Here is a 53,236-nt window from a genome sequence, read left to right on the forward strand (position 1 = left end):
CTCGAAATCCTTTCGTGGGGGCGGGGACGAGTCGCTATCTTTTAACAACTCGATGACGCTTGTGCTATCGCCAGAGCGACATCGAGCGAGCAGTCGCGCAGGTCCCGGGTTTTTTCCGGCGCTTTGCAGTACTCTTGGACCCCGCAGTTTCCCCAGCAGAGGGAAGCCAGAAAACACCGCTGTTCCTTGCCTCGCGTGTAGACCATCGATCCCCAGTCCTGCGGGACCCATAGCGAGGTTTACCATGAGCATCACCTCCGAACTCATTTGCCAGGCCGCCGACCAGCTCAAGGGTTTTGTCGGTTTCAATCACAAGACTGGCCGCTACATCGTGCGTTTCAGCGAAGACTCCTTCGGCATGGACGTGGCCGACGACGCCATAGTCCCGGCCAGCGAGTTCGTCTGGACCCGCGCCGACGGCGAGGCCATGAGCCTGCGTCGCGAGCAGATCCAGCTGTTGCTGGACCAGAACATCGACGACCGGATCAACATCAGCGAGCCCCTGCGGGTCTACATGCGCCGCAGCGACCTGCCGGAAATCCAGGCCGTGCGCAGCTTGCTCTCCAGCGACCGGGGCTGACCCGCCGCGACTGCCCGGAGCGCCTGGACAGGCGCCCCGGGAGACCGTTCATTCAGCGCAGCCGTAGGCTCGCTCGACCCTGCTCACCCGCGTACTGAAGCTGCGATACCACTGGTTGCGACCGCGCTCGCGGACAGCGCTGTGCTCGGCGTGTCGCTTCCAGGCCAGGATCGCCTCCTCGCAGGTCCAGTAGGACACGGTGATTCCGAAGCCATCGGCGCCCCGTGCCGATTCGACCCCGAGAAATCCCGGCTGCTGGCGGGCCAACTCGAGCATGCGTGCGGCCGCCTGGTCATAGTCCGGATCGGCTGCATTGCGCTGGGAGCTGAAGATCACTGCGTAGTAGGGCGGTGCGGGTGTCTGGCCGATCATCGCTGAACCTCCCGGCAGGCCTGGAGCAGGGCTCGGGCCAGGGGCGGGGTGTGGCCGGCGAGTGCCGCGCGTTCGGGTTGGAACAAGGTCGCGACGAAGAACGGATGGCCGTCCAGCTCCACGGCGCGCAGTTCTGCGGCCTGGTCGTGGCCGCTGGCACGCAGGGCGCCGGCAAGCAGGGGGCCGGCGAAGTCCGGATTGACCCCGTAGCGGCAGCGGTAGCCTTCCTCGATGCGCTGGCTGCCATAGGCCCTGGCGATCAGGCTATCGGGGCGCAGCTGGATAAGGTCGCGGGTTTCCACCAGGGCGCAGCTCAGCAGGCTCAGGACCGCCCGCTCCGCCTCGGGAGCGGTTTCCCCGTGCTCGGCATCGGTCCAGCCCAGCACGTTGCGAGCGTATTCCAGCACCGCGTGCTGGAAGCCGCCGCAGGTGCCGAGAAAGGGCCGCTGTTTCTCCCGGGCCACGCGGATCGCCAGCAGTGCCCCGGCCATGTTGTGATAGGGGCTGCCGGGCACGCACCAGATGCCATCGAAACCTTCCAGTTGCCCGGCATCGTGCAAGTGTTCGGTAGCCAGCCACTGGTATTGCAGTTGCACGCCCGTCTCGATGGCGGCTCGTTCCAGGGCCAGGGGCAGGGCCTGGTGCGCGGTGATCCGGGGATCGTGATCACCCACCAGGGCGATGCGAATCAGTGGTGTCGCTGGGTGTGCGGGCATGGGGCACTCCTCTGCTCATGCTGGCTTGTGGTCGGTTGGCGGCCACTATAGATTGGCGCTGATGCAATCAATATTGGCATTTTGACAAGTGATCAATGCAGTAGCGCACTATCAACTGGACTATCCCGACCTGGCGCTGATCCTGGCCCTGGTCCGTGGCGGCTCCCTGGCCCGCGCGGCCGCCCTGCTCAAGGTCGATGTCTCGACGGTGTTTCGCGCGGTGCGCCGGCTCGAGGCCGGGCTTGGCCAGCAACTGTTCGACAAGAGCCGCGCCGGCTATCTGCCCACCGGCCTGGCCCAGGCGCTGGCCCAGCAAGCCGAGCAGGCGGAACAGGCGCTGGAGGCGGCGCGGATCGGTGTGGCCAGGGGCGGCGAGGTGATCAGCGGCAAGGTGCGCCTGACCTGCACCGACTCGGTGTTGCACAGCTTGTTGCTGCCGGCGCTGGCGCAGTTCATGCCGAACTACCCGGCTCTGGTCATCGAGCTGTGCACTTCCAACGATTTTGCCAACCTCAGCCGGCGCGATGCGGATATCGCCGTGCGCCTGACCGCGACGCCGCCCGAGCATCTGGTGGGGCGCTGCCTGGGGGCTGTGGCTTATCGCTTGTATGCCAGTGCCGCGTACTGCCAGCGGGTGGATTGCAGCGAGCTTTCGCAGCTGGCGTGGATCGCCCCGGACGACTTCCTGCCCGACCATCCGACGGTGGCCTGGCGGCGCCAGCAGTGGCCTGGGGTGCAACCGGCCTATCGCTGCAACAGCATGCAGTCGGTGGTGGAACTGGTGCGTGCAGGGCTTGGGGTCGCGGCGCTGCCGGACTTTCTCGTCGCCGACGGGACGCTGGTGCCCTTGAGCGAACCCCTGGGCCATGAAACGGCCCTGTGGTTGCTGACCCGGCCGGATTGCCGGGCCCTGCGCTCGGTGGTGACACTATTCGATGAGCTGGCGCGCCACCTGCGCTGGAACTGAAATGCTCAGGCGCCGGGCTGTTCCTTGCGCACGAAGTGCTCGTGCATTTCGCTGGTCAGGTTCTCGATACGCTCGGTCAGCTGCTTGGTCATTTCCGTCAGGCGAGTGTTCTGCTCCAGCAATTCCAGCAATTGCGCGGTGGTCTGGGCGGCCTCGGCCTGGCGCTCGCTATTGGCGACGGCCAGGGCTTCGCGGTGTTGCGCGTCGGCGTTGGACTGGGCCTTGTCCCGGGCGGCCTGGCGCGTCTGCGCCAGGAGGATCAGCGGCGCGGCATAGGCCGATTGCAGGCTGAAGGCCAGGTTCAGGAGGATGAAGGGGTAGACATCGAAGTGGGTCAGCCCGCTGAGGTTCAGGGCCACCCAGATCACCACTACCAGGGTCTGCGCGCCGAGGAAGGCCGGGGTGCCGAAGAAGCGGGCGAAGGCCTCGGCCTTCAGGGCGAAACTGTCGGTGCCGAAGGTCGGCGCCAAGTGGGCATGGGCGCGATGAAAGCGCAGGTGATCGGTGCTCGAGGTGGTTTTTTCCGGGGTGTCGCTGGAACTCATGGTGGCCTCCGCCAGGCGTTGGAACGTCGGGCCACTATAGCTTTGCAGGGCGTTCCCGGCGTCATTATCGACGCCGGGAACGGCTTCTCTCAGAGCGCGCCGCGTTCCCCGGCGAATACGCTCACGGCGTCTACCGCTTCGCTGGCGCCGTCGCGAATCTGCAGGATCGCGGAGCCCGCCTGGTCGGCCAGTTGCACACCCTTGGCCGCCCGCTCCCGGGTGCCGTCCATGCTCTTGATGGCTTGCAGGGTTTCGTTCTGGATCATGTCGATCATGCTGGAGATCTCCGCCGTCGAGCCGCTGGTGCGGGCCGCCAGTTGGCGCACTTCATCGGCCACCACGGCGAAGCCGCGCCCTTGCTCGCCAGCCCGGGCGGCCTCGATGGCGGCATTGAGCGCCAGCAGGTTGGTCTGGTCGGCGATGCCGCGGATGGTGTTGACGATGGCGGTGATCTGCTCCGAGCGCTCGCCGAGCCGGGCGATCTGCGAGGAGGAGTCCTCGATGTTGCTGGCGATCTGGCGCATTTCGCTGGCGGCCTGCTGGATCACCCCGGTGCCTTGCTCGGCGACTTTACGGGTCTGCACCGAGATGTGGTACGCCTGGGCCGCGCTCTTTGCATCGCGCTCGTGTTTTTCCACCTGCTCGGTGACGTCGGCGGCGTACTTGACCACCTTGCACAAGCGCCCGGCGGCGTCGTACACCGGGTTGTAGTTGGCCTCCAGCCACAGGGTGCGGCCGTGTTTGTCGATGCGTTCGAAACGGCCGTTGATGAACTGGCCCTGGTTGAGGCGGTTCCAGAAGTCCTGATAGCTGCTGCTGTTGGCCAGTTCCGGCTTGCAGAACATCCGGTGATGCTTGCCCTTGATCTCGGCCAGGCTGTAGCCCAGGCGCCCGAGGAAGTTGGCGTTGGCGTCGAGGATGGTGCCGTCGAGGTTGAATTCGATCACCGCCATGGCCCGGTCGATGGCGTCCAGCTTGTTCCGGGCCTCGACTTGCTCCTGGATCCTGGTGGTGACGTCCAGGGCGTACTTGACCACCTTGTAGACCTTGCCGGCTTCATCGCGGATGGGGTTGTAGCTGGCTTCCAGCCACAGGCTGCGGCCATCGCTGGCCAGGCGCTCGAAGGTGCCGGATTCGAAATGGCCGTCCCGCAGGCGGGTCCACAGTTTCTGGTAGTCGCTGCTGCGGGCATATTCGGCCGTACAGAACAGCCGGTGGGATTGGCCCAGGACCTGGTCTTCGCGATAACCCAAGGTCTTGAGGAAATTGTCGTTGGCCCGCAGCACACTGCCGTTGAGGTCGAACTCGATCACCGCCATGGAGCGGTCGATGGCGTCCAGCATGCGGGATTGTTCGGCGATGGTCCGGTTCAGGGAATCGATGGTCTTGTTGTGACGGTTGAATAGCATGTTGGCTGGTGCTCTGTGGGAAAAACGTTGCGTCGGTCCCTATTGAGTGCGCCGGTATGCCGAATGCTCCCTGACATCCGACATTATCTGCTCAATGCCAGCGTTCCATGGCTGACAGAAAAACTCACAGTGCTGATGCGGGACGACGCTTCGGGCGAGCGCCTGTGGTCGCATCAGGTGGATACGTATTGGCTGCGAGTCGATTTAATTGGCTTGGCCTGGCTAACGGTTGTAGCCGCAACGCTGCATAGGAAAGGCGGGCGCTGTCGCGAAGTGGCGGCATTATGATGGCATTGGCGCTGCAAAATCCAAATAAACTTGTACAAAAATATTTTTTACTTCCTTTTTGTATAAGTTTTTCAGGCTCTTATGCCATTTGCGCCTGGGTCAGACGATCCCCGTCATCGTTGCTGGCAGTCCGGTTGCGGCCATTGTTCTTGGCCTGGTACAGCGCCTGGTCCGCGGCATGCAGCCAGGCCGACGGATCCTTGAAGTTCGAGTCGAACGCCGCCAGGCCGATGCTCAGGCTGACCTTCAAGTCTTCGATGTGCGGATGCCGGTACTGGCTGAAGACCTGGCGCAGGCGCTCCATGACCTCCACTGCCTGCGGGTGGCTCATGCGCGGCAGGATCACGCAGAACTCGTCGCCGCCATAGCGTCCGGCAAGGTCGTCATGGCGCAGGTTGCGCCGCAGTTCGTTGCTCAGGTGGCGCAGCACCGTGTCGCCGATGAGGTGGCCGTAGGTGTCGTTGATCGATTTGAAATGATCGATATCGATCAGCGCGATGCTGGCCTCGATCTGCCGCTGCTGGCACTTGTGGAACTTGATGTGCAGCAGGTCTTTCCAGGAACCGTGGTTGAGCAGGCCGGTCAGGCTATCGGTGCGGCTCAGGGCGCTCAGGGCCCGCTTGTGCTCCGACAACTTGATCGCCAGGCGGTAGCAGACGGTGCCTACCGCCAGCGGGTAGAGGGTCAGCATGGGCAGGCAGGCGTAGACCTGCAGGTCGCTGATCCGGGTCGTGAAGCTGGCGCCGAACAGGGCCCAGGACAGCAGTATTCCGCCGCACTGGGCCAGGCTGCCGCGAATGAACAGGCGCAACCCTCCAGCGGCCACGTTGTTCATGGCCATCATCGACAGGATGGTCACCGTCGGTAGCGGATTGAATTGCATGGTGGCCGCCCAGAACCCGCCGAGCAGCGAGTCGTACAGCATGTTGCGGCGCTCCGCCTGGTAGGGAAAGGCCGAACGGGTGGAGAGCTGGCAAGCCAGGTGGGGCCAGAGCAGGCCATGGAACAGGAGCAGGGCCCAGACCCAGTCCGGTGGTGCCAGGGGCTGGATTGCGGCGAAGACACTGATACCGCCGATGCCTAGACCTATGATCCTTGGTCGATAGATGCGCCGGGCAAATGACAGCCCCTTGCCGCGTTGATTTTCCATGTATTCCTGCACCAGGTTCTGTAGTGGAGCACCGTGCCGGTGCTCCCGCGGCTTGGCCGCTTGTCGGATCAGTCCGGCGAATATTGTCAGTCATTCCAGGGACAATAATCAGTGTCCTTCGAAGCCATTTCAGCGTGCTGGAGGCAGGTTGTAGCGGGCAAGGGGGGCAGGGCGGGGGAAGTTCAGGCCTGATAATGGCCGAGAAACATGTCCAGGGCCGATTCGACCACCTGCGATTGCATTTCCGGGGTCAGGGGCGGGTGGCCGAGGCTGATCTGCGGCCACAGGGCGAAGCTCTTGAGCAGGCCGTGCATCTGCTGGGCCGCGAACTCCGCATCCACCGGCTTGATCCGGGCGTCGGCCTGGGCAGCGCGAATCCAAAGGCTCAGGGATTCTTCCCGTTCTCCCAGGCGCGCCACCATGTCCTGCGCGCGTTCCGGTGAATGGATGGCCGCGGCGATGGCCACCCGGGCGAGATCGAGGAAGTTTTCGTCGGCGAGCAATTGCAGCTTGGCCCGCAGCAGGCTGGCCAGTTGTTCACGCAGGGGCTGGTCGCTGCGGTAGGTGATTTCCGTTTGTGCGCTGATGCTGGCCCACAGTTGATTGAGGATCTCGGCGAACAGCTCTTCCTTGCTGGGGAAGTGGTTGTACACCGTGCGTTTGGAAACTCCCGCCGTGGCAGCGATCTTGTCCATGCTGGTGATGTCGAAACCACAGGCGCGGAACTCGCTGATCGCCGCCTGGATAATGGCGTTGCGCTTGAGGTCGGTGCGGCGCTTCGGAGCTGTCATGGGTCGGGTTCGTTCAGGGTGGTCGGGAAAAGCATCCGGCAGTCTACTTTGTCTTAATCCTGTTGCAATGCAGAAACTACACTGTGTAGTGTAGTTCGCATTCGAAACGATGATCCGCGGTCGGTGCCTGGGTGCAGGGCCAAATGATCATCCTGCAGCGCAACGCCGGCACTTCGCGGCGTTCCATGGAGTCACTCAAGTCATGGCCATTGTCTCGTCCAACGTCACTCGTGTTCCCCGCCAGGAAACCTCACGCCAGGAACAGGGAGCCTTTCGCAACCACGCTCCGGTGAGTCGTGCAGGCTTCGGCAAGACCTTGCAGATCTTCTGGAACATGCTGTTCCACAAGCCGCGCAATACCCGCCCGGCCGGCGCGATCCCGGTGCAGCCCCTGACCCGCGAACAGCTGCTGGCTGCGCCGGACCAGAGCGTCTTCAGGCTTGGGCATTCCACGGTGTTGCTGAAGATGCGTGGCAAGTTCTGGATCACCGACCCGGTGTTCGCCGAGCGTGCTTCGCCAGTGCAATGGGCCGGGCCCAAGCGTTTTCACCAGCCGCCGATCAGCCTCGCGGCATTGCCCGAGATCGAGGCGGTCATCCTCTCCCACGACCACTACGATCACCTGGACCACCAGACGGTACTGGCCCTGGCCAGCAAGACCCGGCACTTCCTCACGCCCCTGGGCGTGGGCGATACCCTGATCAAGTGGGGTGTGCCCGCAGCCAAGGTGCGGCAACTGGACTGGTGGCAGGGGTGTGAAATCGAAGGCATCTGCTTCATCGCCACGCCATCGCAGCACTTCTCCGGGCGCGGCCTGTTCGATGGCAACCGTACCTTGTGGGCCTCCTGGGTGATGATCGATGGGCTGACCCGGATCTTCTTCAGCGGCGATACCGGCTACTTCGATGGCTTCAAGCGCATTGGCCAGCAGTACGGCCCGTTCGACCTGACGCTGATGGAGACCGGTGCCTACAACGTTGAATGGCCGCATGTGCACATGCAGCCGGAGCAAACGTTGCAGGCCCATATCGACCTGCAGGGTCGGTGGTTGCTGCCGATCCACAACGGTACCTTCGACCTGGCCATGCACGCCTGGCATGAGCCCTTCGACCGGATCCTGGCCCTGGCCTGGGAGCGCAGCATCAATATCGCTACCCCACAGATGGGACAGCTCTTCAGCCTTGGCCAGCCCGACCGGGGAACGGCCTGGTGGCTGGAAGTGGAAGAGGTGCTGGAAGAGGCCGGTGTCGAGTCGGCCTGACACCGCATGCCGGCGCCGGTGCATGTCGTCCGGGGACGGATGGTTCAGCCCCAGGCGCGGGATCATTCGATCATGACGTAGTCCGGGCGCTCCATCGGGTTGGGAGTCGCTCCCCTGATGTTCATGCCCCGGCCAGGAGCGAAGCCCGGGAAAAACACCAGCCCCTGGCTTTCCAGACAGAACGCCAGGGCCAGGCGCGTCACGTCACGGACGTCGAAGCCGGCTTCGAAACGCTGGATCGCCTGTACCGACACCGTGGATTCGCGGGACAGGCGTTCCATGTCCCAATCCAGCATGTCGCGGGCCTGGGTGCAGTGCCTTGGGGTGAACTGGTAGAGAGCGATACGTTCCAGGGTGATTTTCATCGCTAGAGAGGCCATGGGTTTTCTCCGGAAGGTCGATGCGTGAAATTGTACTGTATATTTGTACAGTTATTCGGCTTGCGGATCAAACCCGATTGCGGGTGCTGCACGGACCTTTGGTCACAAGGTCTTTCCCGGCTTGGATTCCAGGTGATTCAGGTAGGTGGTGGGGGAGTGCCCCAGCACCCGGCGGAACATGGTGGAGAATGCCCCGGGGCTGTCGTAGCCGAAGTCCAGGGCGATTCGCGTCACGCTCTGCGCCGCTGCCAGGCGAGCCAGGGCCTGGACCACGCAGGCCTGCTGGCGCCATTGAATGAAGCTCATGCCCGTTTGCTGGCGAAACCCGCGATTGAAGGTGCGCAGGCTGACATGTAACTGCTGGGCCCAGGACTGGGGCGACTGGTGGATATCGGGGCGCATGAGGAAGGCCTGGCACAACTCCAGCAGCGGTCCGGCCATGGGTAACGGGATATGCAGGGGCAATGGCGGGCAGCGTTGCAGTTCGCGCAGCAGCAACTCGATCAGCAAGCCGTCGCGCCCTTGCTGGTCGTATTCAAGGGGGATCTGCACCGCCTCCAACAGCAACTGGCGCAACAGCGGCGACACACCGATAACCTGGCACCCACGACTGTCCAGCGGCGCAGCGTCAGGCTCAATGTACAGGCTGCGGGTACTGACCCCGAGCATCAGCACTTCATGTTCCACCTGGGGCGGGATCCACACCGCACGCTGGGGCGGAACTACCCAATTACCCTGTTCGGTAGCCACCTGCATGACGCCGGTGGCGCCGTACAGGAGCTGCGCTCGTCGATGGCGGTGGCGGGGCAGGCGCTGGCCGTCGGCGTAATCGGTACCGATGGCCACTACCGGGCGTGGCGTCTGGTCCAGCTGGTCGATGGGGATATTGCGCATGCCGACGAGTCCCGTGCTTGGCGTAAACGCCAACATTATTGGCTGACTTACTGAAGCCGGCCAAGCGCCGGCGTTCTATCGTCCGGACTTTCCCTGGCTGACGGATGCTGTTCGATGTTCTATCTATTACTGGCACTTTTTGGCTGCATGACGGGCATCAGCGCCGTGCTGTTCGGCTTCGGCGGGGGCTTCGTGGTAGTGCCGCTGCTGTACTGGATGCTGCTGGCCAGCCAGGGCGCGGACTCGGCGGCCGGGCAGTCGGCGATGCATATTGCCGTGGCTACCTCCACCTGCGTGATGATCGTCAACGCCCTGGTTGCAAGCCGCCGGCACCAGCGCGCCGGCAATCTGGTCCGGCATTACCTGTGGCCGCTGGGCGGGTATATCGGCCTGGGGGCGACGTTCGGCGCGGCTGCGGCGATGTGGGTCGATGGCGAGGTGATCCGCTATGCCTTCATCGCCTACCTGGCTATCACCATCGCCGATTGCCTGTTGCGGCGTGGCTTTCTCGACCCGGCCCAGGGTCAGCAAGCGCGCAACCTGGGGGGCATGCAAACCATGTTTGGCGGCATGGGAATCGGCGTGATCGCCACCTTTTTAGGGGTTGGCGGCAGCGTGATGACGGTTCCGCTGTTGCGTCGTTGCGGCTTGAGCATGACCCAGGCCACTTCCATGGCCAATCCCTTGAGCGTGCCGGTGGCCCTGGCGGGTACCGCCACCTACATGCTGCTGGCAGGCTTGAGCCGCTTCGACCTGGGTCCCTGGTTCGTCGGTTATGTCGATCTGCTGGCGTTTTCGGTACTGACCCTGGGGTCGCTGCTGGGCATTCGCCTGGCCACGCCATGGATCGGCCGGATCCCGGACCGCGTACACGCACGTGTGTACATCGGGCTGCTGGTGCTGGTGCTGCTGAGCATGTGCCTGAAGTGACGGGCACGTCACGCTCGATGGCTCGATTGTATTGGGGGCGCGGTTCATAATCGCCTACCGTCTAACCTGGCCGGGTCCTTTCGCGGAAGGTTCCCGGTGACCAATACAAGGGAACCTCCATGTTCAACGGACTGATGCGCCGACTGTTCCTTGTCCTGTTGTTGTCGATCCTGGGATCGGCCGCGCAGGCTTCGTCTACCCGCCAAATCCTGGTCGGGACCCTGGGCAACATGCCGATCGTGATGGAGATCGACACCAGCGACCCACAGAAGGTCACGGGGCGTTATTTCTACCAGAAGTACCACCATGACCTGGCCCTGGAGGGCACGCTGGACGGGCAGTCATTGCAGCTGCGCGAAGGTCGCGAAGACTATGCCAAGGACGCGCCGCCCCAGGCCGCTTTCCAGTTGCAGGGCACCGCCGACGGCTGGCAGGGCCAGTGGCGGGGAACCAAGGGCAAGACCCTGGAGGTCCGCTTGGCACCGGCCAGCGCCGCCGCGCCCAAGCCGGACGCGCTGCCCTACCTCGTGCAGTTGTACCGGGAAGACTTGTACGCGTACCTGCGCCTGCAGGGCCTGACGCTCAAGCAAGGCAAGCAGCAGGAGTTCATGGGCTACACCCTGCAATGGTGGAGCGAACCATCGTCGAAACTGGCGATGTTCAAGGTGGTTGCCGGTTATCCGCAGGAGCGCCAGGAGCGGCTCAACCAGTTGCTGATGGAGCGCCTGTGGAGCGAGGTGACGGCTTACCACGAGTGCTTGCTGGAGGCCGGCCAGGGTGGCGAGTTCATGCAGACCGTCAAGCCGCGGTTCTTCAACTCGGCCGTGCTCAGCGCCAGCATCGCCACCAGCTACACCTGTGGCGGCGCCCATCCGGATTTTGGCGACTCGCCCTTGAACATCGATGTGGGCAGTGGCCGTGACCTGGCCCTGACGGATGTGTTGTGGCTCGGTAAAGGCCAGCCGCCCAAGCCATCCCAATACAGTGCCCTGCATGACTACAACACCCAGCAGCTGGGGCCTTGGCTGGTCAAGCAGTTCACCGCCCTGCACCCGCGTGAAATGCGCGAGCCGGCCACCGAGGGCGATGGCTGCAACTACAGCGATGCCAGCGTATGGGGCGACAACAGTTGGTACTTCACCCCCAAGGGGCTGTTCATCAGCGCCTATTTCCCCCGTGCGGAACGGGCCTGCGATGGGCCGGAATGGGCCGTCCTGCCCTACTCGGTGGTCAGCAAGCACCCCGGCGCCGTGGCCCTGGACCTGCCCAAGCGCTGATGGCCGCTGGCTGGCCGGTCACTGGGTCTCCAGCCCCGGAGCCTCGCGGATCACCAAGTGGTCCAGGTTCTCGATATCGGCGCTGAAAACCCCGAAGCTCGCTTCGGGGTTTTTCTTGCTCGGTACCTGCTTGAAGGTGGGCGTCACACCATAGAAGAAGCAATACAGCTCACGCTGGCTGTCGATGGCGAGCTTGATCTCCTCGAGGAAGGCCTTGCGCTTGCGGTAGTTGTCCACCAGCTTCTTGCTCAGGTAGACGTTGACCGAATAGGGCTTCTTGCTGGTCTGGCCGTCTTCCTTGAACCAGACCTTCTGGGCGAAATCGATGCGAAAGCTCTGGGTGTAGTCCCTGATCTGCTTGACCTTGCCCCAGTAGATCAAGCCCTTGTTGTCTTGCAGGTACTCGATCCTCTTGAAGAACGCGGCATAGGACGCGGTGTGTTCGCCGATCTTCAACGGCATGCGCTTGAGCAGGTCCTTGTCGTCGATGTTCGACACGAAGCACTCCACCGGATGGGCGAAGACGCTGGTCTTGTCCGGAACGTTGTCATGCTCGGCGGGGGGCTGGGCGGTCTTGCCGGAAGCGGTTGGCGGGGCGGCCACTGAAGGGGCCGCCGCGATGGCCGAGGTGGCAGGCTTGCGCAGGTACTCGCGCCGCACCAGCAGCAGTTCCGAGGGGAAGTGTTCCTCGCGGTCCTGGGCGCTCGCCGCGCCTTCCCCATCGGCGGCCGTCTTGCCGGCGCCGTAGGGACAACCTGCTATATGGCGGGTGCCGGGCAGGTTCTTGAAGTGCGGGGTACGGATGTAGTTGAGGTTCTTGGCGTTGAAGGTGCCCAGCTGGTTGCCGGATTCGAACGCCAGGCGGCATTCGTCGTTGGGGCACTGGAAGCTTTCCCTTGCTGAATCGAAGTCCATGGTTTCGTCGAAATTCAGGTCCCGCACGTCATAGATCGACAGCTTGTCGTCGAGGCCGATGCAGTAGGCGGTGGCGAATTTCATGGAGCCTGGATCCTTGGGCGGGAAAGGGGACTTTATAGCGGTAGTGACAAGGACCTGCACCTGTTCTTTGCGTACCTCTGGCAAACCAGCGGTGGCTAAAGGGAAGGGTGCAGCCCGCCATCCATGTCGATGACCGCGCCGGTCACGTAGCTGGCCCGGGGGCTGGCCAGGAACAGCGCGACATCGGCGATTTCCTCAGGCTGCGCCAGCCGGCCGATGGGCAGCGCGGCCTCCTTGGCCTTGAGCACCGCCTGGACGCTCGACTGGCCATGCTCGGCCTCGAAGGCCAGAGTCTGCTCGGTACGGCTGGTCAGGGTCAGGCCGGGGTTGATGGCGTTGATGCGTATGCCGCTGGCCGCGTGGGCGTTGGCCAGGCCGGCATTGAGGAACAGCAGTGCGGCGTTGGCCAGGCCGCCGGCCAGGTGGTTGGCCATCACGTGGCGACCGCCGATGCCGATGATATTGACGATGGCCTTGTCCTCTTGCGCGCCGGCGGCGCGTTGGCGGGCGAAGGAGCGCAGGGCCTGGTGCTGCATGTTCAGGTAGGGCGTGAACTTGGCGTGCAGGGCTTCGTGGAAATTGGCAGGCTCCAGGGTCTGGAGCGGGTATTTTTTGGCCGCCCCCGCGCAGTTGACCAGGATATCCAGCGCACCGAACTGCTCTTCAAGGCTCGCCATGGCCTGCTCGCAACCAGCGCTGGATGCCAGGTCCCGGGCATGCGCGAGCAGCGGCCAGCCACGCTGGGCGAACTCGGCCCGGGCCGCCTCGAGGTGGGCCGGATCGCGGGAAACGATCGCCACCTGGGCACCCTCCGCGGCGAAAGCCCTGGCGCAGGCCAGCCCTATGCCCTTGCTGCCGCCAGTGATGATCACGCGCTTGCCATGCAGATGCAGGTCCATCGCTCACTCCGTTGGTTGTTTACCGTGTGCCAGCTGGTTCAGGTATTCGTCGACTTCGTTGGCCAGCCAGTTGGAAAACACCCGTTGCTTGACCTCCGAGCGTTCCCGGTTGGGCAGCACCAGCCAGTAGGGATAAGGGTAGGGGGCGGTGATCGGGGACAACTGCACCAGTTCTCCACGCTTGATCGCATCGTCCACCAGGCTGCGGCGTTCCAGGGCGATGCCCTGGCCCAGGCGCACGGCTTGCAGCACCAGGTTGGAGTCGTTGCTGCACAGGCCGATGCGCGGCACGTCGAGGTCCAGCCCGGCGGCCTGGCACCAGGGCTGCCAGGACTCCATGTTGAAGATGATGTTGCTGCTGATGATTTCCTCTGGGGTCTGTGGCAGCACGCCGCCGTTGAAGTGCGGAGCGGCGACCACCAGCGTCTCGTCATGAAACAGCAGGTGCTGCTCCAGCCCGTCCCAGTCACCCTTGCCCATGCGAATACCGACATCGACCGATTCCCGGGTCAGGTTCGACACCGCCAGGCTCGCCTGCAGGCGGATGCTGATGTGCGGCTGCGATTGCTGGAAGCGCGGCAAGCGCGGCAACAGCCAGCTGAAACCGAACGAAGGGAGGACGGCCACCACCAGCTCCGTGGATTTGGGCTGGGTCTTGATCAGTCGCGTGGCTTCGGCGATTCCACTCAGTGATTCGCGGATCTGCAGGGCATACAGCCGGCCATCCTCGCTGACCCGCAGGCCACGTCCCTCACGCACGAACAAGGTGACGCCTATCATCTCCTCCAGCACCTTGATCTGCTGGCTGATGGCCGAATGGGTGACATGCAGTTCCTTGGCGGCGGCGGTGACGCTACCGAGCCTGGCAACCGCCTCGAAGCTACGCAGGCAGGTGATCGGGGGAATGCTCGACATGTAATTTATTCTTACGCGTTATGGTAAAAAATATCGATATATAACTGTGGAGGTTGTCACTAGTGTAAGGGTTAGTAAAGTCTTCGACCGGCAAGAGGATGGATGCCATGGACTCAGCACACAGGGAGCGGCAAACGATCACGGGCAGCCCCGATGGTGCTGAGCACCAGGGCCTGCAAGTTTCATTGGCCAGGGCGCAACTGCTCTCGGTACGTTTTGCCCACGACATCTACACCCGGGCGGTCAGTGGCAAGCACTGGATCAGCACCGACGGCGTCGACTTCTCGATCGGCCCCGGTGAACGGGTGAAATTGTCCGCCGGGCTGGCCCTGATCGACGGTGAAGGAGTCCTGCAACTGGCGCCAGCCGAGCAGTGTTCCCCGCAGCCGCGCTCCTGGCGCCTGGCCCAGTTGTTCAAGCGTCGCACGGCGGCGCTGGAAATCGATATCAACTAAGGAGAGTGATGGATGAAACTCATTGGCATGCTGGATTCACCCTATGTTCGCCGGGTGGCCATTTCCCTGGACCTGCTGGGGATCAAGTTCGAACATGAACCGCTGTCGGTGTTCAGCACCTTCGAGGCGTTTTCCCGGATCAACCCGGTGGTCAAGGCGCCGACCCTGGTGCTCGACGACGGTTGCGTACTGCTGGATTCGACACTGATCATCGATTATTTCGAGACCCTGAGCGCTCCCGCCAGCAAGTTGCTGCCAGCGCAACCCCAGGCGCTGGCCCAGGCCCTGCGTACCCTGGGGCTGGCCTTGGCGGCCTGCGAGAAAACCGTGCAGATCGTCTATGAGCACAATCTTCGCCCGGCGGAAAAACTCCACCAGCCCTGGGTCGAACGGGTGATCCGGCAATTGCTGGCGGCCTGTGGCGAACTGGACAAGCAACTGGCGGCCCATCCAGTATCAGGCGAACGGCCGGACCAGGCCGCCGTCACCAGTGCCGTAGCCTGGTCGTTCATGCAGCTGATGCTGCCCGACGTGGTCAAGGCCGATGACTTCCCGGCGCTCAAGGCCCATGCCGCGCGCCTGGAACAGACCGAGCTGTTCAAGCGCTATCCGATCGCCTGACCCCTGGGCGCGGTCCGGGCCTGGCCCGACCGCGCCGACTCCCCTCCCGCCAGCGCCTGGCTGTTGCGAGCCATTGCCATGTACTCACTCTATTTCGCGCCGACGGCCAACGGGCACAAGATCCTGATCATGCTCGAGGCGCTCGGCGTGCCTTACCGGATCCATCGAATCGACCTGGCGCTGGGTGAACAGCACCACGGGGAGTTCGCCCGCTTGACCCCCCACCGCAAGATTCCATTGCTGGTCGATCACCAGCAGCAGCTGACCCTGCCGGAGTCCGGCGCCATCCTGCAGTACCTGGCAGAAACCCATGGCCGCTTCCTGCCGGCCAACGGGGCCCCGCGCTACGAGGTGCTGCACTGGCTGGCCTGGCAGGTCAGTAGCCTCGGGCCGATGGCCGGGCAGCAATATCACTTCATCCACCAGGAGGCCGAAGGCAACCAGTACGCGCGGGCGCGCTACCGGGAGCAGACCGTGCATCTGTTCCAGACCGTGGAAAAGACCCTGGCCGGGCGCGATTTCATTGCCCACGACTACTCGATCGCCGACATGGCCATCTATCCCTGGCTGCGCATCCACGGCCAGTTGCAGGTGGATATCCAGGCGCTGCCCAACCTGGCCGGCTACCTGCAACGCATGGCCACCCGCACCGAGGTGCGGGCGGCCTATGCCAAGGGGGCGGCGCCGGTAGCGCCACCCCCGGCGCAACTTCAGGCGGGTGTGGCGGCAGGCTGAGCGGTGGCGTAGCGCCCGCCGTGGAAGATCAGCGGGTCGCCCTGGGCATGGCTGAAGTGCAGTACCTCGCCGAGGAAGATCCAATGGTCGCCGCCGTCCAGCTGGCGATGCTTCAGGCATTCGAACTGGGCGATGGCCCCATGGATCAGCGGCATGTTGTGCTTGCCCAGGGCAAAACCGACGCTGTGGAACTTGTCGGGCAGCGGCTTGGCGAAGCGATCGCTGACCTCCCTCTGGCCCTTTGCGAGCACATTGATCGCGAAGCCATCGGCGGCCTCGAAGGCCTGTGCGCTCCAGGACTCCTTGCGCAGGCTCCACAGCACCAGCGCCGGCTCCAGGGAGACGGAGTTGAAGCTGTTGACCGTGAGGCCGGTGGGCTGGCCCTGGGGATCCAGGGTGGTGACGACGCAGATGCCCGTGGCGAACTGTCCATAGGCGTTGCGCAGGGCGCGCTTGTCCGTAGCAATGCTGTTCATCGCGGCTTCCTTCTCAGACGAATGATGAAACGCTCTTGATGGCCTCCAGGCACTGGCCCAGGATCGATAAGCCGTCGGCCAGGGCCTGGGTGTCGATGGTCAATGGCATCAGGAAGCGAATGACGTTGTTGCGTGGACCACAAGCCAGCAATATCAGACCCCGCTGCTGCGCCAGCCTGACCAGCAGCCGGGTCAGGTCGGTGGCGGGCATGCTCTGCCGGGCGTCGTCGAACAGTTCCAGGGCGACCATGGCCCCGAGCCCGCGGATCCGGCAGCTGACGCCCAGGCCGCGGGTGATTTCCTCCAGCGCTCGGGTCAAGGTGTTGCCCAGGGTGAGCGCCTGCTCCAGCAAGCGCTCCTGCTCGATCACCTCCAGCACCGCCAGGGCGGCGGCGCAGGCCAGGGGGTTGCCGGCATAGGTGCCACCCAGGCCCCCCGGACCGATGCTGTCCATCAGCTCGGCGCGGCCGACCACGCCTGACAGCGGCAGGCCGCCGGCCACCGACTTGCCGAACACGATCAGGTCGGCATCGACGCCCATCTGTTCCATGGCGAAGAAAGTCCCGGTGCGCCCTGCGCCGCATTGCACCTCGTCGGCGATCAGCAGGATGCCGTGTTTGTCGCACAGAGCCCGCAAGGCCGCCATGAAGGCTGGCGGGGCCACATGGAAACCGCCTTCGCCCTGTACCGGCTCGATGACGATCGCGGCGATATCGGTGGGCGCCGCATCGCAGTAGAAGATCCGTTCCAGGCTGGCCAGCGCCTGTTGGGTGTCGACTTCGACGCCATCGGGAAACAAGGCGCGATAGACGTGGCCCGGCATCAAGCCCATGGCCGTGCTGTATGGCGCAACCTTGGCGGTCATGGCCATGGTCAGGAACGTACGGCCATGGAAGGCCCCGGTGAAGGCGATGACGCCGGTGCGCCCGGTGGCGGCCCGCGCCACCTTGATGGCACTTTCCACGGCTTCCGCGCCGGTGGTCAGCAACAGGCTGCGCTTGTCGAACGCACCCGGCATGTGGCGATTGATGCGTTCGCAGACGCTGATGTAGTCCTCATAGGGCGTGACCGCGAAACAGGTGTGGGCGAACAGCCCGAGCTGGGCCTGGACTGCCTCGACCACCCGTGGATGCAGGTGTCCGGTGTTGAGGGCGGCGATGCCGCCGGCGAAATCGATGTAGTGCTTGCCGTTGGCATCGGTGAGCTGGGCGTTGCGCGCGCTTTTCACGTAGACCGGGTGGAGTTGGTTGATTCCACGAGCCACGGCGCACTGGCGCCGGGCGTCCAAGGACGGGAACTCACTCTGCATGGGTGTTCTCCGGTGGTTGGGCCAAGCCGCCCCGGCACAGGCTGGATGCATGTGCCGGGTGGCTCCAGGGATGGATCAGCGTTGGCGCCACTGGGCCAGCGCCTGGTCGGCGGCCTGGTTCAGCTCTTCGCGGTTGCCGTAGCGATAGCTGTCCAGGAAGTCGAATTTCACCGGCGTCGCGCCCCGGTCGAACAGCGGCTTGATACCGCCAGGGGCGTTGTGTGCCCACAGCAGCAGCGAGTCGGCGAAGGGCTGGCTGGCGCGGGACAGGAAGCGATTGGAGAAGTCGGCGAAGTCGATCGGCAGGTGCTCGCGGTTAGCCTCGAACAACTGTTGCAGCACTTCGATGGTGCGGGCTTCGCTCTGGTTGCCGGCGGCATAGCTTTCCATCGCCGCGCAGGCTTGCTCGAACAGCGCTTCGAAGGCAGGACTCTCGATGGACAGGTGCCCGGCGTAGGTGGCGTTCTCGAAGGCCTGGCGCAGCTTGGCGGCATCGCCATCGGCCAGGTAGTCGGCGTAGATCTTGCGCAGGCGCAACACGCCGATGTAGCTGCCGCTGATCCAGACCCGGAACCAGGCGTTCCACAGTGCGAAGCTGTCGAAGGCGGTGAAGGAGTTGGCCACCAGGCGATCGTTGATCCTGACCACTTCCAGGCTGTAGTCCTGGTAGGCGAGGAAGTCTTGCTTGTCCCAGGTGTTGCTCCTGACCGCATCGATGAGCGCCGGCGCCACGCGGGCGATCGACTCGAAGGTGTTGACCAGGCCACGGGAAAACAGCGGATCGACGAAGCCCACCGCATGCCCCAGCAGGCAGTAGCGATTGCCCACGCTTTCGCGGCTGGTGTAGTTCAGGCGCGGGGCCACGGTCCATTCGCGTACCCGTGCGGCGCCTTCGAAATGCCGTGCCACCGTGGGGTGCTCGGCGAGAAAACGCTGGAACTCTTGCTCCGGATCGCCGGCCGGCCCGTGTTTGTCGATGTCCACTTGCAGGCCGATGCTGCACAGGGTGTTGGTCGAGTGCGGGTGATTGTCGAAGGGAATGATCCACAGCCAGCCGCCTTCGAACATGTGGTGCAGGGTGCTTTGCGCCAGGGCGGTCGGCGACCCCGTGACCTCGGTGCCGGCCACTGCCTCTTCGTAGAGCTTGACCCCGGTCATGTGGGTGAACAGCGAGCGGGTGCGCGCCTGCATCTCCCGTGCGCCCTGGCGCAGCCCGAACTTGTCGGCGATCGGTGAGCGATAGCCGGCGGCGTCCACCACGTAGTTGACCTGGATCTGCTCGTTGCCCAGGTTCAGCAACATGCCGTCGGGCGTCTCCTCGATGTCCTGGATGCGCACTTGCTGGCGGATGGTGGCGCCCAGGCGCGCCGCCAGCGCCAGGTAGTAGGCGTCGACGTCCTGGCGGAACAGGTGGGCCTCGGGGGCGATGACCGGGGTGGATACCACGTCCAGCGGGTTGTGTTCGCAGTTCTTGCCGTTCCAGGCAAAGCTGAAGGCCAGCTTGATGCCCGCGCTGGAGGAGCCGACGTGCTTGATCAGCGAGTTCAGCTCGCCGGGGTAGGCCAGTTCGGGAATGCCGTAGCGCTTGGCGAGGATTTTCAGCAGCACGGCGCTTTCCGGCACCATCGACTCGCCGACGGCGAAGCGCGGATGGGTGCCCGCATCGATGATCACGGTCTTGACGCCCTGGCTGGCCAGGATCGCGCCCAGCATGGTGCCGGCGATGCCGCTGCCGATGATTGCAACATCAAAAGTCTGGTTGTGCATTTTTCGGTTTCTCAAGGTGGAGGGCGAAGGGAAGGATCACAAGCACAGGAGTCGGGTCTGGACCTCGATCCCGCGATCGGGGGCGAAGTCGGCGCGGCACAGGAACAGGAACTTGGCCTGGCCGTCTTGCAGCCAGTGCTGCGCCAGGCTCTCGGCGATGGGCCGGGCGTCGGCATCGGGCATCGTCAGCACCAGGGTCGGGCCCTGGAAGCCATAGCGGGTACAGCAGATGGAGAGCGGGGCGCCAGCGTTGGCATTGATGAAGTCCACCGGGGATACGCGTCCGCGGGCCTGGAGATCGCCGACGATCCTGCCGGTCAACTGGCTGGGGAACGCCGTACCGTACTGGATCATGCCGACATGCACGCGCTGTTCATCCAGGGCGCCGGCATGCTGGCGTTGCAGGTTGCCGACACTTTGCAGAACGCTGAAGACCAGGGGATCGGCGCTCTTGAGGCCACGACGCAAGTTCTCGTCGAGGTCGGCGTAAGTCAGTGAATGGGTGTTGCTGGTCGCGAGTGTTTTCATCTTCGGTTCTCGGGCAGCCTTATTGGTCGAAGCGCTGGAACACCAGGGCCGTGTTGAAGCCGCCGAAGCCGATGGTCAGGCTCAGGCCCACCTGGCTGCGGGTGTTGGACGGCCGCTGCAGCGGCAGGTCGAACTCCAGGTTCGGCAGTGGTTGCTGCAGGCCATGGACCGGGGGGACGGCCTGGGTCTGCAGGGCCTTGATCAAGGCGATGGCCTCGATGGCGCCAGTGGCCCCCAGGGTGTGGCCGAAGGCGCCCTTGGTGGCGAAGACCAGCGGGTGGTAGTCGCCGAAGTACTCGTTGTAGGCGGCGCTCTCGACCCGGTCGTTGGTGTAGGTGCCCGAGCCGTGGGCGTTGATCAGCCCGACCTGGTTGCGGCTCAGGTCGGCCTGGGCCAGGGCGCGATCCAGCGCCAGGCGGATGCCAGCCCCGGTTTCATCCGGCGCGGTCAGGCCGGCGGCATCGTTGGCAGCGCCGCAGCCGAGCAGGTAGGCATGGGGCTTGTGTTTTTCCAGGCCCTCACGTTGCAGCACGACAAATCCCGCGCCTTCGCCCAGCAGGGTGCCGTCGTGGCTTTGGTCGAAGGACTTCAGGCCGGTCGCCGAGAGCGTCCCCAGGGCGGTGTGGGCCAGCCGCTTGGCATCCCCCAGCACGTCGGCGCCGCCGCAGACGCACAAGTCGGCCTGCCCCGAGCGGATCAGGTGCGCACCCAGCAAGATGGCATCGGAGCCCGACGAGCAAGCGGTCGACAGCGCCAGGGCGTTCATGCCGACCCGCGCCCCTACGTCGTCGACCCACTGGTACAGCGGATCCTGGTGGAACTGTCCACTATCCAGGCGGTAGCCCAGGCTCGTGCCGATGATCAGCCGTGCATGGGGATTGGGCGTCTGGCCATCGAGCCGGGCATCGCGCAGCGCCGCTTCCACTGCTTTGCTGGTGAACTCGATCAAGCGGGCCTTGTGGTCGGGGTTGTCGACATCCTCGAGGTACCCGGCACTATCGTTCTTGAGCCGCAGTTCGCTGGGGAGCGGCCGTATCCCCGACTCTCCGGCGAGCAGGCGGGCGGTGACGACCTCCACGTCGTCGCCCAATGCGGTATTCCATCCAAGACCTGTAACAACGACGACATTTGATCTGACTTCCATGATCGCCACCTCATACATATTGCGCAGGAGTTAAGGGTTGCCGGCACGGGGGCCGGGCAACCGTGGTCAATTGAAGGTTCGTTGAAACTCGTCCAGCGGCTTGCCGCTCACCGGCGAGGGATAGAAGTTGTCCTGGATGTGGTTGCCCTTGAGTTCGATCTGGCGCACGAAGGGGTCCTTTTGCAGCCAGCGCTCGCTGTGGATGAAGCGCGGGGCGATGTCGGCGGCATTGAAGCCCTCCAGTTCAGCCGGGCGGACCAGCTTGCGCTTGGGCTTGTCCAGGACCTGGGCGTAGGCCGAGACATCGAAGTAGCGGATGCGCTGGTCCCTGACCACGGCATTGATGCAGTGCCAGCGCTGGGGCAGGTACAGGTAGTTGACGAAGATGTTGCGCACGGCATAGACGCGCTCGCCGGTCATCACATGCAGCAGGGTGCCGGCCACGTCCGCCATCTGCGAACAGAAGCAAGGCAGGCGGGTACCGGGGTCGAGCATGGCTTGCAGGTAATCGTCCACGCTCAGCGCGGCGATCACCTGGTCCCGGTAGTGCTCGTAGCGCTCGATGTGCTGCGCCCACTGCTCCTGCGGATACTTCAGGCGGACGATCTCGGGGGCGTAGGTCTGGAATACATCCGATTCCTGCAGCACATGGCACAGGGTCAAGGGCACCTTGGCCATGATGTCCTCGATCGAGCGCAGGCCGTGCAGCGCGACGACCTGCCGGGCCAGTGATTGGGTGTGGCTGTTCATGAGGATTCCTTACTTGTGGTTCGTCATGCTCAGGGCGTCGCGGTGCAGCAGGGCGATCGCCAGGGGTCGTTCGTAGTGCTTGAGCTGCTTGAGCAGGCGGGTCTTGAAGTGGTCGCCCTGGTGTTCCCGGACCACCTCCCGGTCGACTGTCAGTTCCAGCTGGAAGCCCGCGAGCATCGAGGCTTCGCTGATCACTTCGGTGCGGCAGGCGAGGACCCCTGGCACGCGCTTGCACAGTTGCTTGATCGCTCCCAGGTTCACTTTTTCATCGCGAATGACGATGAAGTCCGAGTTGCGGCCCTTGAAGTACAGGTAGCCATCGGGGTCCTGGCTGAAGATGTCGCCGGTCCTCAGCCAGCGCTTGCCGTGCAGTTCGATGAAGGGGCTCTGGTTGTCCTGGCCGATCTTCCTGGTCAGCAGGGTGTCCGAACTCACCAGCAGTTCGCCCTCGTTGCTGTCCTGGCTCGAGCGCAGGAGCATGACGTGGGTGCCATCCAGGGGCAGTCCCACCGAAGCCAGGCGCTGGGGGCCAACCCGGTGCGCCGCGCAGGTCGAGACCCGGGGCCCGGCTTCGCTGATGCCATAGGTCAGGTACAGCTCGAGGCCGGGGTTGGCCTCCAGGCACTGGTTCACCTCCGTGGGTGCCGCCAGGTCGCCACCCACGGTGAGCAGGCGCAGGCAGCGGGCGAAGGGCTGTGGCTGGGCGTTGATCTGGCGCAACAGCACTGGCGTCACCGAACTGGCGCTGATGCGGTGTTCGCGGATGTCTTCCAGGTAGGTGGGGACCAGGAACGGCGGTCCGCTGATGACCAGGTGCGCCCCCAGCTCCAGGGCCGCGATGGTCTGGGCGACCAGGGCGGTGGAGTAGTACATCGGCAGGTTGACCAGGATCCGGTCGGCCCGGGTCAGGCCGATGCTGCGGGCGTGGCGCAGGGCGTTGGCCTGCAGCGAGCTGAACCAGTGCACGCAACCGCTGCTGAAGGCCCGCGAGGTGCCCGAGGTGGCGATGACGACCTGGCCGGGCAGGGTGACCGGCAGTGGAGCGTTGGTCACTTGCCCGATCTGCCAGCGCCCCAGGTCTTCGGCCTGCCGGATTCCGTAGCCGGCCCAGGTGGAGGCCTGGGTGCTGGAACGCACCAGGGCGCCGGCGGCGAAGTCGATGATCATCTGCGCGATCCGCTCGCCGGGGGTGCTGGGGGCGATCAGCGCCGGGACATAACCGCTGTTCAGCACGGCGGCGAACATGGCCAGCAGGTCGGGCCCGTTGGGCAGGGCGATCAGCACCACCTGGCCCAGCGGCAGCGACTGCCCCTGCCAGTAGGCCAGGTAGTCCTCGTGCAGCTGCGGCAACCCGGCTCCTGTACCCACGCTGGCGGTGGTGGAGACGTTCAGCAATTGGCCAGGGGCAATGTAGTGTTCCCTGTGCCTGAAGTTGACCAGGCCGTTCATGCTTGCAGCGCCCCGGACTTTTCCAGGACCAGGCTGGACAGCGTATGGACACTGAAGAAGTGCTCGGGCACGAATTCTTCTTCGGCGATCTGGATCTGGAACTCCTCTTCGCACTGGAACTTGAGTTCGATGAAGCCGATGGAATCGACTCCGACTTCCGATGCCAGGCCGGCGGCCTCGTTGATTCCCGAAACCGGTATGTCCAGGTCCAGGCGCTCGGCAATGATTTCCTTGATCTTATTGGCTACAAGAGTGGCGTTCAGCTGGGTCATGTCTAGCTCCACAAGGTCAGTGCATCAGTTGAAGTTTTTTTCCGCGATGGCGGGTCGGGCGAATGCTCGGGGGGCGCGTTGCGTCACTCGACGCACCAGGGGCGTGGTGGTGGCCGTGACGATCAGGGCCACGGTCACCAGCAGGCTGTAGACGGTGGGGGAAATCAGCTGCAGCTCCAGTCCGATGGACAGCACCACCAATTCCATCAGGCCGCGGGTGTTCATCAGGGCGCCGGTCAGGGTCGAGTCCTGGTAGGAGAAGCCGCTGCGGCGGGCCCCCAGGTAGGCACCGAAGAACTTGCTGACGAAGGCCGCCGCCAGGAAGATCAGCAACCACTTGAGCTCCAGGGCGTTGCTCGCGGTGCTCAGGGAGGTCTTGAGCCCGGCGCTGGCGAAGAACACCGGCAGCAGGAAGATCCTCAGGAAGCCGCCGATCTGCCGGTTCCAGTAGCTGGCGAAACCCGGTGCGCGGCTGACCATGGCGCCTGCCAGCAGGGCGCCGATCCCGGCGTGCAGTTGCAGGTGCATGGTGATCCAGGCGCTGGCCAGCAGGTAGCACAGCACCCAGGGCAGGTGGCGTGGATATTCGTCGGCTTCGGCCCTGGCCAGGACTCGCTCGACCCATTGCAGCGACAGGGCGACGTAGCTGGCGACCCCCAGCAACAGGCAGAAACCGAACAGCGCCACCAGCTTCAGGTCGTGGTGAAAGGCGGAGAATACGATCACTGCCCCCAGGGCCAGCCAGCCGGCGATATCGGTCAGCACGGCGGCACGCAGCGTCACGGCCACCGCCGGCAGGTCGCTGATCCCCAGGTCCTCGACGATGCGAATCATCACCGGCAGGGCGGACACCGCCAGGGCAATGCCGCAGAACACGATGAAGGACCACTGGTCGAAGCTGGGAGCCAATACCGGATGGGCGTACCAGGCGACGATGGTGCCGGCGATGAACGGCAACACCAGGCCGGCCGCGGCGATCTTCAGCGCCGCCTGGTTTTCCTGGCGGCTGTGCCGGCCGTTGTCCGGGGCGATGTGCATGCCCACTTCGAACATCAGCAGCACCAGGGCCAATTCGGCCAACGTGCCGATCCAGCCGATGTGCTCGGCGGCGAACAGCGAGGATTGCACTCCCATGGACTGCAGCAGCGGTTGCAGGAAGGTGGGACCGAGCAAGATGCCGGCGGTGATTTCCCCGACTACCCGGCATTGGCCTATGCGTTGCGCCAGGCCGCCCAGCAACTGGCTGAGGAGAAGTATCGCCAGTAGTTGAATGGTGAACATGACAGTCATCTCCATTGGTGCGGTTCGCGGGCACGGCCAGGCGCATGACTTTGCGTCTGGCAAGTCAAGTTGTTCCAGGTAGTAGGAAGTTGTTGCGTTAGTACGCCCGCTCTATTTGGCGGCTTGTATATCGAGTGCGGTGTTCTTGTTATTTATCCAGGTTATTAGCAGTCCAATAGCGGTGACGCTGAATGCACTTATACATATGCCGCGCCACCCCGATTGTTGGTAGATATAACCGGCGGACAATGAACCCAGGGCTCCGGCGCCGTAATAACAGAACATGTAGACGGCAAACAGGCTGCTGCGCAAAGTGGGTTCAAGGCGAAGGGCACGAGTCTGGTTTGCCACTTGCGCGCCAAAGCACCCCAGGTCGAAGAGCACGACGCCGATCACCAGGCCGACCATGGAATAGGGGAACAGGTAGAGCACCGCGACGCCAGCCAGCACCAGCGACAGGCCCAGGGCGATCACCGCGCGGCTGCCGATCCGGTCCGCAAGGGCGCCGGCGTAGCGGGCCAGCAGCAGTCCGGCCAGGCCCGCCAGGCCGAACAGCCCGGTGGTGGTGGGGTCGAGGTTGAGTGGCGCGGCCTGCAGGTGCAGCATCAACGCGACCCACAACAGGCTGAAGACGAAGAACCAGGCCCCACCCACCATGACCGACTCGCGCAGCAGCGGATAGCGCCCCAGCAGTCCGGGCAGGCTGCCCAGTATCTGCCGGTATGAGGCGCGACCCCGGGCTGGGGATGCGGGCATCACCAGCCGGCCCACCAGCGCCAGTACCAACATAGCTGCGCCGATGCACACCAGCATGTGTTGCCAGCCCCAGGCCTGGGCGATCGCTCCGCCGACGAATCTGGCCAACAGGATGCCGGCGCTGATGCCCATGGTGATGGTGCCCACCGTGCTGCCTTTTTCGCTGAGCTGGAAGCCCAGTGCATTGAGCTGGATGGCATTGGTGGCCATGCTGCCGATGACGATGCAGGCCAGGAAGAACGGCACAGTAGAGTTGCAGAGCGCCGCGAAGCAGATCGCCGCGCCCAGCATCAGGAACTGCCAGGTGATCTGGCTGCGTTTGTCGAGCACATCCCCCAGGGGCACGATCAGCAAGATGCCGAGCATGTAGCCGATCTGGGTGCTGGCGGCGATCAGGCCGGCGCTGGCCAGGTCGATGCCCAGGGTCGTGGCGACCGCCGGCAGGACCGGTTGCAGCAGGTAGTTGCTGGCCATGGCCATTCCCGCGGCCACGGTGGCGAAGAGCGTGAAGAGGGGCGAGGCGTTCATGGCGACTCCGAAACGGCGGCAGGCTGTTGGCGACGGGCCACGACTTCCATGGCAACGATCATTTTCCGTTCGGGGAATGGCAGCACGTGAAGCAATGTGAAGGCCGGCCGGATGGCATGAAAGTACTGTCCATGTACGGTGGCGGCCTCTTGCCAGTTGTCGATCTCGGTCAGGTAGAGCCGGCTTTGTATGACATCTTCAAGTTTGAAGTTGGCTTTTTCGATAACTCGCGAGATGTTTTCGATAACTACGCGTGTCTGCTCGGCAACACCTGTCGCGGTTATTTCTCCATTGGCGTCCAGGGGGCCGGTTTTTGATACATACAATGTATCGCCAACTTCTATTGCACGTGAGAAACCAAATATCGTTTCCCACTTCGAGTTGGATGAATGCAATTGCCGAACATTCATTTAAGCACTTCCTTGGCTGTAGGGCAGACCGAATATAGGCGAGCAAAATAGCCGGTGTCTAGTGAAAAAAAAGCCAAAAAATGCATTTTTTCTAAAGTGTCTTGCGGATTATTTAGGAGATAGATGTATTTATGTAAGTTTATCTAAACAGATGTTTTCGTTGTTAAGTGGCTATTAAATTCCCTGGAAAATGTTTGTTGTTGGTGCATTCATCGCACCAAAGAAGTGCTCCCTGATAAATGACGCCGGTGTTGCAGAAGGGCTGCAAGTTGCATTGTTTTTTCTGTCAATGGCGTTACATGCTCGAACTAGCCTTGGTCTTTCCAAGGTTTTTTTGAACTAGCTAGTTTGGAAGTGACTGCCGGGTCTGCTTGGGCTGTCTTGGTGCGGCTAGTGCCTGGGGTGTTACGGGTACAGTAGGTTCGACGGATGGATAGTGGCCACTGGGCTGGCATGGCTTGTTGTCGACGGTTTGGGAGAAGGGCAGAGGCGAGGGGCGCCCGTCGCTGAGGGGAGGGAGGCAGGGCGGCTTGCGAGGACTGTCTATATAGAAGAAGCGGCCATAAAAAAGCCCTGACCAGGTCAGGGCTTTTCGTGGGGCCGGTTGGGTGAACGTGGAACTCAGTCCCAGCTCAGCGCGCCACCGGTCTGGTACTCGATCACGCGGGTCTCGAAGAAGTTCTTCTCTTTCTTCAGGTCCATGATCTCGCTCATCCACGGGAACGGGTTGGTGGTGCCCGGGTATTCTTCCTTCAGGCCGATCTGCGACAGGCGACGGTTGGCGATGAACTTGAGGTAGTCCTCCATCATTGCCGCGTTCATCCCCAGTACGCCGCGCGGCATGGTGTCGCGAGCGTATTCGATCTCCAGCTGGGTGCCCTGCAGGATCATCTGGGTAGCTTCTTCCTTCATCTCGGCATCCCACAGGTGCGGGTTCTCGATCTTGATCTGGTTGATCACGTCGATACCGAAGTTCAGGTGCATGGATTCGTCGCGCAGGATGTACTGGAACTGCTCGGCGACGCCGGTCATCTTGTTGCGGCGACCCATGGACAGGATCTGGGTGAAGCCGCAGTAGAAGAAGATGCCTTCCAGTACGCAGTAGTAGGCGATCAGGTTGCGCAGCAGTTCCTTGTCGGTCTCTACGGTGCCGGTATCGAATTCCGGATCGGAGATCGAGCGGGTATAGCGCAGGCCCCAGGCGGCTTTCTTCGCGACCGAAGGGATCTCGTGGTACATGTTGAAGATCTCGCCTTCATCCATGCCCAGCGACTCGATGCAGTACTGGTAGGCGTGGGTGTGGATCGCTTCCTCGAAGGCCTGGCGCAGGATGTACTGGCGGCACTCGGGGTTGGTGATCAGGCGGTACACGGCCAGGGCCAGGTTGTTGGCGACCAGGGAGTCGGCGGTGGAGAAGAAGCCCAGGTTGCGCATGACGATGCGGCGCTCGTCGTCGGTCAGGCCTTCGGCGCTCTTCCACAGGGCGATGTCGGCGGTCATGTTGACCTCCTGCGGCATCCAGTGGTTGGCGCAGCCGTCCAGGTACTTCTGCCAGGCCCAGTCGTATTTGAATGGCACCAGCTGGTTGAGGTCGGCGCGGCAGTTGATCATGCGCTTTTCGTCAACGGCGACGCGAGCTGCGGAGCCTTCCAGTTCGGCCAGGCCCTCGGCGATGTCCAGCTCGTCCAGGGCGGCCTTGGCGCGAACCACGGCGGCCGAGTCGGCGGAGGTCACGGCGCGGGCTTCGAGGGCGGCGGCACCACCGGCGCTGTCGAGGCGGTCCATGGTGGCGTCGGAAGCCTGGCCGGCATTGGTGCCCTTGGCCGTGGCTTCGCTTTCTTCTTTATCGAATTCGTCCCAGCTCAGCATGACGTGTCGTCTCCTGCTTGAGGGCCAGATGCCCGTGTGAAAACAAAAGGGTTGGCTTTTCACACGGCGCTACTGGCCGCGTTAAATCAAAGAAATCGTTTGTTGCAGCAGTGACGCAGGCAATAAACAGAAATTCGTCTGCGGGTGCTTGAGGCTGCTGTCGGGCAGGGCTGAGGGTGTCGGCTCCGGCGCGAGGTCCAGCAGGTCGTTTTCATCCGGTAAGGGAATGTTGCAGGCCCGTTTTGAGGACGCATTATAAGGATATTTTCAGGGGCGTGGGGCGACCGATGGGCGCAGGTGAGCCGAGGAAGGCGAGGGATTTGAGGCAGAGCGCGGGTTTACAGGGCTTTGGCTGGAGAAGTTTTTTTTTCAGGCGGGCAAAAAAATCCATGATTCGGTCAAAAAACAACCAAATTTACTAGATGTTGTGTTTTCCAAGGCGATTTACAGAGTTTTGACACAACTCAAAAGCTGGTGCCTGGTCCTGTCGAAGCGCCTTGCGAATCTCCCAGGTAAGGGCAAGTCGCCATCAATCCGCGTCATTGGTAGCGACTTTCGAGCAGGTGTCATCGGTGTGGCGGACGGTGACGTACATTTCGGAAAAAGATGCATGCGATTGTCGTGGTCGCACGTTGTGCAACGATGCCTGTGCTGGAACCCCAGTGTGCCGCGCATCTTTGCCGCAAGAGGGATTTCTTGCGGCCGGCGGTCATCGAGGCCTGGGCGGCGGGGCGGTTATCAGCCGTTGGAGCAACCGTTACCCATTACGCGGTATTGGAGAATATGTCGCAGACCTTTGGAATCTTCATATTCCATGCGTGCCGGTACAACTTCACATACTTCTGGAACTTCGCTCATGGAAATAACTTTGGCGATATCCAGGTCCGTGGAGTAAGTGTATTCCTCTACTGCTACTTGCTGGCTGGCGGCATCAGTCGGGATCTCATCAGCCATCGCTGTAGCGCACAGACTGCTGAGGGCCAGAACTAATAAAGCTTTCATTTGCGTTTTACCTTTCTAAGGTCGTGTGGGGTCACGCAGCCTTTTTGGGGCTGCGTGTGGAACTTGAGTAGAAGTTTGATTAACTGCCTTCGTGGGGGCTGCAACTTGGTTAATCAGTTTGCCTGTTGGGCGAGGCAGATTTTAGGCGTGGGGCGGAGCGCCATATAGGCGTACTTTTGATAAACACTTTTGACGGTTTTTGTAACAATCGCCGAAAAAGCCCTTTCCAGAGACCTGCGCGAACATTTTCGGATTGCCTCGATATGCCTCCAGGGCCTGTTCTTGAAGGGTTTCGCTAGATCCTGGGGCATTTCGCTGGGGGTTGTTACTACCATCGTCGAATGGTTCTATAGGCGTCCCCCGGCTACAACGGGGTCATACAAAAACAACTATGTCACCGAGGTAAGAAAGATGAGTGCGGCTTCTGTGTATCCCGTTCGTCCCGAGGTTCTGGCCAAGACGCTGACTGACGAGGCGACTTACAAGGCCATGTACCAGCAGTCGGTCGTGAACCCGGACGGTTTCTGGCGCGAGCAGGGCAAGCGTCTCGACTGGATCAAGCCTTTTACCACGGTGAAGCAGACCTCCTTCGACGATCATCATGTCGATATCAAGTGGTTCGCCGATGGCACCTTGAACGTCTCCTACAACTGCCTGGACCGTCACCTTGCCGAGCGCGGCGACCAGGTGGCGATCATCTGGGAGGGCGACGACCCTTCCGAGAGCCGCAACATCACCTACCGCGAACTGCATGAAGAAGTCTGCAAGTTCGCCAACGCCCTGCGTGGCCAGGACGTGCACCGCGGCGACGTGGTGACTATCTATATGCCGATGATCCCCGAGGCGGTGGTGGCCATGCTGGCCTGTACCCGTATCGGCGCGATCCACTCGGTGGTATTCGGCGGCTTCTCGCCGGAGGCCCTGGCCGGTCGCATCATCGACTGCCGTTCGAAAGTGGTGATCACCGCCGACGAAGGCATCCGTGCCGGCAAGAAGATCTCGCTCAAGGCCAATGTCGACGACGCCTTGACCAACCCGGAAACCAACAGCATCCAGAAGGTCATCGTGTGCAAGCGCACCGGTGGCGACATCAAGTGGAACCAGCATCGCGACATCTGGTACGAGGACCTGATGAAGGTCGCCGGCAGTGTCTGCGCACCGAAGGAAATGGGTGCCGAAGAGGCCCTGTTCATCCTCTATACCTCCGGTTCCACCGGCAAGCCCAAGGGTGTACAGCACACCACTGGTGGCTACCTGCTGTATGCGTCGCTGACCCACGAGCGGGTCTTCGACTATCGTCCGGGCGAAGTCTACTGGTGCACCGCCGACGTGGGCTGGGTCACCGGCCACACCTATATCGTCTACGGGCCGCTGGCCAACGGCGCTACCACCGTGCTGTTCGAAGGCGTGCCCAACTATCCGGACGTGACCCGGGTGGCGAAGATCGTCGACAAGCACAAGGTCAACATCCTCTACACCGCTCCGACCGCGATCCGCGCCATGATGGCCTCGGGCACCGCCGCTTGCGAAGGCGCCGACGGCAGCAGCCTGCGCCTGCTGGGTTCGGTGGGCGAGCCGATCAACCCGGAAGCCTGGGACTGGTACTACAAGAATGTCGGTCAGTCCCGTTGCCCGATCGTCGACACCTGGTGGCAGACCGAGACCGGCGCGACCCTGATGAGCCCGCTGCCCGGCGCCCATGCGCTGAAGCCGGGTTCCGCGGCGCGGCCATTCTTCGGCGTGGTGCCGGCCCTGGTGGACAACCTGGGGAACATCATCGAAGGCGCCGCCGAGGGCAACCTGGTGATCCTCGATTCCTGGCCGGGCCAGGCGCGGACCCTGTACCGCGACCATGACCGGTTCGTCGATACCTACTTCAAGACCTTCCGCGGCATGTATTTCACCGGTGACGGTGCGCGTCGCGACGAGGACGGCTACTACTGGATCACCGGGCGCGTGGACGATGTGCTCAACGTCTCCGGGCACCGCATGGGCACCGCCGAGATCGAGAGCGCGATGGTTGCCCACCCGAAAGTCGCCGAGGCGGCGGTGGTTGGCGTGCCTCACGATATCAAGGGCCAAGGCATCTACGTCTATGTGACCCTCAATGGCGGTGAGGAGCCGAGCGAAGCCCTGCGCGCCGAGCTGAAGAACTGGGTGCGCAAGGAGATCGGCCCGATCGCCTCGCCGGATGTCATCCAGTGGGCGCCAGGCCTGCCCAAGACCCGTTCCGGCAAGATCATGCGGCGGATCCTGCGCAAGATCGCGACGGCGGAATACGAAGGCCTGGGCGATATCTCCACCTTGGCCGACCCGAGCGTGGTGCAGCACTTGATCGACACCCACAAGACCATGAACGTCGCCTGAGGCGCTTGCTGGTTCGATGAGCCCCGCCCGGCGATGCCGGGCGGGGCTTTTTCATGGGTCGGATAAATCCCCGCGAAGCCCTCTGTGCTGGCGCTTTGCGCCCAGTGGGCCCGGTCGGTTGGGAGGGGCGAATAAATATCGGTTTGCCCGGTAGACGTATCTGAATGTTACCGGGTTGGGCGAAGGTGTAACCCTGCGCCCAATTTCGGGGTGATGGGAAACGTCGGGCGGCGTTTCAGGGCCTTTTATATCCATGTAAAAAATAAGTCATCACGCTGCGCTTGCCGGAATAGAAGGCTTTGCCAATAATAGGCCCGCAATTTGCAGCGTAGATCGGTTCACTGTCTTTTGCTCTTGCATAATCCTGAAGAGCTGTCAATATGCCGCCCCGGCGTTCTCGGTGCTTCTGTAATTTGTTGTCGCATTGAGGAAATATCGGCTTCCGGCCTGTCGTTAGAATGCCGGTCACTCGCTCGTCGTTACCTGTGTGTGAGTCCCTTTCCGGGCTTTTCAGGACGCAGCGCCGCTATTGAGGGTTCACCCATTCGCATATTGGGCTGTTGCTCACTCTGCCGTTTTCGCCCTTTACCGATGGAGTTCTAAGAATGAAGAAACTCGTGCTTCTTGGCGCCCTGGCACTGTCCGTGCTGTCCCTGCCGACCGTCGCCGACGAAAAGCCCCTGAAAATTGGTATCGAAGCGGCTTACCCTCCATTCGCCTCCAAGGCTCCGGATGGCAGCATCGTCGGTTTCGACTACGACATCGGCAACGCCCTGTGCGAGCAGATGAAGGTCAAGTGCGTGTGGGTCGAGCAGGAGTTCGATGGCCTGATCCCGGCACTGAAGGTACGCAAGATCGACGCGATCCTGTCCTCTATGTCGATCACCGACGATCGCCGCAAGTCCGTGGACTTCACCAACAAGTACTACAACACTCCTGCGCGCCTGGTGATGAAGGCCGGGACCCAGGTCAGCGACGGCATGGCCGAGCTCAAGGGCAAGAACATCGGCGTGCAGCGCGGTTCGATCCACGAGCGTTTCGCCCGTGAGGTCCTGGCTCCCTTGGGCGCCCAGATCAAGCCATACGGCTCGCAGAACGAGATCTACCTGGATGTAGCGGCCGGTCGCCTCGACGGCACCGTGGCGGACGCTACCCTGTTGAATGACGGTTTCCTGAAGACCGATGCCGGCAAGGGCTTCGCCTTCGTCGGTCCGGCCTTCACCGACGTCAAGTACTTCGGCGACGGCGTAGGGATCGCCGTGCGCAAGGGCGACAAGGCTGATCTGGACAAGATCAACGCCGCCATCGCCGCCATTCGCGAGAACGGCAAATACAAGGAAATCCAGGACAAGTACTTCGACTTCGATATCTACGGCAAGTAATCCGTCGAACCTGTCAGTCCGAGATGGCGCAAGCAGCAGAATCTCTGAAGTTTGCGCCATTTTTTCATCCCAATTTTCGAGGACCTGAATCATGTTGAAAGGCTACGGGGCTGTCATCCTCGATGGCGCTTGGCTGACGCTTCAGCTCGCCTTGTCGTCCATGGCCCTGGCCATCGTTCTAGGTCTGATCGGGGTCGCGCTGCGCCTCTCGCCGGTACGCTGGCTGGCCTGGCTGGGCGACCTGTACTCCACGGTGATCCGTGGTATTCCCGATCTGGTGCTGATCCTGCTGATCTTCTACGGCGGCCAGGATCTGCTCAATCGCGTGGCACCGTTGCTGGGCTACGACGACTACATCGACCTCAACCCGCTGGCCGCCGGTATCGGCACCCTGGGCTTCATCTTCGGGGCCTACCTGTCGGAAACCTTCCGTGGCGCCTTCATGGCGATTCCCAAGGGGCAAGCGGAGGCCGGCATGGCCTACGGCATGAGCAGTACGCAAGTGTTCTTCCGGGTGCTGGTGCCGCAGATGATCCGCCTGGCGATTCCCGGCTTCACCAACAACTGGCTGGTGCTGACCAAGGCCACCGCGCTGATTTCCGTGGTGGGCCTGCAAGACATGATGTTCAAGGCCAAGCAGGCGGCGGATGCCACCCGCGAGCCTTTCACCTTCTTCCTCGCAGTGGCGGCCATGTACCTGGTGATCACCAGTGTCTCGTTGCTGGCGCTGCGTCACCTTGAGAAGCGCTACTCGGTAGGCGTAAGGGCGGCTGATCTATGATCTTCGACTACAACGTCATCTATGATGCCTTGCCGCTGTATTTCAGCGGCCTGCTGACCACCCTGAAACTGCTGGCGCTGTCGCTGTTCTTCGGCTTGCTGGTGGCGCTGCCCCTGGGGCTGATGCGCGTGTCCAAGCAGCCGCTGGTGAACATGACCGCCTGGCTCTACACCTATGTGATCCGTGGCACTCCGATGCTGGTGCAGCTGTTCCTGATCTACTACGGCCTGGCGCAGTTCGAAGCGGTGCGCGAAAGCTTCCTCTGGCCCTGGCTGTCCAGCGCGACCTTCTGTGCCTGCCTGGCCTTCGCCATCAACACCAGCGCCTATACCGCCGAGATCATCGCCGGCAGCCTCAAGGCCACGCCCAACGGCGAGATCGAGGCGGCCAAGGCCATGGGCATGTCGCGCTACAAGATGTATCGCCGCATCCTCCTGCCGTCGGCCCTGCGCCGGGCGCTGCCGCAATACAGCAACGAAGTGATCATGATGCTGCAGACCACCAGCCTGGCCTCCATCGTCACCCTGATCGACATCACTGGCGCGGCCCGTACCGTCAATGCGCAGTACTACCTGCCGTTCGAGGCCTACATCACCGCCGGCGTCTTCTACCTGTGCCTGACCTTCATCCTGGTGCGCCTGTTCAAGCTGGCCGAAGGCCGCTGGCTGCGCTACCTGGCGCCGCGGAAGCACTGATATGGAACGTATCGATCATCCATTGCCCTGGAGCCACCTGGGCAGCGAGCGCAGCATCTCGGTATTCCGTTTCGGCAGCGGGGAGCGCAAGGCCTATATCCAGGCCAGCCTGCATGCAGACGAACTGCCTGGCATGCGTACCGCCTGGGAGCTGAAGAAGCGCCTGGCCGAGCTGGAAGCCCAGGGCGCCCTCAAGGGCGTCGTCGAACTGGTGCCAGTGGCCAATCCGCTGGGTCTTGGGCAGTTGCTGCAAGGCAGTCACCAGGGGCGTTTCGAAGCCGGCAGCGGCAAGAACTTCAACCGTGATTTCGTCGAGCTCAGCGCGCCAGTGGCCCAGCGCCTGGAGGGGCGCCTGGGTGACGATGCCCACGCCAACGTGCAACTGATCCGCCAGGCCATGGCTGATGTGCTGGCCGAATTGCCGCCGGCCGCCAGCCAGCTGCAGGGCATGCAGCGAGTGTTGCTGGCGCGTGCCTGCACCGCCGACGTGGTGCTGGACCTGCACTGCGATGCCGAGGCGGCCTTGCATATGTACGCCTTGCCGCAGCACTGGCCACAGTGGCGTTCCCTGGCGGCTCACCTGGATGTGCGGGTGGGCCTGCTGGCGGAAGATTCTGGCGGCAGCTCGTTCGACGAGGCCTGTTCGCTGCCCTGGTTGCGTTTGTCGCGGCAGTTCCCCGAGGCGCAGATCCCCCTGGCATGCCTGGCGACCACCCTCGAGCTGGGTGGCCAGGCCGACACCGGCCGGCCCCAGGCCGAGGCGCATGCCGAAGGCATCCTGGCGTTCCTTGCCGAACAAGGGCTGATTGCCGGGCAATGGCCGGCGCCAGGGCGTGAAGCTTGCGAGGGCATGCCCTTCGAAGGCACTGAATTGCTGTATGCGCCGCATCCTGGCGTGGTGAGCTTCCTGCGTCCGGCTGGTAGTTGGGTGGAAGTGGGCGAGCCGCTTTTTGAAGTGATTGATCCTCTATCCGATCGGGTCAGTACGGTGTGTGCTGGCACCAGCGGCGTGCTGTTCGCCGTTGAGCGGCTGCGTTATGCCCAACCCGGTTTCTGGCTGGCCAAGGTGGCGGGGCGCGAAGCGCTGCGTCACGGGCGCTTGCTCAACGACTGACTGTTTTTGTGAGAACCGACCGCATGTACAAACTTGAAGTCCAAGACCTGCATAAGCGCTATGGCAGCCATGAAGTGCTCAAGGGCGTGTCCCTGAAGGCCGCGGCCGGCGATGTGATCAGCATCATCGGCTCCAGTGGCTCGGGCAAGAGTACCTTCCTGCGCTGCATCAACCTGCTGGAGCAGCCGCACGCCGGGAAGATCCTGCTGAACAATGAAGAGCTGAAGCTGGTGGCCAGCAAGGACGGTGCCCTCAAGGCCGCCGACCCCAAGCAGTTGCAGCGCATGCGCTCGCGCCTGTCGATGGTGTTCCAGCACTTCAACCTGTGGTCGCACATGACCGCCATCGAAAACATCATGGAAGCCCCGGTGCATGTACTGGGCGTGTCCAAGGCCGAAGCCCGCGAGAAGGCCGAGCACTACCTGGCCAAGGTCGGCGTGGCGCATCGCAAGGATGCCTACCCGGGGCATATGTCCGGCGGTGAACAGCAGCGCGTGGCGATCGCCCGGGCCTTGGCCATGGAGCCTGAGGTGATGCTGTTCGACGAGCCGACCTCGGCCCTGGACCCGGAGCTGGTGGGCGACGTGCTGAAGGTCATGCAGTCCCTGGCCCAGGAAGGCCGGACCATGGTGGTGGTGACCCACGAGATGGGCTTTGCCCGCGAGGTCTCCAACCAGCTGGTATTCCTGCACAAGGGCCTGGTGGAAGAAAGCGGCAATCCGCGGGAAGTGCTGGTGAATCCACAATCAGAACGTTTGCAACAATTCCTCTCCGGCAGCCTCAAGTAATAGCTGCCGTTATGCACCAAATTAGGTCATGCTGAGCGCCCTGCGCCAGATGGTCTAACTTGGTGCTGCCGCCCTTGGCTTCTCCTACTGTTTTTCGTTTCGGATCGCCCGCCATGACTGCCCATCGAATTGGTTTCCTGATTTGGCCCAGCACTAAAGCCTTGACGCTGGCGCTGGCCGAGGAGGCCTTGCGCGTCGCCCAGCGGGTCCATCCGGAAGTGGTCTACGAGTTGGCCTTCCTCCAGGCCGAGCCTGCCGTGGAAGGTACCTGGCAACTGCCAGGCGAGCCTTGGGCGGGCAAGCTGGAGGGTTGCCAGAAGCTGTTCCTGCTGGCCGATGAGCCTCCGGCGCCGGTGGGTTCGGCCCTGGGCACCGCGCTCAAGCAACTGGTGCGCGCCGGTTGTGTGGTCGGCGGGTTGTCGGCCGGGGTCTATCCGTTGGCCCAGCTGGGGTTGCTGGATGGCTACCGGGCAGCAGTGCACTGGCGCTGGCAGGACGATTTCGCCGAGCGTTTTCCCAAGGTCATCGCCACCAGCCACCTGTTCGACTGGGATCGCGATCGGCTGACCGCCTGTGGCGGCATGTCGGTGCTGGACCTGCTGCTGGCGGTGTTGGCCCGGGATCACGGCGCGGAGCTGGCTGGCGCGGTGTCCGAGGAGCTGGTGGTCGAGCGCATCCGCGAAGGTGGCGAACGCCAGCGTATTCCGTTGCAGAACCGCCTGGGCTCCAGTCATCCGAAGCTGACCCAGGCGGTGCTGCTGATGGAAGCCAATATCGAGGAGCCGTTGACCACCGACGAGATCGCCCAGCATGTCTGCGTATCCCGGCGCCAGCTGGAGCGGATCTTCAAGCAGTACCTGAACCGCGTGCCGAGCCAGTATTACCTGGAACTGCGCCTGAACAAGGCGCGGCAGATGCTGATGCAGACCAGCAAATCGATCATCCAGATCGGCCTGTCCTGCGGTTTCTCCTCCGGCCCACATTTCTCCAGCGCCTATCGCAACTTCTTTGGCGCCACCCCGCGCGAAGACCGCAACCAGCGGCGCAGCAGCAGCCCCTTCGAGCTCTCTTCCGTACCCGCCGAGCGCGGCTGACCCCACTCCTTCTTTGTACTCGCAAGCAGCGGTTCGGCGCCTCGTGCAGCCGCTGCCGAAGGTTGCGTATGACTCGGCATCAGCCACCAAGGCGATTGGAACCTTGCAAGCGTTTCCCGTTGCCGCTTCCATTGGTGCAGGGTGCCTGGTCGCAGCCTGCGGCAACGGCTCAAGACTGGGTGTGAGCGGCGCTGCCGGCCAAGTGGATAATTAGCCCGGCAAACCTGCCGTTCAGGCGCCACGCAGTTTAAACTGCGCCTTTGCGACGCAATTTGTCGCATTGCCATAAACCCGCGAAAAACCGGGGTTGGCGCTATAAGAAGTTGTCGCTTGGCGACAAGGCCGGGCAGAAAACTGTCCTTACAATCCCTCCATCGCTCGCCAGTTCCAGGCGGGTGTTCCTCTTCAGGAGACTCCGATGTCCGTTGAGCAAGCCCCGGTGCAACGCGCCGATTTCGACCAGGTGATGGTTCCCAACTACGCACCTGCGGCTTTCATTCCTGTGCGCGGCGCGGGGTCTCGAGTCTGGGACCAGGCTGGCCGGGAACTGATCGACTTCGCCGGTGGCATCGCGGTCAACGTGCTGGGCCATGCCCATCCGGCCCTGGTAGGAGCCCTGACCGAGCAGGCGAACAAGCTGTGGCATGTTTCCAACGTCTTCACCAACGAGCCGGCCCTGCGCCTGGCCCACAAGCTGATCGACGCCACCTTCGCCGAGCGCGCATTCTTCTGTAACTCCGGTGCGGAAGCCAACGAGGCCGCCTTCAAGCTGGCCCGTCGCGTGGCCCATGATCGTTTCGGTGCCGAGAAGTACGAAATCATCGCTGCGCTCAACAGCTTCCACGGCCGTACCCTGTTCACCGTCAACGTCGGTGGCCAGTCCAAGTATTCCGATGGCTTCGGTCCGAAGATCACCGGCATCACCCATGTGCCGTACAACGACCTGGCCGCGCTGAAAGCCGCGATCTCCGACAAGACCTGCGCCGTGGTGCTGGAGCCGATCCAGGGCGAGGGCGGGGTGTTGCCTGCCGAGCTGGCCTACCTGCAAGGTGCCCGCGAGCTGTGCGACCAGCACAACGCGCTGCTGGTGTTCGACGAAGTGCAGACTGGCATGGGTCGCTGCGGCGAGCTGTTCGCCTACCAGCATTACGGCGTGACTCCGGACATCCTCACCAGCGCCAAGAGCCTGGGCGGCGGCTTCCCGATCGCGGCGATGCTGACCACTGAAGAGCTGGCCAAGCACCTGGTGGTCGGTACCCACGGCACTACCTACGGCGGTAACCCGCTGGCCTGTGCCGTGGCCGGGGCCGTGATGGACGTGATCAACACCCCTGAAGTGCTCAATGGCGTCAAGGCCAAGCACGATCGCTTCAAGACCCGCCTGTCGCAGATCGGCGCCAAGTACGGCCTGTTCACGCAAATCCGTGGCCTGGGCCTGCTGCTCGGCTGCGTGCTCAGCGAAGCCTGGAAAGGCAAGGCCAAGGACGTGTTCAACGCGGCCGAGAAAGAAGGCTTGATGATCCTGCAGGCCGGTCCGGACGTGGTGCGTTTCGCCCCGAGCCTGGTGGTCGAGGACGCGGATATCGACCAGGGCCTGGACCGTTTCGAGCGCGCCGTGGCAAAACTGACCCAAGCCTGATCCAGGCGGTGGTACTTTTCGGCGCCGGTGCTTTGCCGGCGTCGAACACTAATTCCTGTGCCGGGCTATCCCGGCATTTTTTTCCCTGAGTCGGACGGTTTCCGACCCTGTTCTAGAGTAAGGAGTGACCCCATGCTGGTGATGCGCCCCGCGCAAATGGCCGATCTGGGCGAGGTACAGCGTCTGGCTGCAGACAGCCCGATTGGTGTCACCTCCTTGCCCGATGATGTGGATCGCCTGCGCGACAAGATCGCCGCGAGCGAGGCTTCGTTCGCCGCGGAAGTGAGCTTCAATGGCGAAGAGAGCTACTTCTTCGTCCTCGAGGACACGGCGAGCGGCAAGCTGGTGGGCTGCTCGGCCATCGTTGCCTCGGCGGGCTACTCCGAGCCGTTCTACAGCTTTCGCAACGAAACCTTCGTCCATGCGTCCCGCGAGCTGAAGATCCACAACAAGATCCATGTCCTGTCCCAGTGCCACGACCTCACCGGCAACAGCCTGCTGACCAGCTTCTACGTGGTCCGCGACCTGGTGGGCACGCCCTGGGCCGAGCTCAACTCCCGTGGCCGCCTGCTGTTCGTGGCTGGCCATCCGGAGCGTTTCGCCGATTCGGTGGTGACCGAGATCGTCGGCTATAGCGACGAAAATGGCGATTCGCCGTTCTGGGACGCCATCGGCCGCAACTTCTTCGACCTCAACTATGCCGAGGCCGAGCGCCTGTGCGGTCTCAAGAGCCGGACCTTCCTGGCCGAGCTGATGCCGCACTATCCGATCTACGTGCCGCTGTTGCCGGACGCCGCCCAGGAAGCCATGGGCCAGGTGCATCCGCGCGCGCAGATCACCTTCGACATCCTGATGCGCGAAGGTTTCGAGACTGATCACTACATCGATATTTTCGACGGCGGCCCGACCCTGCATGCGCGGGTTTCCGGGATCCGCTCGATCGCCCAGAGCCGCGTGGTGCCGGTGAAGATCGGCGAGGCGCTCAAGGGCGGCGGTCGCCAGTACCTGGTCGCCAATGGCCAGTTGCAGGACTACCGCGCGGTGCTGCTGGAGCTGGACTACGCCCCCGGCAAGCCGGTGACCCTGGATCTGCAAGCAGCCGAGGCCCTGGGTGTCGGCGAAGGTGCCAGTGTGCGCCTGGTGGCGGTTTAACGGCGGCTTCCAGACCCTGGAAGGCCTGTCTGCAAAGCAGCGAGTTTCGCGGGTGCCGTCAAAGGCGTCCGTCTGAGGAGATAGCATGATCGTTCGTCCCGTACGCAGCAGCGATTTACCCGCGCTGATCGACCTGGCCCGCAGCACCGGCACCGGCCTCACCACCTTGCCGGCCAACGAAGAGCGCCTGACCCATCGGGTCGGCTGGGCGGAGAAGACCTTTCGCGGTGAAGCCGAGCGCGGCGATGCGGACTACCTGTTCGTTCTGGAAGACGACAACGGCCGCGTGGTAGGGATTTCCGCCATCGCTGGCGCGGTCGGCCTGCGGGAGCCTTGGTACAACTTTCGGGTCGGCCTGACCGTCAGCGCCTCCCAGGAGCTGAACATCTACCGCGAGATCCCGACGCTGTTCCTGGCCAACGACCTGACCGGCAACTCCGAACTGTGCTCGCTGTTCCTGCATGCCGACTATCGCAACGGTCTCAACGGCCGCATGTTGGCCAAGGCGCGGATGCTGTTCATCGCCGAGTTCCCGCAGCTGTTCGGCAACAAGATCATCGCCGAGATGCGTGGCATGTCCGACGAGCAGGGGCGTTCGCCATTCTGGGAAAGCCTGGGCCGGCACTTCTTCAAGATGGAGTTCAGCCAGGCGGACTACCTCACCGGTGTCGGCAACAAGGCCTTCATCGCCGAGCTGATGCCCAAGTTCCCGCTCTACACCTGCTTTCTTTCCGAGGATGCGCGCAACGTCATCGCCAAGGTCCACACCGACACCGAGCCGGCCCTGGCCATGCTCAAGAGCGAGGGCTTCAGCTACCAGGGTTATGTCGACATCTTCGACGCCGGCCCGGCGGTGGAGTGCGAGACCGGCAAGATCCGCGCGGTGCGCGACAGCCAGGCGCTGGTATTGGCCATCGGCACCCCGGGCGACGATGCCACGCCTTTCCTGATCCACAACCGCAAGCGCGAGGAATGCCGCATCACCGCGGCGCCGGCGCGCTTCGCCTCGGGCACCCTGGTGGTCGATCCGCTGACCGCCAAGCGCCTGCAACTCAACGCCGGCGACCAGGTCCGCGCGGTTCCGCTGTCTGCTTCTCGGGAGTCGAAATAATGAGCACGCTGTACATCGCCGGCCAATGGCTGGCCGGCCAGGGTGAAGCCTTCACCTCGGTCAATCCGGTGACCCAGGAGGTCATCTGGTCCGGCAACGGTGCAACACCCGCCCAGGTAGACAGCGCGGTACAAGCTGCACGCCAGGCATTCCCGGCCTGGGCCAAGCGTTCCCTGGAGGAGCGCATCGGCGTGCTCGAAGCTTTCGCTGCCGGCCTCAAGGCCCGTGCCGACGAACTGGCCCATTGCATTGGCGAGGAAACCGGCAAGCCGTTGTGGGAAGCGACCACGGAAGTGACCAGCATGGTCAACAAGATCGCCATCTCGGTGCAGAGCTATCGCGAGCGTACCGGCGAGAAGAGCGGCCCGCTGGGCGACGCCACTGCCGTGCTGCGGCACAAGCCCCACGGCGTGGTGGCGGTGTTCGGCCCCTACAACTTCCCCGGCCATCTGCCCAATGGCCACATAGTGCCGGCGCTGCTGGCGGGTAACAGCGTGCTGTTCAAGCCCAGCGAGCTGACGCCCAAGGTCGCCGAGCTGACGGTCCAGTGCTGGATCGAGGCCGGCCTGCCGGCAGGCGTGCTCAACCTGCTGCAGGGCGCCCGGGAAACCGGGATCGCCTTGGCTGCCAACCCGGGGATCGATGGCCTGTTCTTCACCGGCTCCAGCCGTACCGGCAACCACCTGCACCAGCAGTTCGCCGGGCGCCCGGACAAGATCCTGGCCCTGGAGATGGGCGGGAACAACCCGCTGGTGGTGGACCAGGTCGCGGACCTGGATGCGGCGGTGTACACCATCATCCAGTCCGCCTTCATCTCGGCTGGCCAGCGCTGCACCTGTGCCCGTCGCCTGCTGGTGCCGGCCGGCGCCTGGGGCGACTCGCTGCTGGCGCGCCTGGTGGCGGTCAGCTCGAGCATCGAAGTGGGTGCCTTCGACCAGCAACCGGCGCCGTTCATGGGCTCGGTGATCTCCCTGGGCGCCGCCCAGGCACTGCTGGATGCCCAGCGCCAGTTGTTGGCCAATGGCGCCGTGGCCTTGCTGGAGATGACCCAGCCCCAGGCCCAGGCCGCACTGCTGACCCCGGGGATCCTGGATGTCACGGCGGTGGCCGAGCGACCTGACGAGGAGCTGTTCGGGCCGTTGTTGCAGGTGATCCGCTACGCTGATTTCGATGGCGCCATCGCCGAGGCCAACAACACCCAGTACGGCCTGGCGGCCGGCTTGCTGTCGGATTCCGAAGAGCGCTACCAGCAGTTCTGGCTGCAGAGCCGGGCCGGGATCGTCAACTGGAACAAGCAGTTGACCGGCGCCGCCAGCAGCGCGCCATTCGGTGGCGTGGGGGCCTCGGGCAACCATCGGGCCAGCGCCTATTACGCGGCGGACTACTGCGCGTATCCGGTAGCGTCCCTGGAGACTCCGAGCCTGGCCTTGCCGGGAGCGCTGACCCCGGGCGTGCGCCTGGATTGATGAGATGCCGTGGTGCGCCCCTGGTGCTCCACGGCAGCGGCTGCAAACAGCGGTGGGGCGTCGATGAGGCCGCTGCCGCAGGCTGCGAACGTCTTTTGAAACGGGCGTCGGCGGCCTCAAGACCTGTACTGATATCGATGCCTATAACAAGCAGATTCGTGGAGCCTCGCTGATGAAATCCTATGAAGTCAATTTTGACGGTCTAGTGGGGCCGACCCATAACTACGGCGGTTTGTCCTACGGCAACGTCGCCTCCCAGAGCAACAGCCAGCAGGGCTCCAATCCCAAGGAAGCGGCGCTGCAGGGCCTGGCGAAGATGAAGGCGCTGATGGACATGGGCTTCCAGCAGGGTGTGCTCGCCCCGCAGGAGCGTCCGGACGTAGCCGCGCTGCGCAGCCTGGGTTTTGCCGGGAGCGATGCGCAGGTCATCCAGCAGGCGGCCAAGCAGGCCATGCCGTTGCTGGTCGCCAGCTGCTCGGCTTCGAGCATGTGGGTGGCCAACGCCGCCACCGTGAGCCCGAGCGCCGACACTGCCGACGGCCGCGTGCACTTCACCGCCGCCAACCTCAACTGCAAGTACCATCGCAGCATCGAGCACCCGACCACCAGCCGGGTGCTGAGGGCGATGTTCGCCGACCAGAAGCACTTCGCCCATCACGCCGCCCTGCCGGCAGTGGCGCAGTTCGGTGATGAAGGTGCGGCCAACCACACGCGCTTCTGCCGTGACTATGGCCAGGCTGGCGTCGAGTTCTTCGTCTTCGGTCGCAGTGCCTTCGACAATCGCTATCCGACGCCGCAGAAGTACCCGGCGCGCCAGACCCTGGAAGCATCCCAGGCCGTGGCCCGGCTGCATGGCCTGGACGAGGAAGGGGTGGTCTACGCCCAGCAGAATCCGGCGGTGATCGACCAGGGCGTGTTCCATAACGACGTGATCGCCGTAGGCAACGGCGAGGTGCTGTTCTACCACGAGGACGCCTTCCTCGAGACCGGCAAGCTGCTTGCCGAACTGCAGGCCAAGCTGAGCAAGCGTGGCGGTCACTTCCAGGCGGTCTGCGTACCGCGCTCCCAGGTGACGGTGGAGGACGCAGTGCGTTCCTACCTGTTCAACAGCCAGCTGTTGTCTCGTGCCGATGGCTCGATGCTGCTGATCGTGCCGGAAGAGTGCCGTAACAACGAGCGGGTCTGGCAATACCTGCAAAACCTCACCAGCTCCGGTGGCGTGATCCGTGAAGTGAAGGTCTTCGACCTCAAGCAGAGCATGCAGAACGGCGGTGGCCCGGCGTGCCTGCGCTTGCGCGTGGCGCTCAACGAGTCCGAGCTGGCGGCGGTCAACCCAGGCGTGATCATGACCGCGCCGCTGTACGAGACCCTGACCCAGTGGGTCGGCAAGCATTACCGCGATCGTCTCACCGAAGCCGACCTGGCGGACCCGCAGCTGCTGGTCGAGTGCCGGACGGCATTGGATGAGCTGACGCAAATCCTTAAACTGGGCGCGGTTTATCCTTTCCAGATCAATTGACGGCCCGCACCCGGACGCCCCGGGTGCGGGCTTCACCCCAGACGAGAACCGACCCATGAGCGATACCCTGCAACTGATCCTTGAAGATGCCGAAGGCGCCCAACAGGAAACCTCCTGCACCCGTTTTGCGGTGCTTTGGCAAGGCAAGGAAGTATGGATCCAGCAGGACGGCCGTGGCCAGTTGCTGATCGGCGTGGACGTGGAGGAGGGTGACGAGGAATACGCCAGCCTGCTGCTGCGCCCACTGGCGACCAACCTGGTCAGCCTGCAGTTGGAAATGGAGCCGGCCGACGCTGGCGACGACGATCACGTGCACGGCCCAGGCTGCGGCCACGCCCACTAAGGAACGCGTTTTATGCTCGCCCTCGGCAAACTGCTTGAACTGACCCTCGCCGGCCGTGAACCGGCAGAGAAGACTCAACTGACTGTCGACGGCGTGCGCATGCGCTGGCTGAGCGAGGGGGCGCTGGAAGTGCGCCCGCCCGAAGCGCGCGACAACGGCCTGGACCTGTTGTTGTCCGCCGGCATCCATGGCAACGAGACCGCTCCCATCGAGTTGCTCGACCGCCTGTTGCATGACATCGCCCGGGGCGACCTGAAGCCCCGCGCCCGTATCCTGTTCCTGTTCGGCAACCCCGAGGCCATGCGCCGCGGCGAGCGTTTCGTCGAGCAGGATGTCAATCGCCTGTTCAATGGCCGGCATGAGCAGAGCAGTGGGCATGAGGCCTTGCGCGCCTGTGAGCTGGAGCGCCTGGCGGCGAGCTTCTTCAGCCTGCCGGGGCGCGAGCGCTTGCACTACGACCTGCACACGGCCATTCGCGGTTCGAAGATCGAGCAGTTCGCCCTGTATCCGTGGAAGGACGGACGCCAGCATTCACACCGTCAGCTGGCACGCCTGAGGGCCTGCGGCATGGAGGCGGTGCTGTTGCAGAACAAGCCTTCCATCGTGTTCAGCGCTTACACCTACGATCAACTGGGGGCCGAGTCCTTCACCCTGGAACTGGGAAAGGCCCGGCCGTTCGGGCAGAACCAGGGGGTCAACGTCGAGCGCCTGGAAACTCGCCTCAAGCAACTGATCGAGGGCAGCGAGCCACCTGCGGAGCAGGACAGCCTTGAAGGGTTGAAGTTGTTCAGTGTCTCTCGGGAAGTGATCAAGCACAGCGACAGCTTTCAACTGCACTTGCCGGCGGACGTGGAGAACTTTTCCGAGCTGGAGATGGGTTACCTGCTGGCCGAGGACATCGCCCAGACCCGCTGGGTCATCGAGGAGGAGGGCGCGCGGATCATTTTTCCCAATCCCAAGGTCAAGAATGGCCTGCGTGCCGGGATCCTGATCGTGCCGGCCACGGCCGATGGCCTGAGCTGATACTGCAAGCCAGCAGGGTTGCCCGCCATGGCGGGCAACCCTGTTGCAGTCCTTATACCGCGACTGCCCGTTGTTCGTTACGACGCAGGGCGCGAGTCTTGTTCAGGGTGTCGGCGCAGGTGATGGCCGCTTCCCGACCCTTGACCACGAAGTGTTCGAAGAAGAACTTCTGGTGTTCTTCGCCCGCATGGAAGTGATGGGGGGTCAGCACCACCGAGAACACCGGCACTTCGGTTTCCAATTGCACCTGCATCAGCCCGTTGATCACCGCCTGGCCGACGAAGTCGTGACGGTAGATGCCACCGTCCACCACCAGGCCGGCGGCGACGATCCCGGTATAGCGACCGGACTTGGCCAGCAGCTTGGCTTGCAACGGGATTTCGAAGGCGCCACCGACCTCGAAGAAGTCGATATCGCTTTCCTGGTAGCCCTGGGCGAGCATTTCGTTGATGAAGCCCTGGCGGCTCTGGTCGACGATTTCCTTGTGCCAGCAGGCCTGGATGAAGGCGACGCGTTCGTTGGGGTGGTGTTTGCTTTTGCTATCGATAGCAGAGAGTTGCATCTGTTCTGACTCCTGTTTGTATGAAAAACAGGGCATGCATGAATCGAATGGGATTCAAGGGTGCGCGCAAGACCCGCATGGTTCTCCCACGACGGTTCGGCAGCGGCCCTTCGGCGCTAATCCCGTTCTCTCTTCATCCGGACTATGACCGTCGGCCCCGGGATCACACCGGGTCTGCTGACCTTGTCATCACCTGCAGGCAAGCTGCCGATGGTGCCAAGCGCTCGCGGGCTATGCACATTGCGTGCAATTACCGCCGGTGGGGAATTTCACCCCGCCCTGAGAACGTTTGCCCGTGGCTTTGGCCCGGGCGGTGGATTTTTAACACAGTCTGCCCAGGAAAACATCGTACCTTTTGGTTCTTGTCAGATTTTTCGTGCTCAGGATCAGTTTTTTCTAAAGTTGTTGCTTGATTATTCGGGGGTGAGACGGCAGTAATTCATGTCCGAAAGGGAATTCCCTGTCTTAACCGGGCCTGAGGGTCCAGCAGCGAGGCCAGATGTGATGAGCGTGATCGATCTTCGTAGTGACACCGTGACCCAGCCGACTCCCGGCATGCTCGATGCCATGGCCAGCGCCCGCACCGGGGACGACGTCTACGGCGAGGATCCGACGGTCAACCAGCTGGAAGCCGAGCTGGCCCGGCGCCTGGGGTTCGCCGCGGCGCTGTTCGTGCCTTCCGGCACCATGAGCAATCTGTTGGCGTTGATGGCTCATTGCGAGCGTGGCGACGAATACATCGTCGGGCAGCAGGCCCATACCTACAAATACGAGGGCGGCGGCGCGGCGGTGCTGGGCTCGATCCAGCCGCAGCCGCTGGAGGTCCAGGCCGATGGTTCGCTGGACCTGGGCCAGGTGGCGGCGGCGATCAAGCCCGACGATTTCCATTTCGCCCGCACCCGCCTGCTGGCCCTGGAAAACACCATGCAGGGCAAGGTGCTGCCGCTGGCCTACCTGGCCCAGGCACGCGCCTTCAGTCGCGAGCACGGCCTGGCCCTGCATCTGGATGGGGCCAGGCTGTACAATGCGGCCGTGCAACTTTGCGTCGATGCGCGGTTGATCACCGAGCACTTCGACTCGGTATCCGTATGCCTGTCAAAAGGGTTGGGGGCACCGGTGGGCTCGGTGCTGTGCGGTTCCAGCGAGCTGATCGGCAAGGCCCGGCGCTTGCGCAAGATGGTCGGTGGCGGCATGCGCCAGGCCGGTGGGCTGGCGGCTGCGGGCCTGTATGCCCTGGATCACCAGGTGCAGCGCCTGGCGGACGACCATGCCAATGCCCGTCTGCTGGCCGAAGGCCTGCGCGAGGTGGGTTACAACGTCGAGCCGGTGCAGACCAATATGGTCTATGTGCAACTGGGCGAGCGGGCCGAAGCCCTCAAGGCCTTTGCCGGCGAGCGGGGCGTACGTTTGAGTGCCGCGCCGCGGATGCGCCTGGTGACCCACCTGGACGTCGAGCGCGGGCAAATCGACCAAGTGGTGGGCACTTTTGCCGAGTTTTCCCGTAAGTGACAGTGTTCTCCGTCCAATTGACTGTTTGTATCGTACAAACACGCTGTACCAAGTGATTAACGCCGATATAATGCGGCCCTTTGCCGTCGTTTCGTCTGTTGACGTTGCGCACAGGCCTTTGGCCGCAGTCTCCGTGGAAGAACCTAATGAAAAGCGCAGAAATCCGTGAAGCCTTCCTCCGCTTCTTCGAAGAGCAGGGCCACACCCGTGTCGCCTCCAGCTCCTTGATCCCAGGCAACGACCCAACCCTGCTGTTCACCAACGCGGGGATGAACCAGTTCAAGGACTGCTTCCTGGGCCAGGAAAAGCGCGCGTACACCCGCGCTGTCAGCAGCCAGAAGTGCGTCCGCGCCGGTGGCAAGCACAACGACCTGGAAAACGTCGGTTACACCGCCCGTCACCACACCTTCTTCGAGATGCTGGGCAACTTCAGCTTCGGCGACTATTTCAAGCGTGACGCCATCACCTTCGCCTGGACCTTCCTGACTTCCGAGAAGTGGCTGAACCTGCCGAAGGAAAAGCTCTGGGTCACCGTCTACGCCACCGACGACGAGGCCTACGACATCTGGACCAAGGAAGTCGGGGTGCCGGCCGAGCGCATGGTGCGCATCGGTGACAACAAGGGCGCGCCCTACGCCTCCGACAACTTCTGGACCATGGGCGATACCGGTCCTTGTGGTCCTTGCACCGAGATCTTCTACGATCACGGCGCCGATATCTGGGGCGGCCCACCCGGCTCGCCGGAAGAAGACGGCGACCGCTACATCGAGATCTGGAACAACGTCTTCATGCAGTTCAACCGCACCGCCGACGGCGTGCTGCATCCGCTGCCAGCGCCGTCGGTGGATACCGGCATGGGCCTGGAGCGTGTCAGTGCCGTATTGCAGCACGTGCATTCGAACTACGAGATCGACCTGTTCCAGAACCTGCTGGCCGCCGCGGCCAAGGCGATCGGTTGCAGCAACGACGGCCAGGCCTCGCTGAAAGTGGTGGCCGACCACATCCGCTCCTGCGGCTTCCTGATTGCCGATGGCGTGCTGCCGTCCAACGAAGGTCGCGGCTATGTGCTGCGCCGGATCATTCGCCGCGCTTGCCGCCACGGCAACAAGCTGGGCGCCAAGGGCAGCTTCTTCTACCAGATCGTCGCCGCGCTGGTGGCCGAGATGGGCGAAGCCTTCCCTGAGCTCAAGAGCCAGCAGGCGCATATCGAGCGCGTGCTCAAGGCTGAAGAAGAACAGTTCGCCAAGACCCTGGAGCAGGGCCTGCGCATCCTCGAGCAGGACCTGGCCGAACTCAAGGGCAGCGTGGTTCCGGGCGATGTGGTGTTCAAGCTCTATGACACCTACGGCTTCCCCATGGACCTGACCGGTGACATCGCCCGCGAGCGCAACCTGACCCTGGACGAGGAAGGTTTCGAGCGCGAGATGGAGGCCCAGCGTGTGCGCGCTCGTTCCGCCAGCTCCTTCGGCATGGACTACAACAGCCTGGTCAAGGTCGATGTAGCCACCGAGTTCACCGGTTATCACGCCACCAGCGGCGCGGCCAAAGTGGTCGCTCTCTATAAGGATGGGCAATCGGTCGAGGTGCTGGGCGAAGGCGAGGAGGGCGTGGTGATCCTCGACCAGACTCCGTTCTATGCCGAATCCGGCGGCCAGGTTGGCGACTGCGGGTTCCTGACGGCTGGCAATGCACGTTTCGATGTACGTGACACCACCAAGACCGGCGGTGCCTTCCTGCACCACGGCGTGCTGGCTCAGGGCAGCTTGAGCGTCGGCACCTCGGTTGAAGCGCAGGTCGACGCGCAAGTGCGCCACGCCACTTCGCTGAACCACTCGGCTACCCACTTGCTGCACGCCGCGCTGCGCCAGGTGCTGGGCGAGCATGTGCAGCAGAAGGGCTCGCTGGTGGACAGCCAGCGCCTGCGCTTCGACTTCAGCCACTTCGAAGCGATCAAGCCAGAGCAGATCAAGGCGCTGGAAGACATCGTCAACGCCGAGATCCGCAAGAACACCGCGGTGGAAACCGAAGAAACCGATATCGATACCGCCAAGAAGAAGGGCGCCATGGCGCTGTTCGGCGAGAAGTATGGCGATAGCGTGCGCGTGCTGAGCATGGGCGGCGACTTCTCGGTCGAGTTGTGCGGTGGTATCCACGCCAACCGTACCGGCGACATCGGTCTGTTGAAGATCACCAGCGAAGGTGGCGTGGCCTCCGGCGTGCGGCGTATCGAGGCAGTCACTGGCGCTGCGGCCCTGGCCTACCTCAATGCGGGCGAAGAGCAACTCAAGGAAGCGGCGGTCCTGGTCAAGGGCAGCCGTGACAACCTGATCGACAAGCTGTCGGCGGTGCTGGAGCGCAACCGTCTGCTGGAGAAGCAACTCGAGCAGCTGCAAGCCAAGGCCGCCGCTGCGGCCGGTGACGACCTGTCGGCCCAGGCCCAGGACGTCAAGGGCGTGAAAGTGCTGACTGCGCGTCTCGATGGCCAGGACGGCAAGGCGCTGCTGGCGCTGGTGGATCAGTTGAAAAACAAACTCGGCCGCGCAGTGATCCTGCTCGGCAGTGTCCATGAGGAAAAGGTCGTGCTGGTTGCTGGCGTAACCAAGGACCTGACTGGCCAACTCAAAGCCGGTGATTTGATGAAGCAGGCTGCTGCGGCAGTGGGCGGTAAGGGCGGTGGTCGTCCAGACATGGCACAGGGTGGTGGCGTCGACGCTGCTGCGCTGGATGCCGCGCTGGCCCTGACCGTGCCCTTTGTCGAGCAAGGCATTTAAGGCGCCGACCGGACCCGTCGTCTAGTGGCGGGTCCTTGCGCTGCGCAGTTTGATTGTTTAACGGGCGCCCCTTGACGGGCTGAGGCGGCTTAGAAAATGGCTTTGATCGTACAGAAATTTGGCGGCACTTCGGTCGGCTCAATCGAGCGGATCGAGCAGGTTGCCGACAAGGTGAAGAAGTTCCGCGAAGCTGGCGACGACCTGGTGATCGTGTTGTCGGCTATGAGTGGCGAAACCAACCGCCTGATCGATCTGGCCAAGCAGATCAGTGGCGAAGCCCCACCGGTTCCCCGTGAGCTGGATGTGATCGTGTCCACCGGTGAGCAGGTGACCATCGCCTTGCTGGCCATGGCGCTGATCAAGCGTGGTATCCCGGCGGTGTCCTATACCGGCAACCAGGTACGCATCCTGACCGACAGCGCGCACACCAAGGCGCGGATCCTGCAGATCGATGACCAGAAGATCCGCACCGACCTGAAGGCCGGTCGCGTGGTCGTGGTGGCCGGTTTCCAGGGTGTCGACGAGCACGGCAACATCACCACCCTGGGTCGTGGCGGCTCCGACACTACGGGCGTAGCCCTGGCGGCGGCCTTGAAGGCCGACGAGTGCCAGATCTATACCGATGTGGATGGCGTCTACACCACCGATCCGCGCGTGGTGGCCAGGGCTCAGCGCCTGGACAAGATCACCTTCGAAGAAATGCTGGAAATGGCCAGCCTGGGTTCCAAGGTGTTGCAGATCCGTGCGGTCGAGTTCGCCGGCAAGTACAACGTTCCGCTGCGCGTGTTGCACAGCTTCCAGGAGGGTCCGGGCACCCTCATTACTATTGATGAAGAGGAATCCATGGAACAGCCGATCATTTCCGGCATCGCTTTTAACCGCGATGAAGCCAAGCTGACTATCCGTGGCGTGCCAGACAATCCTGGCGTGGCCTTCAAGATTCTTGGCCCTATCAGCGCAGCGAACATCGAAGTCGACATGATCGTGCAGAACGTTTCGCACGATAACACCACCGATTTCACCTTCACTGTGCACCGCAACGACTACCTGGCCGCCCAGAACGTGCTGGAAAATACCGCGCGTGAAATCGGTGCCCGGGAAGTGGTTGGCGATACCGATATCGCCAAGGTCTCCATCGTCGGTGTCGGCATGCGTTCCCATGCGGGCGTAGCTAGCCGGATGTTCGAGGCGCTGGCCAAGGAGAGCATCAATATCCAGATGATCTCCACTTCCGAGATCAAGGTTTCGGTCGTGATCGAAGAGAAATACCTGGAGCTGGCGGTACGTGCCCTGCACACCGCGTTCGAGCTCGACGCGCCAGCCCGACAGGGCGAGTGACGCGTGGTTGAAAGGGGCGCGGTCTGACCGCGCCCTTTGTGTTTTTGATCGGCGTGGAAGAAAGCTGTTCTTTCGTCCACGCTAGTCAATACTTAGGCGTGTAGGACTACTGCCGACCCGGTTGTAGGCCAACACCCTTTTTTTTGCAGACTGTAGTCCCTGAAATGTAATGCGTGAGGAGAAAGGTATGTTGATTCTGACTCGTCGGTGCGCAGAAAGCCTGATCATTGGTGATGGCGAAATCACTGTGACCGTGCTCGGCGTCAAAGGTAATCAAGTGCGTATTGGTGTCAACGCCCCCAAAGAAGTGGCGGTCCACCGTGAGGAAATCTACCTGCGGATCAAGAAAGAGAAGGACGAAGAACCAAGCCATTAATTTTTCTCGTTTTTTTTGTTTGCAAACGGGGAGAAAGGTGGTTAATATACGCCCCGTGTTGCGGAGAGCTGGCCGAGTGGCCGAAGGCGCTCCCCTGCTAAGGGAGTACACCTCAAAAGGGTGTCGGGGGTTCGAATCCCCCGTTCTCCGCCATTATTTGCTTAGTACGTTGTAATCTGGCTTCTTCTGTAAGTTGTTGAATTTACTAGAAAAAGTGCTTAACAAGATGATTCAACGGGCTATAATGCGGCGCAACAAATGCACTCGTAGCTCAGCTGGATAGAGTACTCGGCTACGAACCGAGCGGTCACAGGTTCGAATCCTGTCGAGTGCACCATTTAAGAGTTATTTGTAGCGATATGATTAACTCGGCTTCAGCCAGTTGTGGTCTGGTCTAAAAACACAAATGCACTCGTAGCTCAGCTGGATAGAGTACTCGGCTACGAACCGAGCGGTCACAGGTTCGAATCCTGTCGAGTGC

At 62.9% G+C, this 53,236-nt stretch carries 52 protein-coding genes, 3 tRNA genes and 1 riboswitch; of the genes, 30 read left to right on the plus strand and 25 right to left on the minus strand.

The genetic code is table 11. From position 1 onward, the window contains the following. Nucleotides 1–244: 244 nt before the first annotated feature. Nucleotides 245–580: a DUF2025 family protein gene (locus tag AC3WK8_RS27330; RefSeq protein ID WP_022640366.1), complete on the plus strand. Its 336-nt coding sequence runs from the start codon at nucleotides 245–247 to the stop codon at nucleotides 578–580. 48 nt (nucleotides 581–628) lie between these two features. Here the strand turns inward: AC3WK8_RS27330 and AC3WK8_RS27335 are convergent, their stop codons facing one another. Next, nucleotides 629–952: an antibiotic biosynthesis monooxygenase family protein gene (locus AC3WK8_RS27335; RefSeq protein WP_085597295.1), complete on the minus strand. Its 324-nt coding sequence runs from the start codon at nucleotides 950–952 to the stop codon at nucleotides 629–631. Further along, nucleotides 949–1,668, minus strand: a complete 720-nt coding sequence (locus AC3WK8_RS27340; RefSeq protein WP_103326836.1) for a CTP synthase C-terminal region-related (seleno)protein — start codon at nucleotides 1,666–1,668, stop codon at nucleotides 949–951. Before AC3WK8_RS27340 ends, AC3WK8_RS27335 begins: the two co-directional genes overlap by 4 nt. A gap of 88 nt (nucleotides 1,669–1,756) precedes the next feature. Between AC3WK8_RS27340 and AC3WK8_RS27345 the strand changes: the two genes are divergently transcribed. Beyond that, nucleotides 1,757–2,635 (plus strand): LysR family transcriptional regulator, encoded by an 879-nt coding sequence (locus tag AC3WK8_RS27345; protein ID WP_103326834.1) that lies wholly within the window; start codon nucleotides 1,757–1,759, stop codon nucleotides 2,633–2,635. 5 nt (nucleotides 2,636–2,640) lie between these two features. Here AC3WK8_RS27345 and AC3WK8_RS27350 read toward each other — a convergent pair whose 3' ends face one another. Then, on the minus strand, nucleotides 2,641–3,180 hold the full coding sequence (locus AC3WK8_RS27350; protein ID WP_103326833.1) for a DUF1003 domain-containing protein: 540 nt from the start codon (nucleotides 3,178–3,180) through the stop codon (nucleotides 2,641–2,643). 89 nt (nucleotides 3,181–3,269) lie between these two features. Further along, on the minus strand, nucleotides 3,270–4,589 hold the full coding sequence (locus AC3WK8_RS27355) for a methyl-accepting chemotaxis protein (RefSeq protein WP_085597292.1): 1,320 nt from the start codon (nucleotides 4,587–4,589) through the stop codon (nucleotides 3,270–3,272). A gap of 63 nt (nucleotides 4,590–4,652) precedes the next feature. On the opposite strand from AC3WK8_RS27355, the gene AC3WK8_RS27360 reads away from it, so the two are divergent. Then, the gene (locus AC3WK8_RS27360) at nucleotides 4,653–4,877 is read left to right on the plus strand and encodes a hypothetical protein (protein WP_143494624.1); all 225 of its coding nucleotides are present in this window, start codon (nucleotides 4,653–4,655) and stop codon (nucleotides 4,875–4,877) included. Between the two features lie 79 nt (nucleotides 4,878–4,956). Here the strand turns inward: AC3WK8_RS27360 and AC3WK8_RS27365 are convergent, their stop codons facing one another. Then, nucleotides 4,957–6,027, minus strand: coding sequence for a diguanylate cyclase (locus AC3WK8_RS27365; protein WP_103326831.1), 1,071 nt, complete (start codon nucleotides 6,025–6,027; stop codon nucleotides 4,957–4,959). Nucleotides 6,028–6,209: 182 nt separating this feature from the next. Continuing rightward, a complete protein-coding gene (locus tag AC3WK8_RS27370; RefSeq protein WP_085597290.1) occupies nucleotides 6,210–6,818 on the minus strand; it encodes a TetR/AcrR family transcriptional regulator in 609 nt (202 codons plus the stop codon). 202 nt (nucleotides 6,819–7,020) lie between these two features. Here AC3WK8_RS27370 and AC3WK8_RS27375 point away from each other — a divergent pair, with 202 nt between their 5' ends. Beyond that, nucleotides 7,021–8,079 carry an MBL fold metallo-hydrolase gene (locus AC3WK8_RS27375; protein WP_085597289.1) on the plus strand — a complete coding sequence of 353 codons (1,059 nt, stop codon included), beginning with the start codon at nucleotides 7,021–7,023 and terminating at the stop codon, nucleotides 8,077–8,079. A 62-nt stretch (nucleotides 8,080–8,141) separates the two neighbouring features. Here the strand turns inward: AC3WK8_RS27375 and AC3WK8_RS27380 are convergent, their stop codons facing one another. After that, nucleotides 8,142–8,459, minus strand: coding sequence for a hypothetical protein (locus tag AC3WK8_RS27380; RefSeq protein WP_031320348.1), 318 nt, complete (start codon nucleotides 8,457–8,459; stop codon nucleotides 8,142–8,144). A gap of 102 nt (nucleotides 8,460–8,561) precedes the next feature. Continuing rightward, entirely contained in the window at nucleotides 8,562–9,353 is a 792-nt protein-coding gene (locus tag AC3WK8_RS27385) for an AraC family transcriptional regulator (protein WP_053137106.1), read from the minus strand. A gap of 114 nt (nucleotides 9,354–9,467) precedes the next feature. Here AC3WK8_RS27385 and AC3WK8_RS27390 point away from each other — a divergent pair, with 114 nt between their 5' ends. Together AC3WK8_RS27390 and AC3WK8_RS27395 are read left to right on the plus strand one after the other, a co-directional pair. After that, a complete protein-coding gene (locus tag AC3WK8_RS27390; RefSeq protein WP_053137103.1) occupies nucleotides 9,468–10,283 on the plus strand; it encodes a sulfite exporter TauE/SafE family protein in 816 nt (271 codons plus the stop codon). Nucleotides 10,284–10,402: 119 nt separating this feature from the next. Then, nucleotides 10,403–11,560 carry a hypothetical protein gene (locus tag AC3WK8_RS27395; protein ID WP_103326830.1) on the plus strand — a complete coding sequence of 386 codons (1,158 nt, stop codon included), beginning with the start codon at nucleotides 10,403–10,405 and terminating at the stop codon, nucleotides 11,558–11,560. A gap of 18 nt (nucleotides 11,561–11,578) precedes the next feature. Here AC3WK8_RS27395 and AC3WK8_RS27400 read toward each other — a convergent pair whose 3' ends face one another. The 3 genes from AC3WK8_RS27400 to AC3WK8_RS27410 all read right to left on the minus strand — a co-directional run bounded on the left by AC3WK8_RS27400 (nucleotide 11,579) and on the right by AC3WK8_RS27410 (nucleotide 14,373). Beyond that, on the minus strand, nucleotides 11,579–12,559 hold the full coding sequence (locus AC3WK8_RS27400; protein ID WP_103326828.1) for a hypothetical protein: 981 nt from the start codon (nucleotides 12,557–12,559) through the stop codon (nucleotides 11,579–11,581). Between the two features lie 95 nt (nucleotides 12,560–12,654). Then, nucleotides 12,655–13,458: an SDR family NAD(P)-dependent oxidoreductase gene (locus tag AC3WK8_RS27405; protein WP_103326826.1), complete on the minus strand. Its 804-nt coding sequence runs from the start codon at nucleotides 13,456–13,458 to the stop codon at nucleotides 12,655–12,657. Nucleotides 13,459–13,461: 3 nt separating this feature from the next. After that, the gene (locus AC3WK8_RS27410; protein ID WP_022640351.1) at nucleotides 13,462–14,373 is read right to left on the minus strand and encodes a LysR substrate-binding domain-containing protein; all 912 of its coding nucleotides are present in this window, start codon (nucleotides 14,371–14,373) and stop codon (nucleotides 13,462–13,464) included. Nucleotides 14,374–14,480: 107 nt separating this feature from the next. Here AC3WK8_RS27410 and AC3WK8_RS27415 point away from each other — a divergent pair, with 107 nt between their 5' ends. From AC3WK8_RS27415 to AC3WK8_RS27425, 3 genes are all read left to right on the plus strand, one after another. Then, complete coding sequence (locus tag AC3WK8_RS27415) at nucleotides 14,481–14,828, plus strand: hypothetical protein (protein ID WP_143494622.1); 348 nt, start codon at nucleotides 14,481–14,483, stop codon at nucleotides 14,826–14,828. A gap of 12 nt (nucleotides 14,829–14,840) precedes the next feature. Beyond that, nucleotides 14,841–15,449 (plus strand): glutathione S-transferase, encoded by a 609-nt coding sequence (locus AC3WK8_RS27420; protein WP_103326825.1) that lies wholly within the window; start codon nucleotides 14,841–14,843, stop codon nucleotides 15,447–15,449. A 78-nt stretch (nucleotides 15,450–15,527) separates the two neighbouring features. Continuing rightward, entirely contained in the window at nucleotides 15,528–16,184 is a 657-nt protein-coding gene (locus AC3WK8_RS27425; protein ID WP_053137087.1) for a glutathione S-transferase family protein, read from the plus strand. Here the strand turns inward: AC3WK8_RS27425 and AC3WK8_RS27430 are convergent. The 13 genes from AC3WK8_RS27430 to AC3WK8_RS27490 all read right to left on the minus strand — a co-directional run bounded on the left by AC3WK8_RS27430 (nucleotide 16,160) and on the right by AC3WK8_RS27490 (nucleotide 29,725). Beyond that, nucleotides 16,160–16,660 (minus strand): flavin reductase family protein, encoded by a 501-nt coding sequence (locus AC3WK8_RS27430; RefSeq protein ID WP_103326823.1) that lies wholly within the window; start codon nucleotides 16,658–16,660, stop codon nucleotides 16,160–16,162. The genes AC3WK8_RS27425 and AC3WK8_RS27430 overlap by 25 nt on opposite strands. 13 nt (nucleotides 16,661–16,673) lie before the next feature. Next, complete coding sequence (locus AC3WK8_RS27435) at nucleotides 16,674–17,969, minus strand: aminotransferase class III-fold pyridoxal phosphate-dependent enzyme (protein ID WP_103326821.1); 1,296 nt, start codon at nucleotides 17,967–17,969, stop codon at nucleotides 16,674–16,676. A 75-nt stretch (nucleotides 17,970–18,044) separates the two neighbouring features. Further along, nucleotides 18,045–19,736: an NAD(P)/FAD-dependent oxidoreductase gene (locus AC3WK8_RS27440; RefSeq protein ID WP_103326819.1), complete on the minus strand. Its 1,692-nt coding sequence runs from the start codon at nucleotides 19,734–19,736 to the stop codon at nucleotides 18,045–18,047. A 36-nt stretch (nucleotides 19,737–19,772) separates the two neighbouring features. Further along, entirely contained in the window at nucleotides 19,773–20,264 is a 492-nt protein-coding gene (gene amcG / locus AC3WK8_RS27445; RefSeq protein WP_103326817.1) for a cispentacin moiety biosynthesis protein AmcG, read from the minus strand. A 19-nt stretch (nucleotides 20,265–20,283) separates the two neighbouring features. Further along, entirely contained in the window at nucleotides 20,284–21,426 is a 1,143-nt protein-coding gene (gene amcF, locus AC3WK8_RS27450) for a cispentacin biosynthesis acyltransferase subunit AmcF (protein WP_207245178.1), read from the minus strand. Between the two features lie 48 nt (nucleotides 21,427–21,474). Then, a complete protein-coding gene (locus AC3WK8_RS27455; protein WP_022640340.1) occupies nucleotides 21,475–22,158 on the minus strand; it encodes a hypothetical protein in 684 nt (227 codons plus the stop codon). Between the two features lie 9 nt (nucleotides 22,159–22,167). Then, nucleotides 22,168–23,607, minus strand: coding sequence for an adenylate-forming 2-oxoglutaryl-ACP ligase AmcH (gene amcH / locus AC3WK8_RS27460; RefSeq protein ID WP_103326815.1), 1,440 nt, complete (start codon nucleotides 23,605–23,607; stop codon nucleotides 22,168–22,170). Beyond that, on the minus strand, nucleotides 23,604–23,879 hold the full coding sequence (gene amcB / locus AC3WK8_RS27465; protein ID WP_022640338.1) for a cispentacin biosynthesis acyl carrier protein AmcB: 276 nt from the start codon (nucleotides 23,877–23,879) through the stop codon (nucleotides 23,604–23,606). Before amcB ends, amcH begins: the two co-directional genes overlap by 4 nt. A 24-nt stretch (nucleotides 23,880–23,903) precedes the next feature. Further along, nucleotides 23,904–25,160, minus strand: coding sequence for a cation:proton antiporter (locus AC3WK8_RS27470; RefSeq protein ID WP_158250077.1), 1,257 nt, complete (start codon nucleotides 25,158–25,160; stop codon nucleotides 23,904–23,906). Nucleotides 25,161–25,271: 111 nt separating this feature from the next. Further along, nucleotides 25,272–26,444, minus strand: coding sequence for an MFS transporter (locus tag AC3WK8_RS27475; RefSeq protein WP_103326813.1), 1,173 nt, complete (start codon nucleotides 26,442–26,444; stop codon nucleotides 25,272–25,274). Then, nucleotides 26,441–26,854: a Rid family hydrolase gene (locus tag AC3WK8_RS27480; protein WP_103326812.1), complete on the minus strand. Its 414-nt coding sequence runs from the start codon at nucleotides 26,852–26,854 to the stop codon at nucleotides 26,441–26,443. Before AC3WK8_RS27480 ends, AC3WK8_RS27475 begins: the two co-directional genes overlap by 4 nt. Nucleotides 26,855–27,475: 621 nt before the next feature. Beyond that, nucleotides 27,476–28,723, minus strand: coding sequence for a ribonucleotide-diphosphate reductase subunit beta (locus AC3WK8_RS27485; protein WP_085597275.1), 1,248 nt, complete (start codon nucleotides 28,721–28,723; stop codon nucleotides 27,476–27,478). A gap of 738 nt (nucleotides 28,724–29,461) precedes the next feature. Beyond that, entirely contained in the window at nucleotides 29,462–29,725 is a 264-nt protein-coding gene (locus AC3WK8_RS27490) for a DUF2790 domain-containing protein (protein WP_083456990.1), read from the minus strand. 411 nt (nucleotides 29,726–30,136) lie between these two features. Here AC3WK8_RS27490 and acs point away from each other — a divergent pair, with 411 nt between their 5' ends. The 14 genes from acs to astE all read left to right on the plus strand — a co-directional run bounded on the left by acs (nucleotide 30,137) and on the right by astE (nucleotide 46,199). Continuing rightward, nucleotides 30,137–32,092: an acetate--CoA ligase gene (acs, locus tag AC3WK8_RS27495; protein WP_053137052.1), complete on the plus strand. Its 1,956-nt coding sequence runs from the start codon at nucleotides 30,137–30,139 to the stop codon at nucleotides 32,090–32,092. Nucleotides 32,093–32,697: 605 nt separating this feature from the next. Continuing rightward, entirely contained in the window at nucleotides 32,698–33,474 is a 777-nt protein-coding gene (locus AC3WK8_RS27500; RefSeq protein ID WP_022640333.1) for an ABC transporter substrate-binding protein, read from the plus strand. A 91-nt stretch (nucleotides 33,475–33,565) separates the two neighbouring features. Next, nucleotides 33,566–34,255 carry an ABC transporter permease gene (locus AC3WK8_RS27505; protein WP_022640332.1) on the plus strand — a complete coding sequence of 230 codons (690 nt, stop codon included), beginning with the start codon at nucleotides 33,566–33,568 and terminating at the stop codon, nucleotides 34,253–34,255. Beyond that, on the plus strand, nucleotides 34,252–34,950 hold the full coding sequence (locus AC3WK8_RS27510) for an ABC transporter permease (RefSeq protein ID WP_022640331.1): 699 nt from the start codon (nucleotides 34,252–34,254) through the stop codon (nucleotides 34,948–34,950). The genes AC3WK8_RS27505 and AC3WK8_RS27510 overlap by 4 nt, the downstream gene beginning before the upstream one ends. A 1-nt stretch (nucleotide 34,951) precedes the next feature. After that, nucleotides 34,952–36,064, plus strand: a complete 1,113-nt coding sequence (locus tag AC3WK8_RS27515) for a succinylglutamate desuccinylase/aspartoacylase family protein (protein WP_103326695.1) — start codon at nucleotides 34,952–34,954, stop codon at nucleotides 36,062–36,064. A 23-nt stretch (nucleotides 36,065–36,087) separates the two neighbouring features. After that, nucleotides 36,088–36,852: an ABC transporter ATP-binding protein gene (locus AC3WK8_RS27520; RefSeq protein WP_085597272.1), complete on the plus strand. Its 765-nt coding sequence runs from the start codon at nucleotides 36,088–36,090 to the stop codon at nucleotides 36,850–36,852. A gap of 113 nt (nucleotides 36,853–36,965) precedes the next feature. Then, nucleotides 36,966–37,946, plus strand: a complete 981-nt coding sequence (gene argR / locus AC3WK8_RS27525; RefSeq protein ID WP_085597271.1) for a transcriptional regulator ArgR — start codon at nucleotides 36,966–36,968, stop codon at nucleotides 37,944–37,946. Between the two features lie 418 nt (nucleotides 37,947–38,364). Then, complete coding sequence (locus AC3WK8_RS27530; RefSeq protein ID WP_103326693.1) at nucleotides 38,365–39,585, plus strand: aspartate aminotransferase family protein; 1,221 nt, start codon at nucleotides 38,365–38,367, stop codon at nucleotides 39,583–39,585. A gap of 132 nt (nucleotides 39,586–39,717) precedes the next feature. After that, a complete protein-coding gene (aruF, locus tag AC3WK8_RS27535) occupies nucleotides 39,718–40,737 on the plus strand; it encodes an arginine/ornithine succinyltransferase subunit alpha (protein ID WP_022640326.1) in 1,020 nt (339 codons plus the stop codon). A gap of 85 nt (nucleotides 40,738–40,822) precedes the next feature. Continuing rightward, on the plus strand, nucleotides 40,823–41,848 hold the full coding sequence (gene astA / locus AC3WK8_RS27540; protein WP_022640325.1) for an arginine N-succinyltransferase: 1,026 nt from the start codon (nucleotides 40,823–40,825) through the stop codon (nucleotides 41,846–41,848). Continuing rightward, complete coding sequence (gene astD, locus AC3WK8_RS27545) at nucleotides 41,845–43,314, plus strand: succinylglutamate-semialdehyde dehydrogenase (RefSeq protein WP_177409146.1); 1,470 nt, start codon at nucleotides 41,845–41,847, stop codon at nucleotides 43,312–43,314. The genes astA and astD overlap by 4 nt, the downstream gene beginning before the upstream one ends. Before the next feature lie 172 nt (nucleotides 43,315–43,486). Then, nucleotides 43,487–44,833, plus strand: a complete 1,347-nt coding sequence (astB, locus tag AC3WK8_RS27550; RefSeq protein WP_103326691.1) for an N-succinylarginine dihydrolase — start codon at nucleotides 43,487–43,489, stop codon at nucleotides 44,831–44,833. Nucleotides 44,834–44,888: 55 nt separating this feature from the next. Next, complete coding sequence (locus tag AC3WK8_RS27555) at nucleotides 44,889–45,176, plus strand: hypothetical protein (RefSeq protein WP_022640322.1); 288 nt, start codon at nucleotides 44,889–44,891, stop codon at nucleotides 45,174–45,176. A 12-nt stretch (nucleotides 45,177–45,188) separates the two neighbouring features. Further along, nucleotides 45,189–46,199, plus strand: a complete 1,011-nt coding sequence (gene astE / locus AC3WK8_RS27560; protein ID WP_103326689.1) for a succinylglutamate desuccinylase — start codon at nucleotides 45,189–45,191, stop codon at nucleotides 46,197–46,199. A gap of 52 nt (nucleotides 46,200–46,251) precedes the next feature. Here astE and AC3WK8_RS27565 read toward each other — a convergent pair whose 3' ends face one another. Beyond that, nucleotides 46,252–46,761 carry a 6,7-dimethyl-8-ribityllumazine synthase gene (locus tag AC3WK8_RS27565; RefSeq protein WP_022640320.1) on the minus strand — a complete coding sequence of 170 codons (510 nt, stop codon included), beginning with the start codon at nucleotides 46,759–46,761 and terminating at the stop codon, nucleotides 46,252–46,254. A gap of 120 nt (nucleotides 46,762–46,881) precedes the next feature. After that, nucleotides 46,882–47,052: riboswitch (FMN riboswitch) on the minus strand. Nucleotides 47,053–47,265: 213 nt separating this feature from the next. Here AC3WK8_RS27565 and ltaE point away from each other — a divergent pair. The 7 genes from ltaE (at nucleotide 47,266) to AC3WK8_RS27600 (ending at nucleotide 53,236) form a co-directional block, all read left to right on the plus strand. Further along, complete coding sequence (gene ltaE, locus AC3WK8_RS27570; RefSeq protein WP_053137035.1) at nucleotides 47,266–48,270, plus strand: low-specificity L-threonine aldolase; 1,005 nt, start codon at nucleotides 47,266–47,268, stop codon at nucleotides 48,268–48,270. Nucleotides 48,271–48,416: 146 nt separating this feature from the next. Next, on the plus strand, nucleotides 48,417–51,041 hold the full coding sequence (gene alaS / locus AC3WK8_RS27575) for an alanine--tRNA ligase (protein ID WP_103326687.1): 2,625 nt from the start codon (nucleotides 48,417–48,419) through the stop codon (nucleotides 51,039–51,041). A gap of 96 nt (nucleotides 51,042–51,137) precedes the next feature. Then, nucleotides 51,138–52,379 carry an aspartate kinase gene (locus AC3WK8_RS27580; RefSeq protein ID WP_053137032.1) on the plus strand — a complete coding sequence of 414 codons (1,242 nt, stop codon included), beginning with the start codon at nucleotides 51,138–51,140 and terminating at the stop codon, nucleotides 52,377–52,379. A 187-nt stretch (nucleotides 52,380–52,566) separates the two neighbouring features. Further along, nucleotides 52,567–52,755, plus strand: a complete 189-nt coding sequence (gene csrA, locus AC3WK8_RS27585; protein WP_002554426.1) for a carbon storage regulator CsrA — start codon at nucleotides 52,567–52,569, stop codon at nucleotides 52,753–52,755. Nucleotides 52,756–52,817: 62 nt separating this feature from the next. Next, nucleotides 52,818–52,908 (plus strand) — tRNA-Ser (locus AC3WK8_RS27590). A 107-nt stretch (nucleotides 52,909–53,015) separates the two neighbouring features. Further along, nucleotides 53,016–53,092: transfer RNA gene (locus AC3WK8_RS27595), tRNA-Arg, on the plus strand. A 71-nt stretch (nucleotides 53,093–53,163) separates the two neighbouring features. Then, nucleotides 53,164–53,236 (plus strand) — tRNA-Arg (locus AC3WK8_RS27600).

It is taken from the genome of Pseudomonas sp. FW507-12TSA, from assembly GCF_058781435.1.

Coding starts and splice junctions, on each gene's coding strand:
- AC3WK8_RS27475 (WP_103326813.1), bottom strand. CDS start 26,444: ATGAACGCCTCGCCCCTCTTCACGCTCTTCGCCACCGTGGCCGCGGGA.
- AC3WK8_RS27510 (WP_022640331.1), top strand. CDS start 34,252: ATGATCTTCGACTACAACGTCATCTATGATGCCTTGCCGCTGTATTTC.
- amcH (WP_103326815.1), bottom strand. CDS start 23,607: ATGAACGGCCTGGTCAACTTCAGGCACAGGGAACACTACATTGCCCCT.
- AC3WK8_RS27435 (WP_103326821.1), bottom strand. CDS start 17,969: ATGCAGAGTGAGTTCCCGTCCTTGGACGCCCGGCGCCAGTGCGCCGTG.
- aruF (WP_022640326.1), top strand. CDS start 39,718: ATGCTGGTGATGCGCCCCGCGCAAATGGCCGATCTGGGCGAGGTACAG.
- AC3WK8_RS27425 (WP_053137087.1), top strand. CDS start 15,528: ATGTACTCACTCTATTTCGCGCCGACGGCCAACGGGCACAAGATCCTG.
- AC3WK8_RS27530 (WP_103326693.1), top strand. CDS start 38,365: ATGTCCGTTGAGCAAGCCCCGGTGCAACGCGCCGATTTCGACCAGGTG.
- ltaE (WP_053137035.1), top strand. CDS start 47,266: ATGAGCGTGATCGATCTTCGTAGTGACACCGTGACCCAGCCGACTCCC.
- AC3WK8_RS27385 (WP_053137106.1), bottom strand. CDS start 9,353: ATGCGCAATATCCCCATCGACCAGCTGGACCAGACGCCACGCCCGGTA.
- AC3WK8_RS27355 (WP_085597292.1), bottom strand. CDS start 4,589: ATGCTATTCAACCGTCACAACAAGACCATCGATTCCCTGAACCGGACC.
- AC3WK8_RS27330 (WP_022640366.1), top strand. CDS start 245: ATGAGCATCACCTCCGAACTCATTTGCCAGGCCGCCGACCAGCTCAAG.
- AC3WK8_RS27480 (WP_103326812.1), bottom strand. CDS start 26,854: ATGAATGTTCGGCAATTGCATTCATCCAACTCGAAGTGGGAAACGATA.
- astE (WP_103326689.1), top strand. CDS start 45,189: ATGCTCGCCCTCGGCAAACTGCTTGAACTGACCCTCGCCGGCCGTGAA.
- amcG (WP_103326817.1), bottom strand. CDS start 20,264: ATGAAAACACTCGCGACCAGCAACACCCATTCACTGACTTACGCCGAC.
- AC3WK8_RS27565 (WP_022640320.1), bottom strand. CDS start 46,761: ATGCAACTCTCTGCTATCGATAGCAAAAGCAAACACCACCCCAACGAA.
- amcF (WP_207245178.1), bottom strand. CDS start 21,426: ATGTATGAGGTGGCGATCATGGAAGTCAGATCAAATGTCGTCGTTGTT.
- AC3WK8_RS27405 (WP_103326826.1), bottom strand. CDS start 13,458: ATGGACCTGCATCTGCATGGCAAGCGCGTGATCATCACTGGCGGCAGC.
- AC3WK8_RS27340 (WP_103326836.1), bottom strand. CDS start 1,668: ATGCCCGCACACCCAGCGACACCACTGATTCGCATCGCCCTGGTGGGT.
- argR (WP_085597271.1), top strand. CDS start 36,966: ATGACTGCCCATCGAATTGGTTTCCTGATTTGGCCCAGCACTAAAGCC.
- AC3WK8_RS27515 (WP_103326695.1), top strand. CDS start 34,952: ATGGAACGTATCGATCATCCATTGCCCTGGAGCCACCTGGGCAGCGAG.
- AC3WK8_RS27410 (WP_022640351.1), bottom strand. CDS start 14,373: ATGTCGAGCATTCCCCCGATCACCTGCCTGCGTAGCTTCGAGGCGGTT.
- AC3WK8_RS27520 (WP_085597272.1), top strand. CDS start 36,088: ATGTACAAACTTGAAGTCCAAGACCTGCATAAGCGCTATGGCAGCCAT.
- AC3WK8_RS27380 (WP_031320348.1), bottom strand. CDS start 8,459: ATGGCCTCTCTAGCGATGAAAATCACCCTGGAACGTATCGCTCTCTAC.
- acs (WP_053137052.1), top strand. CDS start 30,137: ATGAGTGCGGCTTCTGTGTATCCCGTTCGTCCCGAGGTTCTGGCCAAG.
- AC3WK8_RS27470 (WP_158250077.1), bottom strand. CDS start 25,160: ATGTTCACCATTCAACTACTGGCGATACTTCTCCTCAGCCAGTTGCTG.
- AC3WK8_RS27400 (WP_103326828.1), bottom strand. CDS start 12,559: ATGAAATTCGCCACCGCCTACTGCATCGGCCTCGACGACAAGCTGTCG.
- AC3WK8_RS27350 (WP_103326833.1), bottom strand. CDS start 3,180: ATGAGTTCCAGCGACACCCCGGAAAAAACCACCTCGAGCACCGATCAC.
- AC3WK8_RS27365 (WP_103326831.1), bottom strand. CDS start 6,027: ATGGAAAATCAACGCGGCAAGGGGCTGTCATTTGCCCGGCGCATCTAT.
- AC3WK8_RS27505 (WP_022640332.1), top strand. CDS start 33,566: ATGTTGAAAGGCTACGGGGCTGTCATCCTCGATGGCGCTTGGCTGACG.
- AC3WK8_RS27490 (WP_083456990.1), bottom strand. CDS start 29,725: ATGAAAGCTTTATTAGTTCTGGCCCTCAGCAGTCTGTGCGCTACAGCG.
- AC3WK8_RS27580 (WP_053137032.1), top strand. CDS start 51,138: ATGGCTTTGATCGTACAGAAATTTGGCGGCACTTCGGTCGGCTCAATC.
- astB (WP_103326691.1), top strand. CDS start 43,487: ATGAAATCCTATGAAGTCAATTTTGACGGTCTAGTGGGGCCGACCCAT.
- AC3WK8_RS27555 (WP_022640322.1), top strand. CDS start 44,889: ATGAGCGATACCCTGCAACTGATCCTTGAAGATGCCGAAGGCGCCCAA.
- alaS (WP_103326687.1), top strand. CDS start 48,417: ATGAAAAGCGCAGAAATCCGTGAAGCCTTCCTCCGCTTCTTCGAAGAG.
- AC3WK8_RS27395 (WP_103326830.1), top strand. CDS start 10,403: ATGTTCAACGGACTGATGCGCCGACTGTTCCTTGTCCTGTTGTTGTCG.
- AC3WK8_RS27430 (WP_103326823.1), bottom strand. CDS start 16,660: ATGAACAGCATTGCTACGGACAAGCGCGCCCTGCGCAACGCCTATGGA.
- AC3WK8_RS27390 (WP_053137103.1), top strand. CDS start 9,468: ATGTTCTATCTATTACTGGCACTTTTTGGCTGCATGACGGGCATCAGC.
- AC3WK8_RS27440 (WP_103326819.1), bottom strand. CDS start 19,736: ATGCACAACCAGACTTTTGATGTTGCAATCATCGGCAGCGGCATCGCC.
- AC3WK8_RS27370 (WP_085597290.1), bottom strand. CDS start 6,818: ATGACAGCTCCGAAGCGCCGCACCGACCTCAAGCGCAACGCCATTATC.
- AC3WK8_RS27455 (WP_022640340.1), bottom strand. CDS start 22,158: ATGAACAGCCACACCCAATCACTGGCCCGGCAGGTCGTCGCGCTGCAC.
- AC3WK8_RS27360 (WP_143494624.1), top strand. CDS start 4,653: ATGCTCCCTGACATCCGACATTATCTGCTCAATGCCAGCGTTCCATGG.
- AC3WK8_RS27500 (WP_022640333.1), top strand. CDS start 32,698: ATGAAGAAACTCGTGCTTCTTGGCGCCCTGGCACTGTCCGTGCTGTCC.
- AC3WK8_RS27485 (WP_085597275.1), bottom strand. CDS start 28,723: ATGCTGAGCTGGGACGAATTCGATAAAGAAGAAAGCGAAGCCACGGCC.
- astA (WP_022640325.1), top strand. CDS start 40,823: ATGATCGTTCGTCCCGTACGCAGCAGCGATTTACCCGCGCTGATCGAC.
- AC3WK8_RS27375 (WP_085597289.1), top strand. CDS start 7,021: ATGGCCATTGTCTCGTCCAACGTCACTCGTGTTCCCCGCCAGGAAACC.
- csrA (WP_002554426.1), top strand. CDS start 52,567: ATGTTGATTCTGACTCGTCGGTGCGCAGAAAGCCTGATCATTGGTGAT.
- AC3WK8_RS27415 (WP_143494622.1), top strand. CDS start 14,481: ATGGACTCAGCACACAGGGAGCGGCAAACGATCACGGGCAGCCCCGAT.
- amcB (WP_022640338.1), bottom strand. CDS start 23,879: ATGACCCAGCTGAACGCCACTCTTGTAGCCAATAAGATCAAGGAAATC.
- AC3WK8_RS27420 (WP_103326825.1), top strand. CDS start 14,841: ATGAAACTCATTGGCATGCTGGATTCACCCTATGTTCGCCGGGTGGCC.
- AC3WK8_RS27335 (WP_085597295.1), bottom strand. CDS start 952: ATGATCGGCCAGACACCCGCACCGCCCTACTACGCAGTGATCTTCAGC.